The organism is Sphingobacterium sp. SGR-19 (assembly GCF_011043555.1).
Lineage (GTDB): Bacteria > Bacteroidota > Bacteroidia > Sphingobacteriales > Sphingobacteriaceae > Sphingobacterium.
The window spans coordinates 1-57,671 of the sequence record NZ_JAAKGS010000007.1; the positions used below are offsets into that span (position 1 = coordinate 1).

Consider the following 57,671-nt stretch of genomic DNA (forward strand, 5'->3'; position numbering starts at 1 on the left):
TCCAACTCAGCTAAATCTATCCTTTATAATAAGATTTTTACAAGTGAATCCGGCAAAATAGCGGTATCTTGGCGTTATGTGTTTCCTGTTTATGATGTTTCAAGATAGTTATGAGTAAGAGATTTGCAACGGTTTTAATTATTATTTTGCTAATAATAGCGGGATTGGTGACCTATCGGGTTATGATTAATAAGGAAAAAGCTGCTGAGAATGCGGAGGGAAGACAACGAACAGAATCGAAAGTATACGGTATGGTTGTTTCTGGCCAACCTTTTTCCGATTTTTTGTCGCTCTCTGGCACTATTGAACCCAATGAAGTTATTAATCTGCGTTCGGAGATTTCAGGAATCGTGGAAGTCTTAAATTTTTCTGAGGGAGGCCATGTATCTAATGGACAGGTTCTAATCAAAATAAATGATGCAGAATTAAGAGCGCAGTTAGCACAAGCTAAAACACGGAATAGTCTAGCAGCAGAAAATGAGCGTAGGGCCAAGCTGTTGTTGGAAAAAGAGGCTATTAGTCAAGAAGAATATGATATCGCAAGTGCAGATCATAGAACAGCTGAGTCACAGATACAGCTTATAGAGGCGCAATTAATCAAAACAGCCATTCGTGCTCCATTTTCGGGAACGGTAGGTCTCCGGAATATTTCTAAAGGAAGTTATATTACACCTATCACTGATATTGCTCAACTTGTGGATATAAGCAAAGTGAAATTAGAATTTTCAATTCCAGAAAAATATGCATCCAAAGTTAAAATAGGTACCTCGGTACGATTTACAGTGCAAGGGACAAGCGATGAATTTACAGCAAAGGTATATGCTATTGAGCCTTTAGTAGAAACGGCAACTCGGACACTGCGTGTTCGCGCCTTAGCAAACAATAGAGATAGTGGGCTTATTCCGGGTACATTTGCTAATGTCATTTTTCCATTGGAAACTGTAGAAAAAGGGCTGTTGGTACCGGCCGAGGCACTAATTCCAATTCAGAATGGAAAAAAATTATTCGTTAAGAGAGAAGGTATAGCTAAGGAGATATTGGTTGAAACCGGCGCCCGCACAGATGCTGACGTTTTGATTGTTAAAGGTATAAACGAAGGGGATACCGTTTTGACTTCTGGTGTGATGTCATTGCGAGACGGCAGCCCTGTGACTGTGACGTTGCGTTAATAGAGATTGTAATGAGTTTATCTACATTAAGTATTAAGCGCCCCGTTCTCGCTATTGTCATGAACTTACTGTTAATCCTTTTTGGGATTATCGGATATACTTTTTTGGGGGTGAGGGAATATCCTTCTATCGATCCCGCTCAAATTTCCGTTCGGACAAACTACGCAGGAGCAAATGCCGACATTATAGAGTCCCAAATTACGGAACCACTTGAGAAATCGATTAATTCGATTGATGGTATTCGCAACATTTCATCATCTAGTAGTCAAGGCGCTAGCAACATTACGATCGAATTTAATTTGGATAAGGATCTAGAGGCGGCGGCGAACGACGTGCGGGATAAGGTATCACAAGCAATGCGAAGCCTGCCGCAAGATATTGATGCGCCGCCTGTTGTTTCTAAAGCTGACGCTGATTCAGAACCTATTATTACCATGACTGTCCAGAGTACAACAAGAAATGTGTTGGAGCTATCGGATTATGCCGATAACATTATCGCTCAACGGTTACAGACTATCCCGGGGGTGAGTTCGGTACGGATATGGGGACAACGTAAATACGCTATGCGACTGTGGATAGATCCGGTGCGTTTGGCTTCTTACGGACTGACGGTACTCGATGTTCGAGCCGCTTTGAATAATCAAAACGTGGAGTTACCTTCAGGCGTGTTGACAGGTACAAATACGGAACTTGCGGTTAAGACATTGGGAAATTTGGCCACGGAAGAGGAGTTTAACAAGATTATTATTCGAGCAGATGAAAATCGGGTGGTACGAATGGCAGATGTGGGCAATGCGGCTCTGGAGGCTGAAAATTTTGAAACCAAGATGTCAGACTCGGGATACCCAATGGTTGCTCTGGCGATTGTTCCTCAGCCAGGGACCAATTACGTGGAGATTGCAGAACATTTTTACGAAGAATATGATAAATTAGAAGAAGATCTCCCTCCGGGTTTTGACTTGAATATTGCGATGGATAATACCCAGTTTGTTCGTAAAGCAATATTTGAAGTAGTAGAGACATTGATCATTGCTATCGTTCTGGTGGTTTTGATTATCTATATATTCTTTCGGAACTGGTCTATTGCTTTCCGTCCTTTGGTCGACATTCCTGTTTCCTTGATTGCTACTTTTTTTATTATGTATCTGTGTGGCTTTTCGATTAATGTGTTGACATTGCTGGCTATCGTGTTGGCGACGGGTCTAGTCGTGGATGATGGTATCGTCGTCACCGAAAATATTTTTAAGAAAGTGGAAGAAGGAATGTCGCCTATTGAAGCCGCGATAAAAGGCTCAAATGAGATATTCTTTGCCGTTATCTCTATTTCCATTACGTTAGCGGCAGTGTTTCTGCCAGTCATTTTTTTGGAGGGATTTGTTGGACGTTTATTTAGGGAATTTGGTGTTGTTATTGGCGCGGCTGTATTAATTTCAGCTTTCGTGTCTTTGTCATTGACACCTATGCTCAATGCATATTTGATGAAGGGTGGTGAACAGCGTAAATCAAAATTCTATAACAAAACAGAGCGTTATTTTCAGATCATGAACAAGGAATATGAAAGTTCCCTACAAGGATTTTTAAAATTCAAATGGCTCGGCATTGTTATTATTGCAGTATGTTTTGGTCTTATTTATTTCTTCTATTCTGTGCTGCCAAAAGAGACGGCGCCGTATGATGATAGAAGTTACATTAGATTGAGCGCCACCGCACCAGAAGGAGTTTCTTACGATTATATGGATCGTTTTATGACAGAACTTACCGCGCTCATGAATGATTCAGTTCCCGAGAAAAAAGTAAGTCTTGTGGTTACCTCTCCAGGGTTTGGTACTGCGTCTGCCAACAGTGGTTTTGTCAGATTGGGATTGGTGCAACCTGAAGCGCGTACACGGACACAGCAAGAAATAGCGACAGATCTTTCTCGAATGACGCGACAGTATTCTGAAGCTAGGGTGGCTGTTTCACAGCAACCTACCATATCGGTCAACAGACGGGGTGGGCTACCTATTCAATATATTATTCAAGCACCTAATTTCGAGCGTTTAGAGGAAAAGATTCCAGAGTTTATGGAGGAGCTGTCAAGAGACCGGACATTTTCTATTGTGGACGTGAATTTGAAATTTAATAAGCCAGAGGTGTACGTAACGATTGACCGTGATCGGGCCCAATCGATGGGCGTATCCGTGTTGGACGTAGCTCAGACACTTCAAATGTCCTTGTCTGGACAGCGTTTTGGATATTTTATGATGAATGGCAAGCAATACCAGGTAATGGGGCAATTTGATAGAAAGGATAGAGCAACACCAATGGATCTGGCTGCTATTTATGTAAAAAATAAGGATGGTCTCCTTGTTCAATTGGACAATATAGTAGAAATTGAGGAGCAAAGTAGTCCACCCCAACTCTACCATAATAATCGGTATATGTCGGCTACCGTATCGGCAGGATTGGCTCCTGGATATAGCATGGGAGATGGCATAGCAGCTATGAACGCCATAAAAGATCGTATATTGGATGCGACTTTTACAACAGATTTAGGTGGAGAAGCGCGAGATTTTGTGGAGAGTAGCTCGAATACGATGTTTGCGTTTGGTTTAGCCGTTCTTCTTATTTTCCTCATTCTTGCAGCGCAATTTGAGAGTTTTATAGATCCTATTATCATTCTGCTTACGGTACCTATGGCAGTTGGAGGAGCGTTACTTTCGTTGTGGTTATTTGCCCAAAGTTGGAATATTTTTAGTCAGATTGGAACGATCATGTTAATTGGTTTGGTGACAAAAAACGGAATATTGATTGTGGAATTTGCCAATCAGCTTCGAGATCAAGGTTATGAAAAATACCAAGCTGTAGTTAAGGCATCCGAAGCACGTTTGCGCCCCATATTGATGACATCATTGGCTATTGCCTTAGGCGCCCTCCCTATCGCACTTTCTTTGGGAGCAGCTTCTACCAGTCGTATAGGTATGGGAGTCGTTATTGTCGGAGGGACCATGTTCTCGTTAATATTGACACTATATGTTATTCCTGCTTTTTATTTAATGATGTCAAGATCCAGGAAAAAACGACCAGAGTTTGATAATATTGAAGAATAAGCTTATGAGGGGAATATTGATTTCGTTGTATTTAGGACTAGGCATCTTTACTATAGCAGTGGGGCAGGAATTGTTGACCGTTAAACGTGCGGTGGAGATTGCGTTGGAAAATAACTATGATATACAATTGTCAAAAAATGTATTGCTTGCGGCAAAAGAAAATAAAACGTACGGAAATGCGGGAATGCTTCCATACGCAACAGCAGACCTAGCACAGAACAACAGTATACAAAATGCAACACAACTTCAGAATAGCGGCGTTGAGCGTTCTCTAGACAACGCGAGAAACAATAACTTAACCTATGGCGTAAATATTGGATGGACTATTTTTGATGGCTTAGGTATGTTTGCGCGCTATGAAAAACTACAGGAATTAGAAAAACAAGGCGACTTAGAATTGAAGAGAACCATTCTTGCTACCGTTGGTGATGTCATCACATTATATTATACTATTGTGGAACAGCAAAATTTACTATCGGCGTTAGATTCCAGTATTCTTATTTCCAGAGAGCGGCTTCGTACAGCGGAAAATAGATTTTCTATCGGAAAAGCGGCAAAATTGGAGGTTTTAAATGTCCAAGTTAATTTAAACGAAGATCTTTCTGCCCGTCTTCGTCAAGTCGAGACCGTTAAAAATTTGAAAACGATGTTGAATGGTATTCTGGCTAGAGACTTGGATATAGATTTCATAATCGATACCGAGGTTGGAATCGACGAGAGCCTGATATATGGCAATTTGCTTGAAAGAGCGGATCGGTTTAATCCCGATTTGCAAATCATTATCCTGAACAAAAAACTTGCAGAATTGGATTTGAAGGATATAAAGTCAGCTCGCTATCCGACGGTGCGTTTAAATGGAGGATACAACTTTTCTCGAACGGAATCTAGTTTAGGATTTGTTGCACGTTCTAACTCCAGAGGACTGACGTATGGACTTACGGCCTCTGTCAACATTTTCGATGGCTTGAACCAACGCCGTAACGAACGTATCGCTAAAATCCAGATTGATAATGCTGCTTTACAGATTGAACAACAACGGCTGGCTGTGCAGACAGGTCTGAAAACGGCTTATGAGACCTATTTAACCAATATCGAATTAGTTAAAATGGAAGAAAAGAATGAAGATATCGCCCGTCAAAATCTCGATATTACGTTAGCTAAATATACAATTGGTTCCATTAGTGCGGTTGAGTTTAGAGATGCACAAGAAAATTTTATCAATGCTATTTCTCGCTTTAATGCAGCTCAACTACAAGCCAAATTATCGGAAATACAACTAAAAGAGCTTGTTGGACAGATCGACTTTTAGAAGGGAAAAAATGTATCAATCCTGTTAATTATAAATTGAGCAAACGTTTGCTTTGCGTTTTCACTTTTTTTTAGTTGAGAATACTATTATACTTGTGTTAGAAAAGGTCTTGAAAAGATTTTTTTTGATAACCATTTGTATACTGTCTCACAATATAAAGGTTATGCAAAGTAGACTGTTAGTTTGTTTTAAAATAGGTGATTTTAGAGGGGGCACAATGTTGTCCCCTTTAATGTAAAAGAGAAATTTATTAATTTATGGATACCAACCGAAGAGATTTTTTGAAGAAGGCAACACTTTTGTCTAGCGCGACGATTACATTGCCTGCTATAAATAATGCTGCATTTGCCGCTGCCCCGAGTTTCAATATGTGGGGATTCGCCGCACCTAAGATAGACACCGTACGTATTGCGGTAATCGGGTTAGGGATGCGCGGTCCTGGGGCTGTCGATCGTCTGTCTTATATCGACGGAACAGAAATTGTGGCATTGTGTGATCGTCATGCAGACAGAGTCGCGAAAGCACAGAAAATATTGACTAGCAAAGGCTTGAAGGAAGCTAAATCTTATTCTGGCGAGGAAGGTTGGGTTCAGTTATTGAAAGAAGAAGAAGTCGACTTGGTTTATATCTGTACTCCTTGGGAGTTTCACGCGCCGATGTGTATTGCCGCAATGAAAGCTGGAGCGCATGCCGCATGTGAAGTGCCCATAGGTTTATCTGTGAAAGAGTGTTGGGACGTCGTTAAAGTGTCGGAACAGACGAAGAAGCACTGTATGATGCTGGAGAACTGTTGTTACGATTTTTTCGAAATGTTGACGTTAAACATGGCTCGTCAAGGGATGTTCGGAGAGCTGGTACATGCAGAAGGAGCCTATATCCACGATCTATTAGACTTAAACTTTAGCAAAAAAGGCTATGATAAAATGTGGCGTTTGCGGGAGAATATCAAGATGAATGGTAATCTTTATCCAACGCATGGAATCGGTCCGATTGCACAATGTATGAATATCAATAGTGGAGACCGAATGACCCACTTAGTTGCCATGCAGACTGCCGACTTCCAAATGGGGGATAGAGCTCGTGAATTGGCAGCAGAAGATTCCTTTTTTCAAGAGTTTGTAGGTAAGAAGTACCGGGGGAATATGGATACAACTTTAATAAAAACAGAAAAGGGGAAGACGTTAATGGTGCAACACGACGTTACTTCACCAAGACCTTATTCTCGTCTTCACTTGTTAAGCGGCACTAAAGGTTTTGCACAGAAATATCCAAAAGAAGGAATTGCTTTTGGACACAGCTTTGTAAAGGAGGACGAGCTAAAAAGTCTTAAAGAAAAATATACCCCTGAATTGGTGAAATTTATTGGTGAACAAGCAAAACAAGTCGGAGGACATGGCGGTATGGACTTTATAATGGATTGGCGCTTGATTGATTGCTTACGTAATGGATTGCCAATTGAACAACCTGTGTATGAAGGAGCGTCTTGGAGTGCCATCGTGCCATTGAGTTGTGAGTCAGTTGCTAAAAATAGTAAGACTGTAAATATCCCTGATTTCACGAAAGGAGCTTGGAAAACTAATCAACCACATGATCTGAGCTTGAAGGGTGGCGGAAATACTGGAATCCGTCCGAAAGTAACCCAAAATAAGAATAATCAGTTGCATGTAGAGTAGCTATTTACATTTAAGATGATATGTATGAGATGCCCAATAATTAATGGGCATCTTTTATTTTTAAGCTGATTATCTATATATTAGGGGCTATGTTTTCAAAGTTTTTTTTATCGGCTATTCTTATTCACTGTATGATGTCTTGTCAATCCGGGACGAACACAACGCAAAGTGAGACAGCGGAAGATTCGGTAGCGCTATGCCATATGGGGGCAATTCCATCGCGTTTTGTACAAAAGACCGATTCCTTATCCTATACACAGGGTAAGGATGATATTCGGATGGTATTGATCGAAGGGGGCATATTTCAGATGGGATCTTCCAATTTTCCAGATGCACAGCCGATACATGAGATCGAAGTTTCTTCTTTTTATATGGATGAACATGAAGTTACCAATGCTCAATTTAAGGCTTTTATAGATGCTACGGGGTACATAACGGTCGCCGAACGGCCATTGGATCCAAATGAGTTTCCTGGTGTGGACCCAAATATGCTTGTTCCTGGATCCGCAGTTTTTGCTGCACCAAGGGAAGTGAAGGGATTAGATAATTATATGCAATGGTGGCAATATATACCTGGAGCTAGTTGGAAACATCCAGAGGGACCTAATAGCTCGATCGAGGGAAAGGAAAACCATCCCGTTACGCAGTTGGCCTACCAAGATGCAGAAGCTTATGCCAAATGGGCAGGGAAACGCCTTCCTACCGAAGCAGAATGGGAATATGCGGCTAAAGGCGGAAAACATAAGAACGAGACTTATTACTGGGGTAGCGAAAAGAAGGAAGATGGAAAATGGTTGGCTAATATATATCAAGGAGACTTTCCATCCAGTAACACCAAAGAAGATGGTTTTGAAACGACAGCGCCGGTAAAATCTTTTCCACCAAACGCATACGGCCTCTATGATATGGAAGGCAATGTTTGGGAATGGTGTTCCGATTTTTATCGACCAGATTATTATGTGCATAGCGTCAAAGTAAATCCTAAGGGACCTATGGATTCACACGATCCACAAGAGCCGGGCTTAGTAAAGCGCGTGCAGCGTGGTGGCTCGTTCTTATGTAATGATCAATATTGCGAACGATATAAAGCAGGTAGTCGGGGGAAAGGTGAAATAAACAGTCCGACGAATAATGTGGGTTTCCGCTGTGTGAAGGACATATAAAAAATAAACCCGCTTTAAAAGCGGGTTTATTTTTTTACTGTGCATTCAAGAACATCGACTTTTTATTGTACAGTTCTCTAAAATAAGGATCTTGTAAATCTTTGATAAATCGGATAGCTTCACCTGTAGATTTCATTTCAGGGCCTAATTGTTTATCAACTTCCGGGAATTTGCTGAAAGAGAATACAGGCTCCTTGATGGCATAACCTTTCAGTTTCCGTTCGATTTGAAAGTCTTTCAATTTATTAACACCTAACATAACCTTTGTAGCGATGTTAATATAAGGTACATCATAAGCTTTAGCAATAAAAGGAACGGTGCGGGACGCACGTGGATTTGCTTCTATCACATATACATCTTCTCCCTTTACTGCAAACTGAATATTCAACAAACCTCGTACATTTAAAGCTTTCGCCAAGCGAATGGAATATTCTTCCATTTTTTGCTGTACATTATCGGATAAACTAAATGGAGGGAGCACGGCTGAAGAGTCACCCGAGTGAATACCAGCCGGTTCAATATGTTCCATCATACCGATAATGTGGACGTCTTCACCGTCACAGATGGAATCAGACTCTGCCTCTTCGGCGCGGTCAAGGAAATGGTCGATCAAGATTTGATTGCCGGGTAAGTTTTTCAATAGATTAACTACAGCTTTTTCCAAATCCTCATCATTGATGACAATGCTCATTCCTTGGCCTCCCAATACATAAGAAGGGCGGACCAGTACGGGATATCCTACTTCACTTGCTACTTTTAATGCTTCCTCCGCGGACGTGGCAACACCATATTTTGGATAAGGAATGTTCAACTCTTTCAAAAGATCTGAAAAGCGACCGCGGTCTTCTGCCAAATCCATGTCGGTAAATGAAGTGCCAATAATTTTTATGCCCAATGCTTGCAAGCGCTCAGCCATCTTTAACGCCGTTTGACCGCCTAATTGTACAATAACGCCTTCTGGTTTTTCCAACTCGATAATTTCACGGACATGTTCCCAAAATACCGGTTCGAAGTATAGTTTATCCGCCATGTTAAAGTCTGTGGACACCGTTTCCGGATTACAGTTTACCATGATGGATTCATATCCTGCCTCTTTAGCGGCAATTAGCCCGTGGACACAAGAATAATCAAATTCGATTCCTTGGCCGATACGGTTCGGTCCAGAGCCCAATACAATGATTTTCTTCTTGTCGGAAACCACTGATTCATTTTCGTCCTCAAAAGTAGAATAATAGTAAGGTGTATGTGCCGGGAATTCTGCAGCACAAGTATCTACCATTTTATAAACCCGATTGATTCCTAACTCTTTCCGGCGAGCATACACATCGTCTTCACTTACATTACCCAGCAACCAGGAAATTTGCAAGTCAGAATAACCTTTTTGTTTCAACGTTAGAAAGAAATCACGAGGTATATTGTTCAGTTGGTATCTGCGTAACTCCGTTTCCAGTTGTACCAATTCTTGAATTTGTACTAAAAACCACTTGTCAATGCGTGTTACTTTACGAATGGACTCTAAAGGAACACCAAGCTCAAAAGCATCTTTGATATGGAAGACACGGTCGGCACTTGGATGTTCCAAACTGTCCATGATTTCTTCCAGGTTGCGTAGTTGACGTCCGTCAGCGCCTAATCCACCACGATTCGTTTCAAGAGATTGACAAGCTTTTTGTAGAGCCTCTATAAACGTTCGGCCGATAGCCATAACCTCGCCTACTGCTTTCATCTGGAGGCCTAATTCCTTGTTTGCTCCCTTGAATTTATCAAAATTAAAACGTGGGATTTTAACGATAACGTAATCTAATGTAGGCTCAAAGTACGCTGATGTTGTTTTCGTAATTTGGTTCTGAAGTTCATCCAAATTATATCCTATGGCAAGTTTGGCTGCAATTTTTGCGATCGGATAACCAGTCGCTTTTGATGCCAATGCAGAAGAGCGTGATACACGAGGGTTGATTTCGATAGCAATGATATCCTCATTTTCAGGATTTACCGAAAATTGCACATTACATCCACCCGCAAAATTTCCAATAGAACGCATCATACGGATGGCTTGATTACGCATATCTTGGTAACATTTGTCACTCAACGTCATCCCTGGTGCTACGGTGATAGAATCACCTGTATGGATACCCATGGGATCAAAGTTTTCAATAGTACAGATGATGATAACATTGTCATTGCTATCTCGTAACAACTCCAATTCAAACTCTTTCCAGCCTAATACAGCCTGTTCTACCAATACTTCGTGCGTAGGAGATGCGTGTAAACCTCTGTTTAAAGCAGCGTCAAACTCTTCTTTTCTGTGAACAAATCCTCCACCTGTACCCGCTAATGTATAAGACGGGCGAATAACAAGTGGAAAGCCTATTTCTTGTGCCGCTTCTTTACCTTCCAAAAAAGAGTTGGCAATTTTAGATCTCGCAACACCTATACCGATATCTACCATCAACTGCCGAAACTCCTCGCGGTTTTCCGTTTTTTCGATAGCAGCTACGTCTACTCCAATAACTTTAACATCGTATTTATCCCAGAGACCAATATTAGAGGCTTCTATACATAAGTTCAACGCTGTCTGTCCACCCATTGTAGGTAGCACAGCATCGATCTGTTGCTCTTGGAGAATCTTTTCTATGCTCTCACATGTAAGAGGCAATAAGTAAATATGGTCTGCAATAACCTTATCGGTCATAATCGTTGCAGGATTCGAATTAATAATAGAGACTTCGATACCTTCTTCCTTTAAAGAAAGAGCAGCTTGCGATCCTGAATAGTCAAATTCACAGGCTTGGCCGATAACGATAGGTCCTGAACCAATAATTAAAACGGAGTTAATGGAGGTGTTTCTAGGCATTATTTCTCTTGTTCAAAAAATTAATTATCAATTTGTTGTGTTGACAAAAGCGACGAAAATGCCTTTACGAGGAGAGTATTCCGACTGCTTTGTCGGAGTGCAAAGTTACATTATTTTTAACAAAAAAATAAGCTTTTTTAAAAAACTAATTTTTCTCGGACATAGTTGTTATAACTGTTTTTCTCAAGAATAGCTTTCTCGCTTGTTACAATTATAACTGTAGTTTTATTTAGGGATATTAATGGAACGGTTTTTGATATTGAGAATCGATAACAGGAATTAGTATTTAATAAATTAAAACGATTATGAAGAAAATTACTTTAGCTTTTGTTGCGGTATTATTTGCTGCAGGTGTCTTTGCGCAAGATTACAAAAACTCAATCGGTATCCGTTTGGGAAGTGGACATTACGACGTCGTGGGGGTTGCATTCAAAACATTTATTTCAGAACCTGCCGCCTTAGAGTTTGATTTGGGATTTAACCCCGATTCATATGGAGCAAATGATCTAACTTCTGTTTCTCTTTCAGGAGCATATCAACATCACTTTCAAATTCCTAACATACAAGGATTCAAATGGTTTATCGGTGGTGGAGCCGTTTTGGCAAATACATTCTCTGATTGGGATGAATATGACGGGTTTAGTGCGGGGATCTATCCTACGGGAGGAGTCGATTACAAATTAAAAAATGCTCCTTTTGCTTTTTCGGCGGATGTTCGTCCGACAATCCATGTTGTTAAGGGCTCTTACTATTCCAATGGACTGTATTTTAACGGCGGTTTAACTGCTCGTTATACATTCTAAAAAAACGAAACTCAACTAACAGTGAAAGAGACCCAAATAGGGTCTCTTTTTTCTTGTTTGGAAAAAAACACATTAATAGTTGTTGTTACATTATATCTGACCGCAATCGTTTGTGTTATATTACGCAATCGTTTTCGTTTCATTTGCTGTATTATTCTCTTTCGTTTAGTTTAAATTGCAATCGTTGTATTGTCGTTGTTTGACAGTACATACTGAACATAAACAAAAACATTGAAAAGTATTTTATGGTAAAGAGATTTACAAATCCCTCTTTTTTCGGTAAAAGCTTACGGTTGGTGTCGGTTGTTGCACTGGGTACACTTGCTTCGGCAAGTTCGATATTTGCTAACGAATCGAATGCCTATTCCGCTGCTTTTTATCAACAAGTGGTAACCGGTACGGTCATTGCAACAAATGGTCCTGTTGCAGGTGTCACGGTATCTGTATCGGGTAATCCGTCAATATCGACGCAAACGGATCAGGACGGAAGTTTCTCCGTCGGAGCTAAAAATGGTGATATTTTGGTATTTTCTGCAATAGGATATGACCCTCATACTGTCGTTGTCGAAGGGAATACGTTGCAGGTGGTATTAGAAGAAAGTGATCAGGCTTTGGAAGAAGTCGTGGTAACAGGATATTCCACCCAGAAACGAGAAAGCCTTACGGGATCGTTGCAGGTAGTGACGGGTGACGAGTTGCGAGATATTACGACCCCTTCAGTGGAAAATATGTTGAGTGCAAAAGCTCCAGGTGTACAGGTAACACCAGGTTCCGCACAACCGGGGCAACGAGGTGCTGTAACCATTCGTGGCCAAGCAACATTAAGTGGAGCTACGGAGCCACTATGGGTTATAGATGGGGTGATTGTCGGGTCGGAGCCAGGAGATATAAATCCGGACGATATTGAATCGATGACCGTATTGAAAGATGCTGCTTCTACAGCTATCTATGGTTCACAGGGTGCAAATGGTGTTATTGTCATAACAACAAAAAATCCAAAAGTCGGAAAAACAACTGTAAACTATTCCACCCGGATGGGATTCAATAAACTGAATAACGGTAACGTGAGGATGATGAACGGAGCGGAATTATATGATTATTACAGCTCTTTTGAGAATGCAGGCGACATATCTTTTCCCCGTTGGAATAGCGAGTTACGCAATAGTAATTTTGATTGGTGGGATTTGGCAACAAAAACCGGTTTTACCCAAAATCATAATCTAACGGTGCAGGGCGGAACGGAAACATTACAGTCGTTTCTATCTTTAGGATATTACGATGAACAAGGTTCTGTGAAAGGATATGACTTTGACCGCTATAATGTGCGTTTCAGACAAGTATACAAACCGCTGGAATGGTTGACCATTAAGCCTTCTATCGTTGGTGCACGCCGTGGTGTAGAAAATCGTCAATATTCGGTACCAGCGATGTATAGCAGGTTTCCATGGGATAGCCCTTTTGACGAGAACGGCAATTTGGTGCCACATCGTTACAGTGGGTGGGTCAATAACTCGGAAACCAATTATTTGTATGACCTGCAATGGAATCACTCGGCGAATACAAACTATGAGTTTATGGGGAACTTTGATTTTGATATCAAACTAGCCGATTGGCTGACGTTTTCTTCTGTTAATAATTATCGTTACAATACATATGCCAATGCGGGGTATGAAGATCCTCGATCCAACGCAGGTATCGGTGTCGTAGGACGTCTGACTGATTACCGGTTTGAATACGCACGGCGGTATACAAATCAAATCCTTCGTGCTAATAAAACCTGGAACAAACATACTATAAGTGGTTTGTTAGCCTATGAATTTAATGATTATAGCTCCAAAACATTAGATGTTTATGGAATCGGCATTATTCCCGGTTTTGAAGTGATGGATGCTGTTACTTCACCGGAACGTACACGTGGTGCCCGCAACGAATGGGCTGTTCAATCGTTTTTATCGGATGTGCATTATTCTTATGATAACAAATACATGGCTCAGCTTTCTTTCCGTAGGGATGGAGCGTCGAATTTTGGTGATAATGCGAAATATGGAAATTTCTTCTCCGTCAGTGGAGCCTGGAATATGCATTATGAAGATTGGTTTAAAGCGGATTGGGTGAATGCTTTAAAAATCCGAGCAGCTTATGGTTCGGTAGGTAACCGTCCTACGGCTTTATATCCACAATATGATCTTTATTCCGTGGAACAGGGTTCCGGATATAATGGCAGGCCCGGGGCATTGATTAGCCAAAAAGGAAATCGGGACCTGACTTGGGAAAAAACCTATACAGCCGGCGCCGGTGTAGATGCAACGTTTTTAAATAGCCGTTTGCGGACAACCTTAGATTTTTATGTGAAAGATACGGACAATGTGCTATATCAAGTGCCGGTCACAGGTACCGTAGGTATTACTAGTATGTGGCGGAATATCGGAGCCATGCGTAATACGGGGTTTGAGGTCACTATCGGCGGAGACATTATTCAGAATGATGATTGGAACTGGAGTGTAGATTTAAATGTCGGGCATAATAAGAACCGACTGACGCAGCTTTTTGAAACCAGAGGTGCCGATGGAACTTTTGCCGTCAGACCAGTTTTTATTGGTGATGGGTCAAATATAGCCGGATCTGCTCAGCGTGTATTGGAACCCGGTCGTCCAGTAGATACCTACTATATGCGCGAGTGGGCAGGCGTAAATCCGGAGAACGGTGCTCCTATGTGGTATAAAATAGAAACAGATAGTGAGGGTAATGAAATGCGTACCACAACTTCTAATTATGCTGAAGCAAAACCGATGGCTTTAGGAAAAGCAGCACCGGATCTTTATGGAGGACTTTCAACCGCATTGAAATATAGACAGTTTGATTTAGGAGCAGTTTTTGGCTATTCAATAGGCGGTAAAATATATAATTATTCTCGTCAGGAATATGATTCGGATGGTGCTTATAACGATCGTAACCAAATGAAATTGATGCCCGGCTGGAGCCGTTGGGAAAAACCGGGAGACAATGCCACGCACCCCATTGCAAAATATGGTAACCAGGATAATGGGAATAAAGTTTCTTCCCGTTATTTAGAAGATAGTGACTTCTTGCGCCTGCGCTCCTTAACTTTAGGGTATAACTTTAAATTGGAACAATATAACATCCGCAATCTACGGTTATTCTTTACCGGAGAAAACTTATTCACCGTTACCAATTATTCTGGTGTAGATCCGGAAATTCCATTGACCCCTGTGGATGGAAGACGTGAAGGAGGTGATTTAACGAATTCTGCCGGTGCATCCGTTTATCCGGCTGTCCGTCGGTTTATGTTTGGACTCAATGTTTCATTTTAAAAAAATTGATAATTAACATGAAGAAAAAGATATTTATAGCCTTATTGGTGACTGCTGGCTTTGCGTCTTGTGATATTGATCGCGCACCCTACGGGTCGATGGATGCCGATGACATTATGAATGACCCGGATACGTATATGGAATCGATGATTAATGGATCATACGCACAATTGAAAGCTTGGTCTGATCCTATGCATCGTGCTGGTGAATATGCGGGAGATAACATAGCTATCCGCGGTACGTCAACCGATGCATTTTTTGAATTTATAAGCTACAATCGTACACCAAATAATGGCCGTCTGAATCAGTTTTGGAATGCGGGCTATAAGGCTATTGCGCAAACGTCCAATGTGATTGATATGTTTGCTGAAGGACAAAGTGAAGAAATTGATAACCGTTTGGGTGAATGCTATTATATACGGGGATTGATGTATTTCTATTTTGTCAGAGCCTATGGACGCCCATATTACGACAACCCCGAAACAAATTTGGGGATGCCTATTGTGAATGGTACACCTGAAGATATTCCTGGTTTGGAATTAGATGACCGTGTGAGTGTCGTGGAAACGTACAAGCATATTATCGCTGACTTGGAGAAAGCAGCAGCATTGTTGACGATCGATAATGGACCGGTTTATGCCTCCAAAGGAGCTGTTTACGCCTTGTTATCCCGTGTGTATTTATATATGAGCGGCACCTATGAAGCGCCTAATACGCAATATGCACAGTTGGCCGTAGATTATGCGGACAAAGTAATTAATTCAGGAGATTATTCGTTGTTGCCAAGGGAGCGGTTTATGCAATACAATACCTATACACCGGAGAATAATCCCGAAACTATTTTTGCCGTAAAACGGATAGCATCAGAATTTTCTGGCGATGATCATTTCTATGGTGTCGGCGGTATGTATGCCAATATCGGTGGTCAGGGCTGGGGGGAGATGTATGCCAGTGCGAAGTATATCGACCTGCTGAATGAAACCGGACGAAATGACTGGCGCGAGGAAAAGTATAATATAGTAGACGCTCGTGCCGCCTTCATTGAACCGACTTATTCGAAAAATGCCAATACGGGGGAATATAAGGAGGTTTTTCGCTTCATTAAAAAAGGGAGTACCTTACATTATATACAGGCTGAAGTGGTTAGAAATGGAAGTACAATCACATGCAGAGAGAATATAGGAGATGACAAATACGATACATATACCTTAACTCCTGTGAATGCTGAACAGGAGACTTATAGGATTCAACATAAAGATGGCAACACCTACACAGGTGTATTAGATAACTTTATCACGGTAAACAACGGATTACCACAGTTTTTTATTACGAAAGCTTCTCGCGAAGGAGAAGAATCACATTTGCATTCGCCTGTAATCAGCAGATTAGGAGAGGTTTATTTGAACCGAGCAGAAGCTTATGCAAAGCTAGGGAACTATGGTGCTGCTCTAGCTGATTTAAATGAGATACGTACGCGTTCCATCGTGGACGGCGCATACGGTTCCCTAACTGCTTCCAATGCTGGTACCTTAATTGATAAAGAGCGTCAGTTGGAATTGGCTTTCCAGGCTGAGCGTAGTTACGATGTATACCGTAATGGTGGAACCTTAACGCGTCATTATCCAGGGGCACATAATCAGACGCTAGAAGTAACCCCAACAGATTACCGTGTTGTTTATTATATTCCGGAGGATGCTATAAATGCTTATCCAGGTAAATTAACACAAAACCCAACCTCCAATTAATAGTTTTGAATCGTAATATCATGATGTAATATATAAACAGGCTTTACAAAATCGTAAAGCCTGTTTGTATTTAACATTTTTATAATAAAACATGGGAAAAGACTGACAATCCGCTCACCGCTTTTTTAGGAGAATAATATGTAACTTTGTGACATGATTGAACTACCTGTAATTTCAGCGACCGAAACACAACGCAAACCAGATTGGCTGCGTGTGAAGTTACCTGTGGGTAAAGAATACCGTCATGTACGGGGCTTAGTGGATGAGCACAAATTGCACACCATATGTGAGAGTGGAAATTGCCCGAATATGGGAGAATGTTGGGGAGCGGGTACCGCTACCTTTATGATATTGGGTAACATTTGTACACGCTCTTGTTCGTTTTGTGCAGTGGCAACAGGTCGTCCGCTGGCTGTAGATACGGACGAACCGAATCGCGTAGCAACATCAGTTAAGCTGATGCAGGTAAAGCATTGTGTGATTACATCAGTGGATCGTGACGATTTAAAAGACGGAGGTTCTACAATATGGGCAGAAACAGTTAATGCTATTCGGAGGGAAAGTCCCGAAACTACATTGGAGACGTTGATTCCTGATTTTAAGGGACAATGGGATAATCTTGACAGGGTGTTAGCTGTACGGCCTGAAGTCGTTTCCCATAATTTGGAAACCGTACGGAGGTTGACGCGTGAAGTACGTATCCAGGCAAAATATGACCGCTCATTGGAATGCTTGCGCCGTATTTCTGAAGCAGGTCTGCGCACGAAGTCAGGCATTATGTTAGGTTTTGGAGAAACAGAAGAGGATGTTGTTGAAGCGATGCAAGATTTATACAACGTAGGTGTGCACATTCTTACAGTGGGACAATATCTGCAACCGACAAAAGCACACCATCCAGTGGTAGAATGGATTACACCCGCTCAGTTTGAAAAATATAAACAGATAGGCTTGGATATGGGTTTTAGATATGTAGAGTCTGGACCACTAGTGCGTTCATCGTACCACGCTGAAAAACATTTGTTTGATATGCAGTAGATTTAAAGTTTAGTCTCTTAAAAATACGGTTTCTCCGGCGATTACGGTTCGCAACGTTTTTACCTCCCGTAGCTGGTTGTCGGGAATAATCATGATATCTTCGTCCAATATAACGAAATCTGCGTCTTTTCCTCGTTCAATACTACCGCGTTTCTTTTCTTGAAAACAGGAGAAGGCCGCCCATATGGTCATCCCTCGTAGGGCCTGTTCTCTTGTTATAGCATTTTCCATTTGGAAGCCGCCTACTGGAAATCCATTTTTATCGACACGGGCCACCGCCGCATGAAAGCCGTATAGCGGATTGAAATGCTCTACAGGGAAATCACTACCCAACACCAGTTTTCCATATTGTTTTAATAATGTATTATAAGCATAAGCACCTTTGATCCGGTCAGTACCCAAGCGATTTTCAGCCCAATACATATCGGAAGTCGCATGTGTAGGTTGGACAGATGGGATAATATGAAATTGAGCAAATTTTGAAAAATCAGAAGGCGACACTACTTGGGCGTGCTCAATTCTCCATCGCCTTTTTTTTCCGTCTTTTACATATTTACCGTAAGTATCTAATACTAATCTATTGGTAGAATCTCCGATAGCGTGCGTACTGATCTGGAAAGGCGTTCTGGCAATCCTTCTGATAATATCATCTAATTCTTTTGGGTTTTGCAAAAGAAATCCCTGTGAGAGCGGGTCGTCACTATACGGCTCAAGTAAGCATGCGCCACGTGAGCCTAATGCACCATCAGCCATAAGCTTTACGGAGCGGATAGTTAAACGCTCGGATTCATAAATACCCTCCCGGATATAGCGCTCAATATCGCGAGTGCTTCCACCGATCATCGCATAATTTCTTATTTTCAAGGAATCCAGCTGATAGAATTTCTTAAGGTGCTCCAATTCTTCCAGAGAAAGTCCTGCTTCTACGACTGACGTTAATCCCACCGAAAATAAGGAATCTTGTGCTTTGTGCAATCCTGATAATAACTGATGCTCCTCGGGTACGGGGATGTGACGGGAAATCAATTCCATGGCGTTATCGATTAATATACCCGTGAAGTTTCCCAAGCTGTCGACAGCCATCAGACCTCCTGATACAGGACGGGTAGTATCCAGCTGTGCAATATGTAAAGCTTGGCTATTCACCAAAGCAGTATGATAATCGACACGGGAAAGGAAAATGGGCGTTTCGGGAAAATATTTATCTAGACTATCTTTTGTAGGAAAATTTTTGTCCTCCCAGAGATTCTGATCCCATCCGCTTCCGATAATCCACCGTTTATCTGGATTTTCTCGTTGATAGGCGATAAGTTTTTGTATTACCTCTTCGTAAGATTTTGTACCGTTGAGATTAACCTGCTCCAACATATCTGCTAACATTAAAAAATGAGCATGGGCATCATAAAAACCAGGATATATCGCTTTACCTTCCGCATCAATAACTTCTTTGGCCAAATATTTATTTTGAATTTCTTCCGAAGTACCCATATCCACAAATATGCCATCTTTTATTGCAAATGCTTCTTTTTGGGAAAATACGGAGTCTACTGTGTAAACCTTTGCGTTGTAAACGATAAGATCAACTTCTTTATTAGTCGTGCACTGGACCGTAAAAGAAGCTATAGCAATAAGCAATAAGATGGAGTAAAGTGTTTTCATTGAGACAGGTTGTGGCTTCATTTTATTGTACATTACAAAAAAAGCTCTCCGATAAAACACAGAGAGCCTTTCATTCAAAAATCAAAATGTAATGACTAGCAGTATTCGTCGAAAGCCGCAATAAGGTTGTCTGCAATCATTTGTGCAGGTCGTCCTTCAATCATGTGTCTTTCGATTATGTGTACCAACTTACCATCTTTGAACAAGGCCATCGCTGGTGAAGAAGGAGGATACGGAAGCATGTACTCCCGTGCTTTATCCACGGCGTCTTTTTCCATACCGGCAAAAACAGTTACCAATTTATTAGGCTTTTTACCATTTTCTACAGCAAAACGTGCAGCAGGACGTGCATTTGCTGCGGCACATCCACAAACTGAATTGACAACTACAAATACAGTTCCTTCAGAAGGAATCGCGGTGTCTACTTCTTCTACTGTTTTTAATTCTTCAAATCCTGCGTCGACCAACTCTTGGCGCATAGGAGCTACTAAATATTCTGGATACATTTCTCTCTTTAAGTAAAAATTATTTAACAAATAAACTCTCCACCAACCGGTGGATCGGTTAAAACAAAGATAATGCATTATCTCTCTCCAATCAAGAAATTATCCTCAAGATAATGTCAGATTTGAGATAATAACATGCCGATGTTTTTGATTTGACTTGGGTATCAGCTATTTTTGTATTTCCTTAAAAAATAGAATTATATGTCAACAGTTGAAACAACGTACGTTCCTTACAAAGTAAAAGATATTTCTTTGGCGGAGTGGGGTAGAAAAGAGATAGAATTAGCGGAAGCCGAGATGCCAGGTTTGATGAGCCTACGCGAAGAATACGGAACTTCTAAACCATTAAAAGGTGCTCGAATTGCGGGTTGTTTGCACATGACGATACAAACAGCTGTATTGATAGAGACGCTAGTGGAATTAGGTGCGGAAGTGAGCTGGTCGTCGTGTAATATCTTTTCTACGCAAGATCATGCTGCCGCTGCTATTGCTGCTGCAGGCATTCCCGTATATGCATGGAAAGGATTAACGGAAGAAGAGTTTAATTGGTGTATCGAGCAAACGTTATTTTTCGGAGAAGAGCGTAAACCATTAAACATGATCTTAGACGATGGTGGAGATTTGACGAATATGGTATTCGACAAATTTCCAGAGCTAATCGATGAAATCAAAGGGCTATCCGAAGAAACAACTACGGGTGTTCACCGCCTTTATGAGCGATATAAAAAAGGTACATTGCACTTACCGGCAATTAATGTAAACGATTCGGTGACAAAATCTAAGTTTGATAACAAATACGGCTGTCGTGAATCGCTGGTAGATGCTATTCGTCGTGCAACTGACCTGATGTTGGCGGGAAAAGTTGCGGTCGTAGCAGGCTATGGTGATGTTGGGAAAGGATCAGCGGAATCATTGCGTTCGGCAGGTGTGCGTGTTATTGTGACGGAAATTGATCCGATCTGTGCATTGCAAGCTGCAATGGAAGGCTATGAAGTGAAGAAAATGGCGGATGCTGTTAAAGAAGCCAATATTGTCGTGACGACGACTGGTAATAAAGATATTATCCGTGCGGAACACTTTAAAGCAATGAAAGACAAGACAGTTGTGTGTAATATCGGACACTTTGACAATGAAATTGATGTCGCTTGGTTAAATAACAATTACGGCGATACAAAAGTGGAGATAAAACCGCAAGTGGACAAGTATACGGTAGATGGAAAAGACATTATCTTGCTTGCAGAAGGTCGTTTGGTGAATTTGGGATGCGCAACCGGTCATCCGTCGTTTGTGATGTCTAATTCATTCACAAACCAGACTTTAGCCCAGATTGAATTGTGGACGAATAACGGTCAATACGAGAAAAAGGTATATACGCTTCCGAAGCATTTAGATGAAAAAGTAGCACGTTTACACTTAGCACATATCGGAGTGGAGCTGGATACGCTAACAGAAGAACAAGCCGATTATATCGGTGTAACCGTGGAGGGACCTTATAAACCCGAAGCATATCGTTATTAAGAAAGTGAGCGGAATAAAAAACCTGTCGAACATCCGGCAGGTTTTTTTATCTTTAAGGTATGAGAATTTGGAAAATTATGCTTCCTATAATGATGCTGATGTGCTTAGTATCTTGTTCTTTTTTGTATCCGATTATACTCGTCAATCAATTGGATGAACCTATTGTATTGGATGTTACCTTTAAAGATATCGCGGATACTTCAAATTTGCGCTTGACTTATATACCTTCCGCTGATTTAGATAATGAATACAGATTTACTTCGCTCCATGACAGAAGGAGAGATACCTTGCCTTATCAACTGATTGATAGCGATAAGATTCGAGTAGTTATTCCAGCTGATTATACTGTAAATGTCGTTTCGAGAATAAATGGATTCCCCGATTATTTTAAGGAATGTAAAATTACTGCTGATGAAAAGCAGTTAGTATTGGATGGCGAAGCATTACAAGGCATGCTGAAAAGGAAGCGAATTTATGACTTCATCGGACTGAAAAAGTATCTTAAAATAAATGATGCGGTATTTCGTTAGGTGAATCCTTACGTTAGTTATTTTCCAGAAATAAATTAACGGCATCCAAGCCGTTTTTTAACCTTTCGTCATCTATTCCCGAAATAATTTTATACGAAGCATCCAATGCTTCCAATTCTTTTTTCCAGACATGCATAAAATGTTCTCGTTGTTGAGGAAAATCCCGTAACGGATCATCTTCCCACGGAAGGTCAATATCCATAAGTAAATAAAAATCGTACTTCCTGGATTTGATTTCGTCGGTTACTTCTTTGGGTGTGTCCCCAAAAAGATGGTCGCACCAGATTTTTACGGTTAGCATGGTGGTATCGCAAACAAGTACATTATTTTTTGCTAGGTGGATCAATGCATCTTCCAGAGCAACCTGTCCATAGAACATATTCACTTCATCCTGTAACGTGTATTGTCTATTGAGATTCTTGCAATAATAGCGGGCATATTCCGGTACACATATTGTTCCAAGGATCTGTGCGAGATGCTGTGCCATGGTCGATTTTCCAGTGGATTCCGGTCCTACGACAGCGATTTTTTTCAGTGCAATATCAACCAAAGTATAATCGTTTTTACAATTATACTAAAACCTGCCGAAAGAGCACCAATCGATTGTAAAATCGATTATTGTACCATTTTATTGGCACAATTTGTACTAGCGAATGACTCGGGCTTAGCGCGGAATTGAAATCCCATCCCCATAATATATCCCATCGCTTCTTTTAATGCGATATTGGATTCGAAATTAGGATTGGTATTAATGTCTGCGTGCACTTCAAGGTCGATATGGTATTGGTCAAGAAGTGGGCATAATTGGTAGGCGATATCGATGGATTTTTGGACTTCGATAAGCATACGTTCTTTAATGCTTAGCCGGCGGATGATTTTGTCGCGGTTGATGAACATAAAACCACCTCTGTGTTCGCGTAGAAAAACGATGACGGTAGCAAATTCGACTATTCCTCGCTTTACTTGGGAATCGGTGCCTATATATACTTTTAGCTTGTTACCGAGGTAAGTTTCCCTTTTGATGATTTCTTCAACAGCATCGTTGATGGGCGTGTGGATTTTTTCGCCATTGTATTTTTGCCAAACCATAGTTTATGAGATTTATGAATAAATTTAGTGTTATGTTGTTCATTGTTTGTTAATTGCGTTTTATGTTTTTGTTATTAATCTACTATTCTTTATTTCCATAAGCCAGGTCTCCCGCGTCGCCTAACCCAGGAACAATGTAAGACTTGGACGTCATTTCATTGTCTACGTCGCCTACCCAAAGGTGTGCTTCGGGAAGAAATGCGCGCACGTGTTGAAGTCCCTCCTCGGAAGCGATGACGACTGCAATATGAAGTTCTTTAATGTTGTATTCTGCCAGTAGGTCTTTACAGCAAAGTACCAAGCTTTGCCCAGTCGCAAGCATGGGGTCTGCCATGATGAGAATTCTGTCGTCGAGATTAGGTGTATTGACGTATTTTTTATATACTTCCATTTCTCCACTTTTTTTGGTATGTCTGTATGCTGCGAAAAAAGCACTATCAGCGCGATCAAACACGTTTAACATGCCTTGGTGGAAAGGCAGACCGGCTCGTATGATGGTTGCTAATACAGGTTGTTCTTGCAAGACTTGATGAGAGGCTTGTCCTAAAGGTGTCTGGACTGCCACCGGTTCATAATCCAATGTTTTACTTATCTCATAGGCAATAATCTCTCCCAGACGCTCTAGGTTTTGCCGAAAGCGCATACGGTCCTGCTGTATATTGATATCTCGCAATTCCACTAAATAGTGGTTAGCGATACTATTTTCTTTGGTTAGGATTGTTACCATAACGTTATATTTGATATCAGCAATTTAGCAAATTAAGTGCCTTTTTCCTAACTTTATATTTCTATAGACGGAAGATTTTTAATGAAATTCAAATTAACATCAGAATATAAGCCTACGGGAGATCAACCGCAGGCTATCAAAGAATTAGTAACAGGGGTCCAGCTGGGAGATCAGTACCAGACATTATTAGGTGTAACAGGTTCGGGAAAGACATTCACGGTTGCGAACGTTATACAGGAAACACAACGTCCGACACTTATTTTAAGTCATAATAAGACATTGGCCGCACAACTTTACGGGGAATTTAAGCAGTTTTTTCCGGAAAACTCTGTCAACTATTTTGTGTCTTACTACGACTACTATCAACCCGAAGCGTTTATAGCGTCTTCGAATACCTATATTGAAAAAGATCTCGCCATCAACGATGAAATTGAAAAATTACGGCTGGCAACAACCTCAGCACTCATGTCGGGCCGCCGAGATGTGATTGTTGTATCTTCCGTATCCTGTATCTATGGTATGGGAAATCCAGATGATTTTTCGCGTTCCATTTTTCGCTTTTCAGTAGGTGTGACAATCAGTAGAAATGCATTTCTGCATCGGTTGGTGGAAATACTCTATGCCCGGACAACAAGTGATTTTAAACGGGGAACATTTCGGGTAAAAGGAGATATCGTGGATGTGTATCCGGCTTATTTGGATAATGCTTTTCGGATTTCGTTTTTTGGTGACGAAATCGATGAGCTTAGCGAAATTGATCCCGTTTCGGGACAAACGATTTCCAGAATGGAGGATATCGCTTTGTTTCCCGCCAATCTCTTCGTGACCCCTAAAGAGAAGTTTACACAATCTATTTGGGCTATACAAGAGGAACTCGAACAGCGTAAGTCACAATTGGAAGGCGATGGTAAATTGTTGGAAGCTAAACGTCTAGAGGAACGTGTAAACTACGACTTGGAGATGATGCGGGAGTTAGGCTATTGTTCGGGAATTGAAAACTATTCCCGTTTTTTTGACGGACGACAAGCAGGTATGCGGCCGTTCTGTTTGTTGGATTACTTTCCAGATGATTATCTTTTGGTGATAGATGAAAGCCATGTTACCTTACCCCAGCTACGTGCCATGTATGGTGGCGACCGTTCACGTAAGATCTCCCTGGTCGAACATGGATTTCGATTACCTGCAGCATTAGATAATAGACCGCTTAACTTCCCGGAGTTTGAATCGTTGACGAACCAAACGATTTATGTGTCTGCAACTCCTGGTGATTATGAATTGCAACAAACGGAGGGTGTAGTCGTAGAACAGGTTATTCGTCCTACGGGTTTGTTGGATCCGGTCATTGAGGTGCATCCGGCTATTAATCAAGTTGATGATTTCTTGGAAGAAGTGGACAAAACAATCAAAGATGGAGGACGTGTGTTAGCAACCACATTGACTAAGCGCATGGCGGAAGAGCTGACTAAATATATGAGCCGATTGCATATTAAAGTGCGTTATATCCACTCCGAAATAAAAACGTTGGAACGTGTGGAAATTCTGCGCGGCTTGCGTTTGGGTGAGTTTGATGTATTGGTCGGCGTGAACCTCTTGCGCGAAGGACTGGATTTGCCGGAAGTAACGTTGGTTGCTATCTTAGATGCAGATAAAGAAGGATTTCTACGTTCCGAACGCTCATTGATTCAGACCATCGGTCGGGCGGCGCGTAACGATAAAGGACGTGTGATTATGTATGCCGATCAAATGACAGAGAGTATGCGGGTGACTATCGACGAAACGAACCGGCGGAGAGAAAAACAGATCGCTTATAATGAGAAGCATGGAATTGTACCGCGTACAGTGGGTAAAACGCGTGAAGAAATTTTAGAGCAGACTTCAGTAGCAGATTTCAAGCCGGGTGAAGCAAAAGCTTATGTAGAACCGGATGCTACAACACTTATATCGGCCGATCCGGTGATGGAATATTTAGGGGATAAAGAAATGAAAAAGGCTATCGATAATGTACGCAAAAAAATGGAAAAAGCAGCAAAAGAGATGGACTTTTTGGAAGCTGCCAAGCTGCGTGACGAAATGTTTGCGATGGAGAAGCTTTATAAGGAACGATTTGGAGAAGAAATAAAGTAAAGTTTTTTACTTTATTTCTTCTCTTCATAGAGAACCTCCTCTTGATGGATCAACGACCAGCAGTGGTTTTCTTCTATCAACTTGTACTGCTTATTCGCGTACAAATGGGGTGTGATGCTGTCCAATAATATACTCTCATCTTCTTCCTTTATGAAAAGCTCGGCCCTTTGCTTAATGGAATCCATCAAAACGAAAGCAGCGGTTTCAAAATTGGTTGATGTGTCCGTAACGTTCATGGTGATGGTACCTTCCCACGGACGGATACATTCTTCCTTGACTTTTGACCACGTATAGCCTGCAGCAATGAGACAACCGTGTTTATCTTTTGTTCCACCGATAGGCGGGAGAGAAGAAGAACTGTCATTAGGTGTGTCTTTCTGAATGGAGCCCTGACAAGAAAAAAGCATAAACGAAACTAATATAAATGCGATGTATTTCATTATATTTTCTCTTTTTAAAAAAGAGTGCCCATAAACCATACCAAAGTGTAGTTTAAATAATTTGTTCCGACAAAAATCCTTATTACATTTACATTTCTTTAAACAAGTTGTTTAGATTTTGTCAAATTGTTAAATAAATGAAGAAACCTGTATTGGTCATAAAATTTGGTTCGGCAGCCATTACAACGAAAGAGGGAGATGTAGATGAACGTATTGTGTTGGAAATTGCACGGCAAACGGCTCAGTTGCAATCGAAATACAATATCGTTCTGGTATCGTCAGGTGCTGTCGCGGCTGGAAAAAAATATTTAAAGAATTATGATGGAAGCTTGTCGGCGCGGAAGGCTGCAGCGGCTATTGGAAATCCATTACTTGTCCGTACATATAGCACCTACTTTAAACCTTTTAATATTGCTTTGGCGCAAAGTCTATGTGAAAGACAGCATTTTGCGAATAGAACACAGTTTCTTCAACTAAAGGATACGTATCAAGAACTATGGAAAAATAATATTATTCCCATTGCCAACGAAAACGACGTGGTGAGTAATAAGGAACTCAAGTTCTCGGATAACGACGAGCTGGCAACATTGATAGCGGTCGGGTTTGGTGCAGAACAGCTTTTGTTCAGCACGTCTGTTCCGGGGGTTTTGGATACTAAAGGAAAAGTGATTTCACAAATATCGATGATTGATAAAGATGTGTTTTCATTTGTGAAAAAGGAAAAATCAGCTGTCGGTTTAGGGGGGATGACCTCCAAACTCAATTTTGCTAGATTGGCAAATCAAATGGGTATACAGACTGTTATATTCAGCATGCAAACGGCGGATGGTATCTTAAAAGCTGTAAAGGGAGAGACAGGAACCGTTTGTTTACCCCAGAAAAAAAAGGTATCTTCGAGGAACAAGTGGCTTGCGACCGGTAGTCTTATTAAAGCATTGGTGCGTGTTGATGAAGGAGCTGCGAACGCCATTCAGAATCGCAAAAGCCTGTTGGCTGTGGGTGTAATGGCCATCAATCAAGCCCTGGAGGCAGGTGAGGTTTTCCAGATAGCGAATGAAAAAGGAGAGGTGTTTGCCGTGGCGAAATCAAAAATTGATGTCATAGACGTGGAATCAATTCACAAGAAAAAGAATGTAGCGATAGCACATGCCGATGATATTGTGTTGTTGTGATTTTTCACTTATTTGTAACATATAATAAAACGGAAAGGGATTTTTAGATGATGAAGGAGAGTATTCAGGAAGAGTTAAAGGCTGCTCACGAAGCCACCATCGCGGTTAAACGTTTGACCGATAATGAAAAACAACAATTGTTGAGAGATATTGCCAGCTCGCTGGAACAACGGATAGACGATATTATTCGGGAGAATAAGAAAGACTTGGAGCGCATGGAAAGAGAAGACCCTCGATATGATAGATTATTGTTGGATAAAGATCGGATTTTGGCATTATCAGCTAGTTTGATCGACGTTGCGAATCTACCTGATCCAACAGGGGCATTGATTTCTCGCAAGGAACTAGAGAATGGTTTGTTAGTGGAGAAGAAAACTGTTCCATTGGGCGTAGTTGGCGTAATTTACGAATCCAGACCAAATGTAACGGTAGACGTAGCAGCATTGTGCATACGTTCTGGGAATGTCTGTGTGTTGCGAGGAGGGTCAGATGCTTGGTATACAAATAGCGTATTGGTGGAAATTATACAAGAAGAATTACGAAAGCATCATTTGAATTTACATATTGTGCAATTGTTGCCAACGGATAGGGCGTTTGTAAGTGAGTTGCTTTCTGCTACCCAATATGTAGACATTATTATACCAAGAGGGTCACAAGCACTCATCGATTTAGTTCGCGAGCAGGCGAAAGTTCCGGTGATTGAAACAGGAGCTGGCGTATGCCACACGTATGTAGAGCGGACGGGCGACTTGGAAAAAGCAGCGAAAATCATTGCGAATGCTAAAATACAGCGGCCGTCGGTATGTAATGCGTTGGATACTGTTTTGATAGATAAGGAAGTAGCGAAAGATCTTCTAGATAAAATTGCTCCCTATTTTGAAGAAAGTAGTGTAAAAATCTATGCGGATGAAACGGCGTTTTCCATTTTACAGGAACTCGGCTATCCATTGTTGGAATTAGCTAAAGAAGAGGACTTTGGACGAGAGTTTCTATCATTGCAATGTTCGATCAAGGTGGTAGATAATTTTGATGAGGCCTTAACACATATCGCTGAGCATTCTTCCAAACATTCAGAGTGTATTGTTTCAGCGGATCCCGAACGCATTAATACATATATGGAAACGGTAGACGCGGCTGCGGTTTACACCAATGCATCTACGCGATTCACCGATGGTAGCGCTTTTGGACTCGGCGCTGAAATAGGTATCTCCACACAGAAACTCCACGCGAGAGGACCTTTCGCTTTAGAGAAATTAGTAACGGAGAAATGGTATATTACGGGTGATGGGCAAATTAGGTAATGGGCATTAGATACGAGAAAGATACGATCCTGAACTGGATTAATGAGATGGGCAAATTTTTACGGCTGCTCGTTGATAAATACGAAGCTTTTGATGAACCGGCTGAACCTGCGGTTATGGAAGAAGGTTACCGCAACTTTTTTGGAAAGGAACGAAACTGGCTAATAGGGCTTTCTCAGGACGACCTTTTGACGTATGTAGAACAAGAGTTGGAGACGGAGCAAATTCGCCCGTTAGCGTTACTCTTTTTGCGCGATGCGTTATTATCTTCTGCGGATGAAACACAGCAGCAACTATTATACAAATCGAAATTTTTATTAGAACATGTGTCGCGGAAATTGGGGAGTTTCTCCTTTGAAGATTACGGGAATCTGACACTTATTGATGAAAGATTACAGAAATGAGATGCGGGATCGTTTTGAAAACTCAAATAATCTACTAAATTTGTAGAGAATAAAAATGTTTATTAAAAACCTTAAAAATTTTAAAATATGAGTTTACGATTAGGTGATGTTGCTCCAAACTTCCAAGCGGAGACATCCATAGGAAAAATTGATTTTTACGAGTATATTGGTGACGGCTGGGCTGTTTTGTATTCACACCCTTCCGATTACACACCCGTATGTACGACAGAGCTTGGGCGTACTGCCCAATTGAAATCGGAGTTTGAAAAAAGAAACACGAAAGTCTTGGCATTAAGTGTTGACTCAGTAGAAGACCATCTTGGCTGGATTAAAGATATCAACGAGACACAGAATTGTGAAGTAGATTTTCCTATTATTGCGGATAAAGACCGTCAGGTGGCTGAACTGTATGATATGATTCATCCCAATGCCTCCGCTACAGCGACTGTACGTTCGGTGTTTGTTATTGGCCCGGACAAGAAAATCAAATTGACATTAACTTATCCGGCTTCTACTGGACGTAATTTCTTTGAGATTTTACGTGTAATTGATTCGCTCCAGTTGACGGAGGAATATGCTGTAGCAACACCTGCTGACTGGAAAGACGGCGAAGACGTCATCGTCGTTCCTGCAATAAAAACAGAGGATATTCCAGCTAAATTTCCAAAAGGCTATACAGAAGTAAAACCTTACTTGCGCGTTACGCCACAACCGAATAAATAAAAAGAAAGGGGTGAAATAAAATTTGCCCCTTCCTTTTTAATAAACCTTCACGATATAAATGTAATCCTGTAATTTTTTAATCTGGTCTGTCCGTGATAAGTTGTACAATAAATTTTTGTTGTTCAGAACGACATTTTTCCCTTTAAGGGAGTCGGCAGGGATACTGTTCAATGTTTCCGTCAACGCTTTCGTCTTGATCGCAAAAGCTGCTCCATCTATCCCCTTTTGTTTTCCACTAATAATTCCTATTATATTGCCTTCTTTATCCAATAGTGGGCCCCCACTGTTGCCTGGATTCACGGGAATTGATATTTGATAAGCAAGCGTGTCACCAGCATATCCGGTAGAAGAGCTTAGATAGCCTTGTCCATAGACAGCTTCATCTCTTGGGAAGCCAATAGTGTATACATCTTCCCCCAAATCGGAGTCTTGTTTTTTAAAGGTGTACGGGATACTCTTTATAGATTTAAAAGTGGAGTCGTTGATATGCAGGATCGCCAAATCCTTTTCAGGATTTGTAAAAATAATGTCTGTCTTGAACGATTCTCCTTTATGATTCTGTAAATGTACAGAGTCGGCTCCGGTGATAACATGATAGTTTGTAACAACATAACCGTTTTTAGTAATCATGAATCCTGTAGCGCCATAATGCATCGTTTCTTGAGCCTTCTCTTTAGTGTTGTTGATATTTCGGATAGCCGCATTCTGTGCGTTGACATTGCGTTTCACCGTATTCATGTCTCTGCGTAATGCACTGTAATCTGATGTGGTTTTTTTTAAGTTTTTGTAATAACCCGTCAACCATAAAGTCGAAAATACGGATACAATGGCAATGGCGGCTGCCACGGCAGCATTGAGTTTTAATCTATCCCATAAGCTGATGACTTTAGTCGCTGGTTTCGGGTTATGAGTTTCGTGATAGTTTTGCGCAACATGTTTTAAGTTTCGTTTGAAATTCGAACGTGACTCCGCTCTTTTCATGGAGGTCAAAAAAGCTCTGTGTTGTGCAAAAAGTTCTGCCTCTACGGGGTGTTCCGCACAATATGTCTCAAACCGCAATCGATCTTCCTGGGAAAGCTCTTCCCGAAGATATGCATCTGCCCATTCTATAAACTCCTGTTGATTTAAGCTTTTCATGCCTATTATTATAACTTACTTTTTGAAAAAAATCTTTTTTAAACGCTGAAGACATTTATATTTTTGCGTCTTCGCGTTATCGGCGTTCGTGTAACCAAACTTCTCACAAATAGCTGTCATCGATCGCCCTTGTATGTAGAAATCATATAAGATCGTTCTACAAGGTTCTCCTAATCCGTCTAATGCATCTTCCATTTGAACAAGATTAGCTTCCTTAACCTCGTGATCTTCGATGATTTCTTCAGCAGCTAGCGATTCTCCGTAATCATCTATTGAATCTTTGTGATATTTTGCCTCGCCGCGTGTAAGATGTTTAAGCCATAATCGTTTTGAAATAGCATATAAGAACGTTTGTAATCTGCTACTCAAAACAAAATCGCCATCACTGATTTTATTATACAGAACCATCACTGTTTCTTGGAAAATATCCTGCGCTTCTTCTCTGCTACCACGATTGTTGATAACCATATTGGCAATAGGTGGGAAATGTATCTGATATAACTGCTGGATAGCAAGGTTATTTCCTTCTCTGATGCCGTCAATGATTTCGGAATCAATCTGTATATCGCTTTTTTCCTTACTCACTTATTAATACCTTTTTAATCAAATAGTAACCTATTACCCCCGTATAAATTTTGAAATTTTTCATCAAGTAGATGACAAACCAAAAGTAGCAAATAAATTTTTGTATGTTCGCGTTGTTATGAAGATAAAGGTAGGTTTTGGTTTTGATGTACATCAAATAAAAGAAGGACATCCATTCGTTATCGGTGGAGTGCAGTTAGAGCACCACGCAGGTGCGTTCGGGCATTCGGATGCAGACGTCTTAGTACATGCAATTTGTGACGCTATCCTGGGAGCAGCAAACCTAGAAGACATCGGGTTTCATTTTCCCAATACCGATCCCAGATGGAAAGGAATCAGTAGTCTAGTTTTGCTTAAAGAATGTGTAAGGCTCATAGAAGAAAAGGGATATACATTGGGCAACATCGATGGTATGTTGTGCTTGGAAGCTCCAAAAATTAAACCATACATCCCTGCCATGAAAGAGAACATCGCAAAAGCAGCGGGGATTGATACAGATGATATATCCATCAAGGCGACCACCAACGAGACCATGGGTTTTATTGGCCGTGAGGAAGGTGTTGTCGCCTATGCCGTATGTCTTATTGAGAAATATTAGATTGGCCGTTCTAAACTTTTTTAAAACTTATTAGAACGAGAATGTTAACTTTGTACTAAAATGGTATCATAGATGCAATGAAGAGAGAATCAAAGCAGAAGTTGACAGACATAGATATTAAACGATATACCCGAAATTTTTGGACAATCTTATGTAGCATTGTTATTCTTGGGGCGCTTTTCCTCATAAGTGTACGTTTAGGCGCGTTCGGTAAATTACCGTCTTTTGAGGAACTGGAAAACCCGAAGAGTAATTTGGCTTCGGAGATATTGACTGACGATCTCAAGGTCTTAGGTAGATATTACAAACACAATCGTTCAAATGTAAAATACAGTGAATTATCTCCCTATTTGGTACACGCGCTGATTTCTACGGAAGATAAACGTTTTTATGAACATTCTGGTATTGATTATTCACGGACCGTTACTTCCGCTATTTATACGACATTGTTAAATAAAAAACAAGGAGGGAGTACAATCACTCAGCAATTAGCTTTAAATCTCTTCTCCGAGCGTAGGGAACGTAATACAATTAAGCGTATTATGCAAAAGTTTCAGGAGTGGATTACCGCTGTCCGGTTAGAAAGAAGTTATACCAAAGAAGAAATCATCACGATGTATTTTAATACGGTTGATTTTGGAGCTTACAATACGTTTGGTATCAAGTCTGCTGCTAGAACCTATTTTGATACTACTCCCGATCAACTGACAGCGGAACAGGCAGCCGTGTTGGTGGGCATGTTGAAGGGCACCTATATTTACTCGCCTGTAAGATTTCCCGAGAATTCGATGCGACGTCGGAATACGGTGTTGAATAATATGATCGACCAGAATTTTCTGACGAAGGAAGAAGGACAGAAGGCCAAAGAACAGCCATTGAAGTTGAAGCTGCGTATATCTAATTATGGAGAGGGTATGGCCCCTTATTTCCGTGCCGTGCTAAAAGAGGAATTAAAAAAAGAATTTAAGCGACTGTCGATTACCAAAGCCGATGGTACGCCTTATGATTTGGATCGTGATGGATTGAAGGTATATACCCCAATCAACTACGCTATGCAACAATATGCTGAAGAGGCGCAAAGGGAATGGATGGAAAAACTACAGCGGGATTTCGATAGACAGTACCGGAATTCCGATCCATTTAAGGGAGAAAATGCGAAGTTATTGGTGTCTGGCATGCGACGCTCTGACCGTTATCGTGTGTTGAAAGAAGCAGGTATGTCGGAAGAGGAAATTAAACAAGAATTTAATAAGAAAGTGCCGATGACCCTATTTACTTATAAAGGAAATGTAGATACGGTTATGACACCAATGGATTCTATTCGTTATAACAAGCTTTTTCTCCGAAACGCCGTCATGTCTATGGAGCCGAAGACAGGCCATATCAAGGCTTGGGTTGGAGGTACCAGCTTTGAGCATTTTAAATTCGATCACGTTAAGTTGGCGCAAAGGCAAGTGGGATCAACCGCGAAGCCATTTACATATGCTGCTGCGATCGATAACGGCTACTCACCCTGTTTTCCGGTACCCAACCATTCGCGTACCTACGGCAACTGGACGCCTCGTGGAACAGTTCAAGGGGGAGATCCAATCTCGTTGAAAAATGCGTTGAAATATTCGCAGAACTTCGCTTCAGCCTATGTCATTAACGAAATAACTCCAGCGACGGTTGCCTCATTGACAAAACGCATGGGTATTACATCTAATGTGCCGAATTATCCTTCTATTGCATTGGGCGCATATGAGGCTTCTGTATATGATATGGTAGGTGCTTATTCAGCATTTGTCAATCACGGTACGTGGATTGAGCCAACCATGATTTTACGTGTCGAAGATAAAAATGGTACGCCTATATATGAGAAGACACCAACGGTAGTTAAAGCGTTAAACAGCGAATCTGCCTATATAATGGTTGATATGCTGAAAGGTGTTGTGGATGGTGGTACAGGTTCTCGTCTGAGATGGGCGGCGGAATTTGGTGGATTTAAGAATCCAATGGGTGGAAAGACGGGTACTACAAATGATAATTCTGATGCTTGGTTTATCGGTGTTACGCCGGATTTAGTAACCGGTGTATGGACGGGTGCGGAAGACCGCGGTATTCGTTTCCATAGCATGGCGTCGGGCCAGGGAGCACAAGCTGCGCTTCCGATATTTGGCTTGTATATGAAGAAAGTATACGGTGATAAAAACCTGCATTATACACAGGAAGATTTTCCGCTTCCTCCAGGCGGATTAACGCGTGAAATAGATTGTAGTCAGTATAAGGAATTTTTAGGTGTACCGTCTAGTGAAGGCTCTTTAAACGATGATAGGCTGGGATTCTAATATTCTAGCTTAATTTAAATAGAATTTATAAACGCCGGACAGCAAATTTTTACCGAAATTTGTCGTTCGGCATTTTTATGATATGAGTGTATTCGATTATAAAGAGGAGTTAAAGAAAATACCCCATAAACCGGGCGTTTATCAATATTTTGATAAAAATAATGAACTCATCTATGTTGGTAAAGCGAAGAATTTGCGTAATCGGGTAGGGTCTTATTTCGTAAACGAACAGCAACTCAATAGCAAGACACGTGTACTTGTCCGAAAAATAAACCGTATAGCATTCACCATCGTAGATACGGAAATCGATGCCTGGCTTCTGGAAAATAACCTTATCAAGAAGCACAAGCCGCGTTACAATGTCATGCTTAAAGACGACAAAACATATCCTTGGATTGTTATCAAGAATGAGCATTTTCCACGTGTTTTTTGGACGCGGAAATATATTCGGGATGGGTCACGCTATTATGGACCGTACGCGTCTGTAGGTATGATGCATATCATTTTAGATATGATTCGGGAACTGTTCCCTTTGCGTACCTGTAATCTGAACCTGTCTCCCGAAAATATCACAAAAGGCAAATACAAAATTTGTCTGGAGTACCAGATTGGCAATTGTAAAGGACCATGCGAAGGTTATCAGTCGGAGGAAGATTATAACCAAAATCTCGCCGATATTAAAGACATCTTGAACGGCAAGATTGCTGTGGTTACTAATCGTCTGAAAAGCCAAATGAACGATGCGGTAACAACATTAGATTTTGAAGCTGCACATAAATTGAAGGCGAAGTTGGAAAAGCTTTCTAATTATCAAAGTAAATCTACCGTGGTCAGTTCGTCGATTACGAATGTGGATGTATTTAACATTGCTTCAGAAGATAACTATGCTTTTGTAAACTATTTAAAAGTAGTGCATGGGGTTGTTATTCAGACCCAAACGTTGGAAATGAAAAAGCGTTTAGATGAGTCAGAAGAGGAGTTACTCGCTCTGGCAATTCCCGAATTTAGAGAAAGGTTCAAAAGTACGTCTAGAGAAATTATTGTTCCCTTTGATATTCATATTGAAGAGAGCAATATGATAAAATTCACAGTTCCGAAAGCGGGGGAAAAGAAAAATCTATTGGAATTATCTCGTAAGAATGTTGCTTATTTTAAAAAGGAGCGTATGCTGCAGTACGAGAAGTTAAATCCAGAAGTGAAAACAGAACGTATTCTCAAGCAGATGCAAAAAGATTTACGATTGAATGTCCTTCCGCGACATATTGAATGTTTTGATAACTCGAATATCCAAGGAAATTATCCTGTGTCAGCCATTGTCGTTTTTAAAGATGCCAAGCCGTCTAAAAAGGATTATCGGCACTTTAACGTGAAGACCGTTATAGGTCCAAACGATTTCGCTACAATGGAAGAAGCCGTGTTTCGACGTTATAGAAGATTACTGGATGAAGACCAAGAGCTTCCTCAATTAATCATCATTGATGGTGGTAAAGGACAGCTAGGAGCAGCCATGAAAAGTCTAAAATTATTAGGGATAGAAAAGAAAGTAACGGTTATTGGTATTGCCAAGCGTCTAGAAGAATTATATTACCCTGGTGATCAATATCCGTTGTATCTGGACAAGAAATCGGAAACCTTAAGAATTATACAGCACCTACGCGACGAGGCACATCGGTTCGGAATTACTTTTCACCGCAATCAACGCAGTCGAAAAACTTTTGTCTCTGAACTAGAGAATATCCCCGGGATAGGAAAAACCTCTGTAGAAAAGCTATTGAAAACCTTTAAATCTGCTAAAAAAGTAAAAGAAGCCTCCGACGAAGAACTCAGTAAAGTACTTACCCGGAAACAGGTTATAGCGCTCCGCGAATATTTTATGCCATAATCTTTGGGATAAATGTACTATCCCTCCCTTATCTTTAATTGTCCATCCGGATATTTGAAGTTTGTAGAAATTTGCTCTTTGCAGGATAAATCATTTCAAATATCCGAAGGACGAGGTTTACCTTCGGTGAGCTCCACTTCGTTCCGGTTTTGGTTCTTTTTACGGGAAAAAAGAACATAAAAATTAATCATCATACCCAAACTTTTTAAGGTAATTCTTCTTGCGCCGCCAATCGGGGATTACCTTGACAAAAAGCTCCAAAAATACTTTTCCATCAATAAACTCTTCGATGTCCTGTCGAGCATATGTACCTACTTTTTTTATCATTGCTCCGGCTTTTCCGATCAAAATGTTTTTTTGGGAATCACGCTCTACAATAATTTCTGCCGCTATCCGGGTAATGTTTGCTTCTTCTTTATAAGACGTAACAATTACTTCCGTGCTATATGGGATCTCTTTGTCATACAGCTTAAATATTTTTTCCCGAATCATCTCCGACACAAAGAAGCGCATGCTTTTGTCCGTTAATTCGTCTTTTTCGTAGTAAGGTGGGTGAATAGGAAGTTTCTCTTTAATATATTCCATAATACCTGCAACGCCGTGATTTAGCAGTGCAGAGATAGCAAAAACAGCATCAGGATTTAGTTTTTCTTGCCAGAATGCAATTTTACTCCTCACTTCTTCTTCCGATGATTTATCAATCTTGTTAATGAGTACAGCTACCGGAGAACTTGTTTTCTGCAATCTTTCGATGACATCACTCTCATCGAATTTTTCGTGAATATCTGTCACAAACAAAATGACATCCGCGTCAATAAGCGAGCCTTGTACAAAATTCATCATGGATTCCTGCAGGGAATAATTTGGCTTTATGACGCCGGGTGTGTCCGAGAATATGATCTGGTGATCATCGTCGTTCACAATCCCCATGATCCGATGTCGGGTAGTTTGTGCTTTCGGAGTAATGATAGACATTTTTTCACCTACCAATGCGTTCATTAAGGTAGATTTTCCTGCGTTTGGTTTTCCGATGATACTGACGAATCCTGCTTTATGCGACATGAATGTTTTTTTATTTGACCTGCAAAGATACGAAATTTAAGAAGATAGCGGCTATGGTAGTCTTCGGAGCGACACTTCTTTCGTGTTAGGTATGTTTAATGGGACACGTTCAAGCGTTACGAAGCTGCTGTCTAAACCAAACCCCTTCTCCTCGGATAAACTGAATCTCTTTAATGTTTTATATATTTCCAAGATTATTTTTTCATGCCATTTTAAATCGTGTGTTTTGGCAATTATTTTTTCCAGAACCACAAAATTGAAATCGCCAGCTATGCCGTGTTTTCTTAACGTATTATAGTTACTAGTGATATCAATCTCGCCTTTCTCCACCAGATCTTCGACGACTTTCCGGAATAATAAACTAATGCGCTGTTCTTCCCGAAAACCCAGTTTAAAGTCGATACGGATAAGTTTTTTGGGTATGAGTTGTTCGACCTGATACTCTCTTGTGTGCGGATTGTCCATGACATCAACATGCACGAGCCAATATACGTCAGCTCGTTTGGGTTTTTTATTTAAGATAGAATAGATGATTTTAGACTCGATTTCGTTTTTGTTGTTGGCGCTTGTTAAATAAACGAGATGTGAAGCAAATACAGGAACTGAATTGTCCTCACTTAGTTCTGCAATAATAGGGAAGTACGGGCGGATGTCGGTAAAACGAACAAAGCTATTCTTGATTTTGCGTGCACCATACCAAGCAAACATCACAACAAATAACGAGCTTGCAAGCAACAAGGTCAACCATCCTCCATGTGTCAACTTCACGAGGTTTCCGACAAGAAATACGATTTCAATGGTGAAATAAAACAAAGCAAACATCACGATCCATACTTTGGATACATGTAGCCGTGACAGAAACACACATATCAAAATGGTAGTGGCAATAAACGTCAGGTTAATAGCCAATCCATAAGCTGCTTCCATATTGGAGGAATGTTGAAATACGGCTACTATCAGCATACAGCCAATATACAAAATAAGGTTTATGGACGGTACGTATAACTGCCCCTTATGTTCACTGGGGTAGCGGATGGAAACTTTTGGCCAGATATTTAAACGTACAGCTTCTGAAATTAAGGTAAAAGAACCGGATATCATCGCTTGACTGGCGATGATTGCCGCCATAGTAGCGATAATGACGCCATACCCGATGAACGCGCTCGGCATAATTGCATAAAAAGGATTTGTGTCGCCGATTTGTGTGCCCGCGTGCTCCATTAGCCATCCACCCTGGCCAAAATAATTGAATATGAGCATGAGCTTAACAAATATCCAACTAACACGGATATTAGATTTTCCACAATGTCCCATATCGGAGTATAAAGCTTCCGCTCCGGTTGTACACAGAAATATAGCACCGATCAAGAACAGAGAATTGGGATGATCGATAATCGTCGAAACAGCATAATATGGATTTAAAGCGTAGAATACTTCCGGAGCACGTATGATATATAATAATCCTAAAATTCCGATCATACTAAACCACACAAACATTAGGGGGCCAAAAATACGCCCTACGATGGAGGTTCCAAATCGTTGTATAAGAAATAACAAACTAATAATAGCGATGACGATAGGTACGGTTGGTATATCGGGGTTTCGAATCGCCAATCCCTCAATGGCGGAGGAAATAGTGATTGCTGGGGTAATCATGCCGTCTGCGAGCAGTGCGCTGGCTCCGATAATAGCGGGTATAATAAGCCATTTTGCCTTTTTGCGGACTAAAGAATAGAGGGATAGAATGCCTCCTTCGCCTTTATTATCGGCCTGCAAAGTGATCCAAACGTATTTTATTGTGGTCTGTAAGGTTAACGTCCAAAAGACACATGATAGGCTACCTAAGATAAGGTTTTCTTCAATGATACCCTTGTTGAAAATCGCTTTTACAACATATAGGGGAGAAGTGCCGATATCACCGAAAATGATGCCTAAACTAATTAATAAGCCGGCCAGACTAAGCTTAGTCGCATCGGAATGCTTATTGGGTTTCATTCTTTAAAAATTATGATGCAAACATACATTAAAAATGTGTGTATTTTTATAACGACAAAACAGACAACGTATAATCTTGTTAAAAATTGTTAAAGGCGAAAAAAAAATAAAAAAAAGTATCCAACAGAACATCAAAAAAATTAACTTTGTTAATAGCAATTACTCTACTCTACTTACTGATGAGCATATAACATGACAGGATTAAGAAAAAAAATAGCATTATTTACTCTAGCAAGCATAGCAATGCTTAGTTTAGGGAATGCTATGCACATTTCTACTGTCACAGGAAAAACTAATACAGCTATCCATTCTTTTTCTAATTTTGTTAAACACGCTAACGATCAGGAGAGTGAGAAGTTAATCAACAATGTAAAAGTATTTTACAATCCTGTTGCGGAACAAATTACCTTAAACTTTACCCTAAGCCAACAAAATACCGTAGTTATCAAAGTTATGGATGCTTTGGGAAATGAAGTTTTAAACTTAATGAATGGTCGCTTAGATGCAGGTCTGCAGAGCCTAGCCTTCGATACCGATGGAAAAGTATCTACTGGATTCTATTTTGTGCGGGTATCGTCCGGTACCGAAACCGTTGTGAAACGCATTTCTGTAAGGTAGTTTCTGCCTAATCTTTAATTGTTAGTTTTCACTCCCCTCATCTACCCATAATCCGTCGTTTTTTATAATCTCTATCAATTCATCTAAAGCATTTGCAGAGCTTACATTTCTTTTTACAACTTCTTTACCTCTATAGAGTGTTATTTTGTCGGGTCCAGCACCTACATAACCATAATCTGCATCAGCCATTTCGCCGGGGCCATTTACAATGCAGCCCATAATACCGATTTTTAAGCCTTTTAAATGATTGGTACGGCGTCGAATCATTTGTGTAGTTTCCTGTAAGTCAAACAGTGTCCTACCGCAACTCGGACAAGATATATATTCTGTTTTCGAAATGCGGGATCGAGTCGCTTGCAAGATACCAAAGGAGAGTGATGCAAGTTTGTCTAAGGGAGTAGCAGGTGAATCTATCCAGATACCAGAGCCCAATCCATCGACCAATAAAGCACCCATATCCGTAGCAGCATATAGCTGGATTTTGGAGATTGGTTCTTCTGGATTCATGATGTCTCCCACCGGACCAGAGAATTCGTTTAAAGGATAATTGCGTTTGATAATAACCGGATTATTCACGCCAATAGCTTGCAGGTTGTTGAAAAACTGCCGTTGGTCTGCCATTCCATGAGGTTGATTCGTTTCCAAGAGGAAGACTACCGTGTTGTTTAGCTGTAAATTCGCGAAATACTCTCCCTCCAGATCGTCGTTTGTCAATGTTATCAAATTTAAGGAAGGATCGAATGCCGCTGTATCTTGAAAACTTTTCAAGGTATAAACCGGATGTTTGTTAGCCTTGTCTTTTAAATTTATCCAAGTGTCATAGTCGTATAGAACTTTCAAGTTTCCAGGTAATGTAAACGATGGCAGTTGCGAGCCAAGATAAATAAAGTCTACCGATTGGTCTCCCATGTGGTATTTATCGTTGATCGCGTCGTAACGATAACCGACGGCAGTCAATACAAAAGGGTCTTTTAAATTTTCGCGTGAGATATCCGCGACTACGCGTGGAACCAAAGATCCTCCAATAAATGCATTGACTTCCGCTGCTTCATAGGGGCTGGTATCGGTATGGCCTGATAAGTTGGTAATTTCGCGTGTTTGGATATTTTCTTGCCGTATCTTGCGGTTTGTATAACGATTAACTAAAGCCCGGGCAACAGGGATTTCATTTTCTGGTTCTTCTGTAAGGGAAACCCGGATCGTGTCGCCGAGTCCATCTTCCAATAATGTTCCGATACCCACTGCAGATTTTACACGTCCATCTTCACCATCTCCGGCTTCCGTAACGCCTAAGTGAAGTGGATAGTTCATATTCTCCGCAACCATTTTTTCGACTAACAGGCGATAGGCACGTACCATCACTTGTGGGTTGGAGGATTTCATGGAGACGACAAGATTATAATATCGCAAATCTTCACAAATCCGAATGAATTCCAATGCCGATTCCACCATACCCTCGGGCGTATCACCGTACCGGCTCATAATACGGTCGGAAAGCGAACCGTGGTTCGTGCCAATACGCATGGCGGTGCCATACTCTTGGCAGATTTTAACTAAAGGCGCAAATTTTTTATAGATACGTTCCAGTTCGCCCTGATAGGCTATATCCGTATATTCTATCTGGTCAAATTTCTTTTTATCGGCATAGTTACCAGGGTTAATACGCACTTTTTCCACAATACGAGCCGCTACTTCTGCCGCGTTAGGAGTGAAATGGATATCCGCCACAAGAGGAACATGATAGCCGCGCATCTTTAGCTCTTTCTTAATATGAGCTAAATTTTCAGCCTCTTTAATACTTGGCGCTGTAATCCGCACATATTCACATCCTGCATCGACCATACGGATGGTCTGTTCCACCGATCCCAAGGTATCCATCGTGTCGACGGTCGTCATACTTTGGATACGAATTGGGTGATTTCCTCCCATGGGAATATCACCGACGGTTACTTCTCGCGTCAAAAACCGACTATAAGATGTTTTGGAATTACAATATCCTCCGGGTAAAATGATTGCGTTCGTTGTGTCCATGCCTAGGTACAAAGTTAATGTTTTTAACTTCTTTTTTCCGTAAAAAAACCAAACCGACCAACGGGAGCTCATGAACACCAAAATAAACACATGTTCATAAACCTCATCGCTTCGAATGTTTTACATTTGGGTTATTGCTAAGGATGAATTCGTACAGTTGTAAACCATTCGGATGTGATCTTAAATGTTAAGGGAGAGATGGTGCAATGCCTTAAAAAAATCATTTTAGAAATCTTGGTTCAGACAATTAATATCGAGTTATCGTGAAATTATTGGCGGCTCCCTCCAGCTCAATATCAAACTTGTCCTTCGCTTCGTCATAATTTGCTGTTTTTGCTACGCCGCTCTCGTTGGTTTCAAAGCCCTCAAAGGAGTTTTTCGATAAAATAGAAGTATATTCAACTTTGACAGCTGCGTCTTTTGGAATGCGAACATGCATTTTTGATGCGCCGGTAGCAATATCAATTTTTGAAATGCCTATCTGAGGATTTCCTAAGGTGAGATCCATATTACTTGCTCCCATGTTGATTTCTAAATTTTTGAATTTCAATGTGGACAGATCGTTGTTGATGTTAGCGGCACCATAGTTTAAATTTAGGTTCCAAAGTACATCAGGGTGAAGATTTATTAGGACCGCATCCGACTTTTTGCTTTTTGAGGTTGGCTTCGCATTGATAACGACTTTTTGTTTGCCGTCCTCTTGCGTTGTTTTCATGTTCATGCCCATGTCGTCGGTCTTGGCCCTTGCAGAAACTAAATTATCTTTTTCTCCTACTTTCATTTCAAATTTCCCTGCTCCTCCGTTAAATTCTAACATCGTTTCTTCCATTGAGGGATCGAAAGGTGTACGCACAGCGTTCGATAGAGGTTCGCTGTCATCAATGTTGCCAACGTTGATGTTTTTTCCGTTAAAAAGCTGTTCTGTCCAATCTGTTTTAGAAGCCGTCATGCCTACATAGAAAATCCATCCTAAAAACAGGATATTACAGCCAATTTTAATGTAATTTCCGTACAGCTTATTTTGGGCGATTAAGTTGATGCCCATAATGATAATGAGTAAAGGCCAGTATTTTATTGTTGCCCAAAAATTAAAATGTACAATGTCTAGGTTGTGCAATAAAAGAACTACTCCTATAAAGACGAACCAGACGCCGGATATTAATTTATTCTCCATACTTCTGTAAATATAACAGCTCAAAACTACAAGTTACGATTTTTTTATAAAACTACTTTTAGGTTATGTTGTTCATACTTTCGGTGAAATAAACCATTCTGTCGGTGAAATTTCTTCCACGCAAATGCGTATATTGCAATAGTATTTAACGAAAGGTCGATTATTCTATGATATTTCATCATTTTGGTTCCTATATCCTGTTGTTGAGAAAGGTCTTCAAAAAGCCCGAAAAATGGAAGATATATTTAAAAGAAATTTTTCATGAGATGAATGAAATAGGCATAGGTTCATTAAGCTTAATTTTGATTATTTCTACGTTCATTGGGGCGGTTATGACACTACAAATTGCCTTTCAGCTGGTATCTGATCTTATTCCAAGTGCAGTAATCGGACAGATCAACCGGGACTCCAATATCTTGGAACTGGGGCCGACTATATCAGGTTTGGTTTTAATGGGGAAAGTCGGGTCTGCTATTTCTTCTCAGATAGGTTCCATGCGTGTAACGGAACAAATCGACGCGCTGGAGATTATGGGCATCAATGCTCCTGGCTTCTTGATTTTGCCCAAGATTATCGCTGGCGTTATCATGGTTCCTGTGTTGGTTATCATTGCCATTTTCTGTGCTATTACCGGCGGACTAATAGGAGGCAGTTTATCAGGGGCTGTTGCACCGTCAGACTATATACAAGGAATACAGGAAGGTTTTAATGGCTTTACGGTAACAGTGGCCATTGTAAAAGCCGTAATTTACGGATTTATTATTACTTCAGTTCCAGCATACAAAGGCTTTTATGTCAGAGGTGGGGCGTTGGAGGTCGGACAAGCAGGAACAAAAGCAGTGGTGATTGGCTGTATTGCGATTCTGGCTTGTGATTATATTATTACCGCATTGATGCTTTAAGATTTATGATTGAAATTCAAAATATATACAAATCATTTGGTGATAATGATGTGTTGAAAGGGATCGACGCCATTTTTGAACCGGGCAAAGTGAACCTAATTATCGGCGGATCGGGCTCAGGTAAGAGTACGCTGTTGAAGTGTATTGTAGGGCTCCATGATCCCAATCAAGGAAAGGTATTCTTCGACCAACAGGAATTTACGGGAATGGACTTTGAGGAGCGTGTATCCATTCGCCGAAATATTGGTATGTTGTTTCAGAACTCCGCGTTGTTCGATTCTATGACCGTGGAACAAAATATTATTTTTGCATTGAGCATGTTTACCGATATGAGCCAACAGGAAAAAATAGAACGTGCTAATTTCTGTCTTGATCGTGTAAATTTGAAGAATGCCAATAAATTATATCCATCTGAACTTTCAGGCGGAATGAAAAAGAGGGTAGGCATCGCAAGGGCAATTAGTATGAGTCCTAAGTACCTGTTTTGTGACGAACCAAACTCTGGTCTTGATCCCGCGACCGCCATATTGATAGATGAGTTGATTCAAGAGCTAACAGAAGAATATCAATGTACAACGTTGGTTGTCACACATGATATGAACTCGGTAATGGGGATAGGTGATTATATTCTGTTTTTATATCAAGGACAAAAGTTCTGGGATGGATCTAATGATGAGATGTTACGTTCGGATGTACAGGAGCTGAATGATTTTGTCTTTGCAAGCCCATTGATGAAAGCAGCCAGGGATTCTATTAAGTAACAACATCTCACATCTAATCGTTATCTTTGTGACGTTTTTAATGTCTGACATCTAATATCTGAAATTGACTTCAACAACAAACATACAACTTCTTACGCCACAACACTGGAAAGATTACGAGCTGATCGATTGTGGTGATTTCGAAAAATTAGAACGATTTGGCGATTTTATTTTAATTCGTCCCGAGCCACAAGCCGTATGGCCGAAAACCCTATCCGAAGCGGAATGGACGAAAAGACACCATATCCGCTTCAAGGGACGATCAGCAACTTCTGGAGATTGGCTGAAGAAAAATCCCCAAACACAGGACCGTTGGCATATCAGTTATAAAAACAAAGATGCGTCCATTAAATTTCGTTTGGGATTAACGTCGTTCAAACACGTCGGCATATTCCCCGAACAAGCCGTGAATTGGGATTATATATCGGAATCCGTTAAATCTTTTAGGACACCCAATCCGAAAGTATTGAATTTATTTGCGTATACAGGCGGCGCATCGTTAATTGCAAAAGCGGCAGGGGCGGATACAACGCATGTTGATTCGATTAAACAAGTCGTTACTTGGGCGAATGAAAATCAAGCACTATCTGAATTGGATAATATCCGCTGGGTGGTAGAGGACGCGCTTAAATTTGTAAAAAGAGAATTAAAGCGTGGCAATAAATACCAGGGCATTATATTAGATCCGCCGGCCTATGGGCATGGGCCTAAGGGAGAGAAGTGGAAGCTTGAAGATCATATCATGGGAATGATGCATGATGTGGTGCAACTTCTCGATCCAAAAGAGCATTTCCTTATTTTGAATACCTATTCTTTGGGATTTTCTTCCGTCATCGTGGAGAATCTGATAAGAACGGCGTTCCCGCAAGTAGAAAATCTGGAAATAGGAGAACTTTATTTACAAGCGACTGCAGGCTCCAAACTTCCTTTAGGCGTTTTCGGAAAATTTAGAAAAACATAATTAGATGAGGGCGGGACTGTGGCGGACATAAAGCTCGGTGTTTCTTTAAAACCAATGCGACAATTCCACACGAGTATAAAATAACAGATGCGCCTTAAAAAATGAATCCAATCATTTTTCGATAATGATAAACATAATACCCAAAGATACAAGATCTTGCGTCTCTACTCAAAAACAATCGTCTTATTGCCCTGTAGCATCACGCGGTCTTCCGTTAGCAAATGGATGGCATGGCTTAATACCGCTTTCTCGATTTCCTTTCCTGCTGTAACCAAATTGGGGACATCATAACTGTGATTGATCGATTTAGTACGTTGTACGATGATTGGACCTTCATCCAGGTCGTTGGTAACGTAATGAGCGGTCGCACCGATAATCTTAACCCCACGTTTGTAAGCCTGTCGGTAGGGATTGGCACCGATGAATGCAGGAAGGAAAGAATGATGTATGTTAATGAGCTTATTCGCAAACTTTGCAACAAAAGTGGGAGAGAGGATACGCATAAACTTTGCCAGTACGATATAATCCGGTTGGTACGGTGCAATGGTTTCTGCTAGTTCTCGTTCAAACTCCTCCTTGCTTTTGTTTTCATGAGATATATAATGATAGGGGATGTTGAACTTCTCGGTAAACTCTTTCAGCACTTCGTAGTTTCCAACTACTGCTTTTACAGAAGCATTAAGTGTTTTGAAAAAATGGCGTACCAGGATGTCTGCAAGGCAATGGTGTTCTTTGGTTACCAGGATAACAAGCTTCTTTTCGCGAGCAGGATTGATGGACACCTGTGCGTGAGCAGGTAAGTTGTCTTCCAAATCCTGTTGCAATAATAGCGTAGCAGCGGGTACGCCGCTGCACACCACACGGACGAAGAATTTGCGATTTTCCTCATCAACAAATTCTCGCATAGTTACGATATTCAAATGATGCTTAGCGATGATGTGGGCGACACTAGCAACCAGGCCCACCGCATCTTGGCACTGGATAAGTATTAAGGTTTGGTTGTTCATTATTTTTGTTGTATAAATTCTATTGCCTTTTTAGGAGGCAACGGCAGCAGCTTTAGCAAGTTCTTCTTCTAGATCGATTTCAATACGTAAGTTTTCCACAATATGTTTTTGCCTATCGGGTGTATTTTTGCCCATATAATATTCCAACAATTGCGGAAGTTTGTTATCCTTTGAAAGAATTACAGGATCCAAACGTATGTCTTTGCCAATGAAAAGACCGAATTCGGATGGGGAAATCTCACCTAAACCTTTGAAGCGAGTGATTTCTGGTTTACCTCCTAATTTGGCAATGGCGCGTTGACGTTCCTCATCCGAATAACAATAGATGGTTTCTTTTTTATTCCGCACACGGAATAGCGGGGTTTGCAAAATGGACACATGTCCGGCTTTCACTAAGTCCGGGAAAAATTGTAAAAAGAACGTTAGCAACAGCAAGCGGATGTGCATACCATCCACATCAGCATCTGTCGCGATGACGATGTTGTTATAACGTAGACCATCAAGTCCGTCTTCGATATTCAAGGCGTGTTGCAACAAGTTAAACTCCTCGTTCTCGTAAACAATTTTTTTCGACATACCGTAGGAGTTTAAGGGCTTACCTTTTAAGCTAAATACCGCTTGGGTTTGCACATCACGTGATTTGGTAATAGAGCCGCTTGCGGAGTCTCCCTCGGTGATGAACAGAGTCGTTTCTAGATTACGCTCGTTTTTATCATTGAAATGGATTTTGCAGTCACGCAATTTCCGATTATGCAAAGATGCTTTCTTAGCACGTTCGTTAGCCAGTTTCTTAATACCTGCAATATCTTTTCGCTCCCGTTCCGATTGTAAGATACGCTTAAGCAAAGCATCAGCTGTAGTCGGATTTTTGTGTAGATAATCATCCAATGCCTTTTTAACAAAATCGTTGATAAAAGTGCGTACGGTAGGACCTTCTGGGCCGATGCTTTGTGATCCGAGCTTTGTTTTTGTTTGCGACTCAAATACCGGTTCTTGTACCTTAATCGCGATAGCGCCGATAATGGAGGATCGAATATCGGATGCATCGTATTCTTTTTTATAAAATTCCCGAACAGTTTTTACAACGGCTTCGCGGAATGCTGCTTGGTGTGTGCCACCTTGCGTGGTGTGTTGCCCATTGACAAAAGAATAATATTCTTCACCATATTGCTGACCGTGTGTCAGTGCAATTTCGATATCGTCTCCCCTTAGATGGATGATCGGATAACGCATGGATTCTGCATCAATATTGCGCTCGAGTAAATCTTTTAATCCATTTTCGGAAACAAACTTTTGTCCGTTGAAATTGATGGTCAGCCCGGAGTTAAGGAATACATAATTCCATATCATGTTTTCTACAAACTCCATACGGAACTTGTAATTCCGGAAAATCGTTTCATCCGGGTAGAAACTTGTCGCCGTACCGTTACGTTGCGTAGTTTCTTTTTGCTCGTCATTCACTAATTCACCACGTTGAAACTGTGCAATACGGGTTACGCCTTGACGATACGACTGTACGGTAAATTGGTCGGAAAGGGCGTTGACGGCTTTCGTGCCGACACCATTTAGACCTACAGATTTTTGGAACGCCTTGCTGTCGTATTTACCGCCGGTGTTGATTTTAGAAACCACATCCACAACGGATCCAATGGGAATGCCGCGTCCGTAATCACGTACCGCTACTTTATTGTCGTGAACGGTGATGTCGATCGTTTTGCCGGCACCCATCACGAATTCATCTATGGAATTGTCGACAATCTCCTTTAACAATACGTAGATTCCATCGTCATAAGCAGAACCATCTCCCAATTTCCCGATATACATACCGGGGCGCAAACGGATGTGTTCTTTCCAATCTAAGGAACGTATACTGTCTTCGTTATATGTCGTCATACGGTTTGTTTAAGTTTTCTTTGCTAACAAAAATAGGAAAAAGATTAGATAATTTCGGCAAGCTCTTTGCCTAATCCTATTGTAGAAAAGCTATGAAAGGAAAAATTATTGTAAGTAGATTTTGGACAAATATCTTTTCGGGAAGAAAAGCAGTGGCGATCGTTATCTTTCCTTTTATCTTTTTACTGGATCGACGTTATAGGCATGATAAGTATTTATTAAACCACGAAAATATACATATCAGGCAGGCAGCGGAGATGTTGGTTGTCCCCTTCTATATATGGTATGGTGTTGAATTTTTGTTACGCTACTTACAATACAAAAAATTTCGGCAAGCTTACCTTAATATCTCTTTTGAGCGGGAAGCCTACCGAAATGAAAAAAATCTACATTATCTAAAAAATCGTAGGTTCTGGGCTTTTAGAAAATATTTTTAGTTGGTCGTTTATTTCACTAATCGTAAATAACTTGCTACTTTACGTTTAAGATTCCGGCGATCCACAATAAAATCCAGGAATCCGTGTTCCAAAACAAATTCAGATGTCTGAAAGCCTTTGGGTAAATCTTTTTTGATAGTCTCTTTAATAACACGTGGGCCAGCAAACCCAATCAATGCACCCGGTTCAGCAATGTTAATGTCCCCTAACATCGCGTAGGAAGCCGTTACACCACCTGTTGTCGGGTCGGTTAATAAACAAACATAGGGAATTTTAGCCTGTGCTAACAGCGCTAGTTTTGCTGATGTCTTCGCCATCTGCATTAAGGAGAAAGCAGCTTCCATCATACGTGCCCCGCCCGATTTAGAAATCAACATGAAAGGGGTTTTGTTTTCTATACAATAGTCGATGGAACGCGCAATTTTTTCGCCAACTACTGAACCCATAGAACCACCAATAAAGGTGAAGTCCATACACGCGATCACGATATCCCGATCCTCCATTTTGCCATGTGCACAGCGGATGGCATCTTTTAACCCTGTTTTGGCTTGGCTGTCGGCTAAGCGGACAGGATATGGTTTCGTATCAGAAAATTGAAGAGGATCACCCGATGTTAAGTTTTCAAATAGCTCGGTGTATTTGTTGTCATCGAAAAGGATAGAGAAATAGGCAGCAGAACCGATGCGGATATGATAATCACAATACTGGCAAACGTATTGGTTTTCAATTTGTTCACTGTTTAATAGCGGCTTTTTGCAATTTGGACATTTATTCCACATGCCATCAGGCGCTTCCTTTTTATTTTCAGTTGCAGTATGGATACCTGCCTTGTTTCTTTTAAACCAACTCATAAAATCACGATCATTCGGACTACAAAGAAACGAAACCATCATGATTTATGCAAACCCTATAGAGGAATGAATAAACCGAGCTTGCGCCATCTTGAATATCTTAAGCAAACACGAGTGAGAAATCTGACAGCTTCATTGCCGTAAAAAAATTATTCTAATGAAAAATATTGTAAAAAGAGTGACGGAGCAATACCGGTTATGAAAATGATAGAAGGCGTGGGGTCTATAAAATAAAAATAGGCAAGCTACTCCTATCGCACCGCTCAACCTAATACCCTTGCTTTGTTCCCAACCTGGGGGAGTCAAAGGGAGCTGGTCGTAGGAGACTTGCCTGCGACAAAAGTAGCAAAAAAATAGTTCTCTGGAAAACTTTTTATAGGACTTTGTTTAGGCGCTTGATTGTCAGTTAAAAATAATTTCGTTCGATAGGCACGTTATAGTATCTTGTACGTTTTTCCGGGTAAAGATAAAAGTATACCGTTCATCTCCATTTCTAAAAGTACCATCGCTAATTTGCTCGTGGGCCAATCCAGGTATAGTGCAATTTCATCAACGCGTGCCTGTTCCTTTCCATGTAAGAAATTGTATACCCGTTGCTCATCTTTGCTAAGACTACTTGTTAATAATGGAAGTTGCAATGTCTCCGGCTTAGGCTCAGGACGCTCCCATCCCATCAAATAAATCAAGTCGTCCGCGTGGCGAATAAGGTGGGCACGGTGTGTTTTAATCAGATAATTACAGCCAGCAGAATATTCTCGGTCTATGCCTCCCGGGAAGGCACACACATCCCTGTTATAGCTGTTGGCAATTTCGGCTGTAATCAGCGCACCACCTTTTTTTGCAGCTTCCACAACGATGACCACGTCGGCAAGTCCGGCGATGATACGGTTTCTCGCCGGGAAATTATTGCGGTCAGGGATAGTGCCAGATGGGTATTCGGTCAATAAGCCGCCTCCTTCTAGCATGCGAGAGGCAATATCCCGATGTGCTGATGGGTATATCCTATCCAGTCCATGTCCCAAAACACCAATAGTGGGAATGTGATGCTTAAGCGCTAAGCGATGTGCTTGTACATCTATCCCATACGCTAGACCGCTTACAATCTGTACACTATATTCCCGTAAAGTAGAAACTAATTCTTCACAAAGACCTTTTCCATAAGCTGTTGCATTTCTGGTGCCTACTATACTGATACATCTAGAAGGATTTAAATCGGCTGCACCCTTGTAATAAAGTAAGAGCGGTGCATCGTCACACTGTTTTAAACGGTGTGGATAGTTTGTGTCCTCGGTCCAAAGGATTTCAATGTCGTGCTTTTCAACAAAAGCTAATTCCTGTTCTGCTTCATGCAGGTAATTCTTCGAGAGGATAGATTCAACAGTGGCCTTCCTGATATTCGGAATGGAAAGTAATTGCTGTTTACTGGCGTCGAAGATGTCCTCGACTGAACCGCAATGAGCCAACAAGGCGCGTGCCGTTTTGGAGCCAACACCTTTAATCTTTGTAAGGGCTATTTTTTTGAGCATGGTTATAATTCAGAAACCTAAAGATAGAAAATTTATATAAAAATTCTAACTTTGACTGAAAAACTAGAATACAATGGAATTACAAGGAGCGCAAGAACCATTTGATATAGAGATTGGAAATATCGTATATTCCGTTTTTCCGGAAGAAAAAGATGTATACCTTATTTTCAAAGAGGGGAAAGAATACGTTAAGATAATAAAAGATAACGATACCTCCTGGTTAAAGCTGAACCCCGAAACCGAATTACCCATGTTCGGCATGGACGAAGAAGTGAATCTTATTGGGCAACAAATAGATCAAGAATTAAAATAGTAGTCAAAGAACCTTACATCGGTACGTATACCACATATTTCGTGTCAAAGAAATCCTCTTTAAAATAGGAGGAGAGTGGATGCAGTTCTGCTTTAAGTTGCGATTCTTTGATCTCGCCCTGAAGATCACCACCTTTCAAATAAATAATTCCATTTGGCAGACCATTTCGATCTTGCTTTGCAAATTTGTTTCGAACCCATGGTGCAAATTCACCTAAACGGGTTACGGCACGCGACACCACAAAATCATATTTATAATCCAACTGCTCTGCGCGGATATGGTCAGCCTCTACGTTTTCTAGACCGAGAGCCTGTGCCACTTCACGTACAACTTTAATTTTTTTTCCGATAGAATCGACGAGATGAAATTGTACTGCTGGAAAAAGGATAGCTAACGGTATGCCGGGAAAACCACCTCCAGTTCCAACATCTAATATCTTAGTACCCGGTGTGAACTCCGGTATAAATTTGGCGATACCGAGCGAATGCAGTACATGCTTCAAATAAAGACTATCGATATCTTTTCTCGAAATGACATTAATCTGGTCATTCCAGAATGGATATAGCTCGGCCAATTGGGCAAATTGTTGTTTTTGCTCTTCCGTTAAACCGGGGAAATATTTATAGATAATATCGACAGTTGGATTCATGTTATTCATTACCATGATGTTTGTTTTTTGTTGCGGTTAAACAGGCCATTGATACAAATATAAAAATAATACAAAACGTCAAGCAGCGGAAGCCAGATAAGCAAGTCCCGAACGACTAGTTTCGTGTATATACGGTTAAAAAACAAAAGTTGGCTAAACAAACGCACACCATAAATACCCAGCGGGATGTACCACAGGTTAGGATATAACACGAAGCACACGGTCAGCATCAAATAAAACAATACGGCCGACAACAACTGTGTCGCGAGCATGCGTTTGTGTTTGTTTTTATATAGTGTAGACGCGCCAGAATGACGTGCTTTCTGTTTATAATAACTTTTCCACGTTTTTTTTGGAACAGATAGCACATGCGCATCCGCGTGTATAGCGATATTGACGTTTGTGTTCGTTGCATTGTGGTTTACAAACAGGTCGTCATCACCCGATTTGATATGCATGTGCTTATTAAAGCCTTTGCCTTTGTAAAAAAGAGATTTTGTGTACGCCAAGTTACGACCTACGCCCATATAGGCATTTCCCTTTAACGCATACGACAAATAGCTCATTGCCGTATGGGTTGTCTCAAATCGAATTAATTTATTCAAAACCCCGCTCCGTTTGAAATAAGGAGAGTAGCCCAAGACAATTTCTTCTTCAGATGAGAAAGCTCCCGCCATTTCCGCGAGCCAAAAAGGACTTGCCGGTTGACAGTCGGCATCCGTGAAAACAAGGTGCTCATGTTTCGCCGCCTTAATGCCCATGGTGAGCGCAAATTTTTTGGTGTGTTTTAAACGGATATGTTCCTTAATTTCTACAATCTTTAATCGTTCAGGATGTTTGGACGAGAATTCTTTGAGTATCCATTTCGTTTCGTCATCCGAACAATCATCGACTAATACGACTTCGAATAAGGGATAATCCTGCTCCAATATCTGCGGAAGAAACGATTTTAAGTTGTCCTCCTCATTGTGTGCACATATAATAACACTTAACGGCGGTTGAAGAGAAACCTCCTGGAAAGATGGTGTCGAATAAAAGGCCAATTTTCCATATACAAAATAGATATAATAGAGTTGGACCAGCAGCAAAAGACCCAGTACTCCTATAGGTGCATACGGAAGATAAGATAAAAATTGTTCCAATATCGTCATATAAAACAGCAAAGATACAGTGTTCCGCCAAGATAACCGGGAGAAAAAGTTAAGTTTTATTAAGATTTTAGCACGCACTCGTTTCCTCGCAATTTTTATTTTACTTTTGCATTGATTTTACTCAAAAGGGCACGGGAGATATTATAAATATGAAATTTACGCTTCAGGCAGAGGATATAGCATCGAAGGCACGTGCCGGTGTATTGGAGACCGCACACGGAAATATTCAGACACCTATTTTCATGCCTGTTGGAACGGCAGGAACAGTCAAGGCCGTTCATCAGCATGAACTGGTACAAGATATCCAAGCACAGATTATCTTGGGCAATACTTACCACTTATATCTTCGTCCTGGTTTGGATGTTTTGCACAAAGCAGGCGGTCTACATAAGTTTAACCATTGGGATGGACCTATATTGACGGATTCTGGCGGGTACCAAGTGTATTCACTAACTGAGGTCCGTAAGATCCGAGAAGAAGGGGTGACCTTCCGTTCGCATATTGATGGCTCGAAGCACCTCTTTACGCCGGAAAATGTGATGGATACGCAACGTGTCATCGGAGCAGACATCATCATGGCATTTGATGAATGTACGCCTTATCCCTGCGAATATAGTTATGCGCGGAAATCGTTGGACATGACCCATCGCTGGTTAAAACGTTGTGTCGATCGGTTTGACAGTACCGAACCATTATATGGATACGAACAGACGCTATTCCCCATCGTTCAGGGGTCAGTATATAAAGAGTTGCGAGAAAGGTCAGCAGAAGTGATAGCGTCTTTCAATCGGGATGGTAATGCTATCGGCGGGCTTTCTGTCGGAGAACCGGCAGAAGAGATGTATGCCATGACGGAAGTCGTGACCAACATCTTGCCGCAGGACAAACCCCGTTATCTCATGGGAGTGGGTACACCGATTAATATCCTCGAGAATATTGCGCTAGGTATCGATATGTTCGATTGCGTCATGCCCACAAGGAACGCGCGTAATGGTATGCTGTTCACGCAGAACGGTATTGTCAATATCAAAAATGAAAAATGGAAAGACGACTTTTCGCCCATTGAAGCAGAAAGCGATTTGTTGGTCGATCAGATACATACAAAAGCTTATCTTCGTCATTTAATTCGATCGCAAGAGATTTTAGGTGCGCAGATCGCATCGCTGCATAACCTCCATTTTTACTTATGGCTGGTAAAACAAGCGAGGGAGAAAATTATTGAAGGTACATTTTATGACTGGAAAGAGAAGATGGTAAAAGTTTTAGGACAAAGGTTGTAGAACATGAACATCATTGATCGCTATATCATTAAAAAATACTTGAGCACGTTCGTGTTCACGGTCGGTATTTTTATTGTCGTGATCGTTGTTTTTGATGTTTCGGAGAAACTGGATGACTTTCTAAAGTATAAGGCGCCGATGTCCAAGGTATTTCTGGAATACTATGCACTGGGCAGCATCCCTTTTTTCCTGAATATGCTGACACCGCTCATCAATTTCATCGCGGTGATTTTCTTTACCTCCAAGATGGCAGATCAAACCGAAGTCGTGCCTATTTTGAGTGGGGGAATGAGCTTTAACCGTTTCTTGCGGCCTTATATGATCGCGGCGAGCATTATCTTTTTGTTTACGTTGGTATCGAATATCTGGATTATCCCTTATACCAATAAGATTAAGGTGAATTTCGAAAATGTCTATGTAAAACCGCACAAGATTAGCACATCCACGATGTCCACGCATATGCAGATTGACTCGAACACATATGTATACATCGACAATTTTGATACGAAGCGAAATATAGGTTATAATTTCTCCATGGAGAAATTTGACGATGACCAGCTCACGGAGAAGCTGATGGCACAAAGTATCACGTGGGATTCGGTAGCTACAAAATGGAAAATCAAAGACTATACCGTGCGAACTATTGATGGCTTGCGTGAAACAATGGAGAAAGGTACAGACCGCGATACCACATTAGATATGTTGCCTAGGGACTTCGAAACCTATGACAACGTATTCACCGCCATGGATACCGAGGAGCTGAACCAACGTATTGCTAAGGAAGAAACACGTGGAACGGGCATGATGACCGATTTGTTGCTGGAAAAATATAAGCGCTATATCGGACCTTTTTCGGCTTATATATTAACGTTAATGGGTGTATCACTGTCATCCAAAAAAGTCCGTGGAGGTATAGGTTTGAGCTTGGGGGTCGGTATAGCGCTGAGTTTTACGTTTCTCGTCTTGGTACAATTCTCGACGATGTTCTCCTTAAAGGGAGGATTACCGCCTTTAATCGCGATCCTTATTCCAAATGTGCTATTTTTAGTATTGGCACTCTGGTTGAAATATAAAGCACCGAAATAGTGAAAAACAAAAATGTCCTAATCCTGCATTTCACGGTGTTGATTTGGGGATTTACAGGAGTATTAGGAGGCTTACTATCGATATCGGCAGTCCACTTAGTGTGGTATCGGGTTTTGATCGCTGCACTTTCCCTTTTTATTTATTTTATCTTCAAAGGTAAATCCATACATGTCACGAAGGAAAAACTGGTACAATTTTTTATGGTTGGTGGTATTGTGGGCGTGCATTGGGTATTGTTTTTCCATTCTATCAAGATCTCCACCGTTTCTGTTACATTGGTAACGTTATCATCACTGACACTATTCACGTCTATCTTAGAGCCCATTATCAATAAAAGAAAAATATCCAAAGCAGATGTAGCCATAGGCCTGATTATGATACTGGGTATTTATCTTATTTTTAAGTTTGAGTTTCAGTATGTATGGGGAATAGTGTTTGGGCTCGGGGCGGCTCTATGTGCCAGTATTTTTTCTATTCTCAATGCCCGGCTGGTGAAGGTGACCAGTCCAACCGTGATTACGTTTTATGAAATGTTGGGCGCGTTTTTCTGGGTGTCCGTTATCATGTTGTTTATGGGGGAGTTCACGGAGAAAATGTGGTTACAGGATGCCGATTGGGCTTATATTTTGTTGCTTGGGGTTATCTGTACGGCGGTAGCCTATGTACTCGGCGTTGCGGTGATGAAGGAACTAAGCGCTTTTACTGTTGCGCTAACAACCAATATGGAACCCATATACGGCATCGTTCTGGCGATGCTTATTTTTGGACAGCAGGAAGCCATGAGTTTAGGTTTTTACACAGGAGCGGTCATTATTTTGGGGGCCGTATTCTTATATCCTTATGTGAAGGTCAAAATAGAGAACAGAGAAAAAAGATTGATTAACCGTAAGTTGCATTAAAAAAGCCGGGTGTCGCCCGGCTTTTCTCTTTTGTCTATTTTAAAACCTAAGCGTATGAAACTGTTTGATCTTTACATTCCAATTCGGAATATCCCATCAGGAATTCATCGACTTTTCTAGCGCACTCACGGCCTTCAGAAATAGCCCACACCACAAGTGACTGACCGCGACGCATATCGCC

General features: G+C 40.9%; 48 protein-coding genes and 1 other RNA gene (1 of these 49 running past the window's edge). 28 read left to right on the forward strand and 21 right to left on the reverse strand.

Translation table 11 applies throughout. The features are described from left to right. Positions 1-110: 110 nt before the first annotated feature. From G5B43_RS13375 to G5B43_RS13395, 5 genes are all read left to right on the forward strand, one after another. A complete protein-coding gene (locus G5B43_RS13375; protein ID WP_165295310.1) occupies positions 111-1,169 on the forward strand; it encodes an efflux RND transporter periplasmic adaptor subunit in 1,059 nt (352 codons plus the stop codon). Between the two features lie 11 nt (positions 1,170-1,180). Beyond that, positions 1,181-4,258: an efflux RND transporter permease subunit gene (locus G5B43_RS13380; protein ID WP_165295311.1), complete on the forward strand. Its 3,078-nt coding sequence runs from the start codon at positions 1,181-1,183 to the stop codon at positions 4,256-4,258. Between the two features lie 4 nt (positions 4,259-4,262). After that, positions 4,263-5,567 carry a TolC family protein gene (locus G5B43_RS13385; protein WP_165295312.1) on the forward strand — a complete coding sequence of 435 codons (1,305 nt, stop codon included), beginning with the start codon at positions 4,263-4,265 and terminating at the stop codon, positions 5,565-5,567. 257 nt (positions 5,568-5,824) lie between these two features. After that, a complete protein-coding gene (locus tag G5B43_RS13390) occupies positions 5,825-7,240 on the forward strand; it encodes a Gfo/Idh/MocA family protein (protein ID WP_165295313.1) in 1,416 nt (471 codons plus the stop codon). Between the two features lie 89 nt (positions 7,241-7,329). Beyond that, positions 7,330-8,403 (forward strand): formylglycine-generating enzyme family protein, encoded by a 1,074-nt coding sequence (locus tag G5B43_RS13395; RefSeq protein WP_165295314.1) that lies wholly within the window; start codon positions 7,330-7,332, stop codon positions 8,401-8,403. A gap of 34 nt (positions 8,404-8,437) precedes the next feature. Here the strand turns inward: G5B43_RS13395 and carB are convergent, their stop codons facing one another. Then, entirely contained in the window at positions 8,438-11,257 is a 2,820-nt protein-coding gene (gene carB, locus G5B43_RS13400) for a carbamoyl-phosphate synthase large subunit (protein WP_165295315.1), read from the reverse strand. A gap of 305 nt (positions 11,258-11,562) precedes the next feature. On the opposite strand from carB, the gene G5B43_RS13405 reads away from it, so the two are divergent. From G5B43_RS13405 to lipA, 4 genes are all read left to right on the forward strand, one after another. Continuing rightward, a complete protein-coding gene (locus G5B43_RS13405; protein WP_165295316.1) occupies positions 11,563-12,060 on the forward strand; it encodes a hypothetical protein in 498 nt (165 codons plus the stop codon). A 245-nt stretch (positions 12,061-12,305) separates the two neighbouring features. Next, entirely contained in the window at positions 12,306-15,392 is a 3,087-nt protein-coding gene (locus tag G5B43_RS13410; protein ID WP_165295317.1) for a SusC/RagA family TonB-linked outer membrane protein, read from the forward strand. 17 nt (positions 15,393-15,409) lie between these two features. Next, positions 15,410-17,137: a RagB/SusD family nutrient uptake outer membrane protein gene (locus G5B43_RS13415; protein ID WP_165295318.1), complete on the forward strand. Its 1,728-nt coding sequence runs from the start codon at positions 15,410-15,412 to the stop codon at positions 17,135-17,137. 153 nt (positions 17,138-17,290) lie between these two features. Further along, positions 17,291-18,172, forward strand: a complete 882-nt coding sequence (gene lipA, locus G5B43_RS13420; protein WP_165295319.1) for a lipoyl synthase — start codon at positions 17,291-17,293, stop codon at positions 18,170-18,172. A 9-nt stretch (positions 18,173-18,181) separates the two neighbouring features. Here lipA and G5B43_RS13425 read toward each other — a convergent pair whose 3' ends face one another. Continuing rightward, on the reverse strand, positions 18,182-19,831 hold the full coding sequence (locus G5B43_RS13425; RefSeq protein ID WP_165295320.1) for an amidohydrolase: 1,650 nt from the start codon (positions 19,829-19,831) through the stop codon (positions 18,182-18,184). Between the two features lie 95 nt (positions 19,832-19,926). Further along, complete coding sequence (locus G5B43_RS13430) at positions 19,927-20,337, reverse strand: BrxA/BrxB family bacilliredoxin (protein WP_165295321.1); 411 nt, start codon at positions 20,335-20,337, stop codon at positions 19,927-19,929. A 201-nt stretch (positions 20,338-20,538) separates the two neighbouring features. On the opposite strand from G5B43_RS13430, the gene ahcY reads away from it, so the two are divergent. Continuing rightward, complete coding sequence (ahcY, locus tag G5B43_RS13435) at positions 20,539-21,855, forward strand: adenosylhomocysteinase (protein ID WP_165295322.1); 1,317 nt, start codon at positions 20,539-20,541, stop codon at positions 21,853-21,855. 59 nt (positions 21,856-21,914) lie between these two features. Next, positions 21,915-22,385: a hypothetical protein gene (locus tag G5B43_RS13440; RefSeq protein ID WP_165295323.1), complete on the forward strand. Its 471-nt coding sequence runs from the start codon at positions 21,915-21,917 to the stop codon at positions 22,383-22,385. A gap of 13 nt (positions 22,386-22,398) precedes the next feature. Here the strand turns inward: G5B43_RS13440 and G5B43_RS13445 are convergent, their stop codons facing one another. From G5B43_RS13445 to upp, 3 genes are all read right to left on the reverse strand, one after another. Continuing rightward, complete coding sequence (locus G5B43_RS13445; RefSeq protein WP_165295324.1) at positions 22,399-22,935, reverse strand: AAA family ATPase; 537 nt, start codon at positions 22,933-22,935, stop codon at positions 22,399-22,401. Between the two features lie 65 nt (positions 22,936-23,000). Further along, positions 23,001-23,474 carry a ribonuclease H-like YkuK family protein gene (locus G5B43_RS13450; protein WP_165295325.1) on the reverse strand — a complete coding sequence of 158 codons (474 nt, stop codon included), beginning with the start codon at positions 23,472-23,474 and terminating at the stop codon, positions 23,001-23,003. An 82-nt stretch (positions 23,475-23,556) separates the two neighbouring features. Continuing rightward, entirely contained in the window at positions 23,557-24,201 is a 645-nt protein-coding gene (gene upp / locus G5B43_RS13455; RefSeq protein WP_165295326.1) for a uracil phosphoribosyltransferase, read from the reverse strand. Between the two features lie 81 nt (positions 24,202-24,282). On the opposite strand from upp, the gene uvrB reads away from it, so the two are divergent. Then, positions 24,283-26,325 (forward strand): excinuclease ABC subunit UvrB, encoded by a 2,043-nt coding sequence (gene uvrB, locus G5B43_RS13460; protein ID WP_165295327.1) that lies wholly within the window; start codon positions 24,283-24,285, stop codon positions 26,323-26,325. A gap of 11 nt (positions 26,326-26,336) precedes the next feature. Here uvrB and G5B43_RS13465 read toward each other — a convergent pair whose 3' ends face one another. Next, entirely contained in the window at positions 26,337-26,765 is a 429-nt protein-coding gene (locus tag G5B43_RS13465; RefSeq protein ID WP_165295328.1) for a hypothetical protein, read from the reverse strand. A 137-nt stretch (positions 26,766-26,902) separates the two neighbouring features. Here G5B43_RS13465 and proB point away from each other — a divergent pair, with 137 nt between their 5' ends. The 4 genes from proB to G5B43_RS13485 all read left to right on the forward strand — a co-directional run bounded on the left by proB (position 26,903) and on the right by G5B43_RS13485 (position 30,365). Beyond that, a complete protein-coding gene (gene proB / locus G5B43_RS13470) occupies positions 26,903-27,937 on the forward strand; it encodes a glutamate 5-kinase (RefSeq protein WP_165295329.1) in 1,035 nt (344 codons plus the stop codon). A gap of 47 nt (positions 27,938-27,984) precedes the next feature. Next, a complete protein-coding gene (locus G5B43_RS13475; RefSeq protein ID WP_240904868.1) occupies positions 27,985-29,238 on the forward strand; it encodes a glutamate-5-semialdehyde dehydrogenase in 1,254 nt (417 codons plus the stop codon). After that, positions 29,238-29,642 carry a hypothetical protein gene (locus G5B43_RS13480; RefSeq protein WP_165295330.1) on the forward strand — a complete coding sequence of 135 codons (405 nt, stop codon included), beginning with the start codon at positions 29,238-29,240 and terminating at the stop codon, positions 29,640-29,642. The genes G5B43_RS13475 and G5B43_RS13480 overlap by 1 nt, the downstream gene beginning before the upstream one ends. Positions 29,643-29,729: 87 nt before the next feature. Then, entirely contained in the window at positions 29,730-30,365 is a 636-nt protein-coding gene (locus tag G5B43_RS13485; RefSeq protein ID WP_165295331.1) for a peroxiredoxin, read from the forward strand. 36 nt (positions 30,366-30,401) lie between these two features. On the opposite strand, the gene G5B43_RS13490 is transcribed toward G5B43_RS13485, so the two are convergent. Together G5B43_RS13490 and G5B43_RS13495 are read right to left on the reverse strand one after the other, a co-directional pair. Continuing rightward, a complete protein-coding gene (locus G5B43_RS13490) occupies positions 30,402-31,502 on the reverse strand; it encodes a serine protease (RefSeq protein WP_165295332.1) in 1,101 nt (366 codons plus the stop codon). A 15-nt stretch (positions 31,503-31,517) separates the two neighbouring features. After that, the gene (locus G5B43_RS13495; RefSeq protein ID WP_165295333.1) at positions 31,518-32,087 is read right to left on the reverse strand and encodes an RNA polymerase sigma factor; all 570 of its coding nucleotides are present in this window, start codon (positions 32,085-32,087) and stop codon (positions 31,518-31,520) included. Positions 32,088-32,205: 118 nt separating this feature from the next. On the opposite strand from G5B43_RS13495, the gene ispF reads away from it, so the two are divergent. The 3 genes from ispF to uvrC all read left to right on the forward strand — a co-directional run bounded on the left by ispF (position 32,206) and on the right by uvrC (position 36,894). After that, positions 32,206-32,685: a 2-C-methyl-D-erythritol 2,4-cyclodiphosphate synthase gene (ispF, locus tag G5B43_RS13500; protein WP_165295334.1), complete on the forward strand. Its 480-nt coding sequence runs from the start codon at positions 32,206-32,208 to the stop codon at positions 32,683-32,685. Between the two features lie 77 nt (positions 32,686-32,762). After that, positions 32,763-35,012 (forward strand): penicillin-binding protein 1A, encoded by a 2,250-nt coding sequence (locus G5B43_RS13505; RefSeq protein WP_165295335.1) that lies wholly within the window; start codon positions 32,763-32,765, stop codon positions 35,010-35,012. A gap of 82 nt (positions 35,013-35,094) precedes the next feature. Beyond that, on the forward strand, positions 35,095-36,894 hold the full coding sequence (gene uvrC, locus G5B43_RS13510) for an excinuclease ABC subunit UvrC (protein WP_165295336.1): 1,800 nt from the start codon (positions 35,095-35,097) through the stop codon (positions 36,892-36,894). Between the two features lie 183 nt (positions 36,895-37,077). Here uvrC and era read toward each other — a convergent pair whose 3' ends face one another. Both era and G5B43_RS13520 read right to left on the reverse strand, forming a co-directional pair. Continuing rightward, positions 37,078-37,956: a GTPase Era gene (gene era / locus G5B43_RS13515; RefSeq protein WP_165295337.1), complete on the reverse strand. Its 879-nt coding sequence runs from the start codon at positions 37,954-37,956 to the stop codon at positions 37,078-37,080. Positions 37,957-38,007: 51 nt separating this feature from the next. Next, a complete protein-coding gene (locus G5B43_RS13520; RefSeq protein WP_165295338.1) occupies positions 38,008-39,951 on the reverse strand; it encodes a KUP/HAK/KT family potassium transporter in 1,944 nt (647 codons plus the stop codon). 192 nt (positions 39,952-40,143) lie between these two features. Between G5B43_RS13520 and G5B43_RS13525 the strand changes: the two genes are divergently transcribed. Continuing rightward, positions 40,144-40,569, forward strand: coding sequence for a T9SS type A sorting domain-containing protein (locus G5B43_RS13525; RefSeq protein ID WP_165295339.1), 426 nt, complete (start codon positions 40,144-40,146; stop codon positions 40,567-40,569). 21 nt (positions 40,570-40,590) lie between these two features. On the opposite strand, the gene ispG is transcribed toward G5B43_RS13525, so the two are convergent. Together ispG and G5B43_RS13535 are read right to left on the reverse strand one after the other, a co-directional pair. Next, on the reverse strand, positions 40,591-42,600 hold the full coding sequence (gene ispG / locus G5B43_RS13530) for a (E)-4-hydroxy-3-methylbut-2-enyl-diphosphate synthase (RefSeq protein ID WP_165295340.1): 2,010 nt from the start codon (positions 42,598-42,600) through the stop codon (positions 40,591-40,593). A 247-nt stretch (positions 42,601-42,847) separates the two neighbouring features. After that, positions 42,848-43,774 (reverse strand): LiaI-LiaF-like domain-containing protein, encoded by a 927-nt coding sequence (locus G5B43_RS13535; RefSeq protein WP_165295341.1) that lies wholly within the window; start codon positions 43,772-43,774, stop codon positions 42,848-42,850. Positions 43,775-43,941: 167 nt separating this feature from the next. Here G5B43_RS13535 and G5B43_RS13540 point away from each other — a divergent pair, with 167 nt between their 5' ends. From G5B43_RS13540 to G5B43_RS13550, 3 genes are all read left to right on the forward strand, one after another. Then, the gene (locus tag G5B43_RS13540) at positions 43,942-44,676 is read left to right on the forward strand and encodes an MlaE family ABC transporter permease (protein WP_165295342.1); all 735 of its coding nucleotides are present in this window, start codon (positions 43,942-43,944) and stop codon (positions 44,674-44,676) included. A 5-nt stretch (positions 44,677-44,681) separates the two neighbouring features. After that, a complete protein-coding gene (locus tag G5B43_RS13545) occupies positions 44,682-45,437 on the forward strand; it encodes an ABC transporter ATP-binding protein (protein WP_165295343.1) in 756 nt (251 codons plus the stop codon). Between the two features lie 64 nt (positions 45,438-45,501). After that, positions 45,502-46,398 (forward strand): class I SAM-dependent methyltransferase, encoded by an 897-nt coding sequence (locus G5B43_RS13550; RefSeq protein ID WP_165295344.1) that lies wholly within the window; start codon positions 45,502-45,504, stop codon positions 46,396-46,398. A 164-nt stretch (positions 46,399-46,562) separates the two neighbouring features. Here the strand turns inward: G5B43_RS13550 and purU are convergent, their stop codons facing one another. Both purU and G5B43_RS13560 read right to left on the reverse strand, forming a co-directional pair. Next, the gene (gene purU, locus G5B43_RS13555) at positions 46,563-47,405 is read right to left on the reverse strand and encodes a formyltetrahydrofolate deformylase (RefSeq protein WP_165295345.1); all 843 of its coding nucleotides are present in this window, start codon (positions 47,403-47,405) and stop codon (positions 46,563-46,565) included. 30 nt (positions 47,406-47,435) lie between these two features. Continuing rightward, on the reverse strand, positions 47,436-49,298 hold the full coding sequence (locus tag G5B43_RS13560; RefSeq protein ID WP_165295346.1) for a DNA topoisomerase IV subunit B: 1,863 nt from the start codon (positions 49,296-49,298) through the stop codon (positions 47,436-47,438). A 92-nt stretch (positions 49,299-49,390) separates the two neighbouring features. Here G5B43_RS13560 and G5B43_RS13565 point away from each other — a divergent pair, with 92 nt between their 5' ends. Next, positions 49,391-49,735: a hypothetical protein gene (locus G5B43_RS13565; protein WP_206367360.1), complete on the forward strand. Its 345-nt coding sequence runs from the start codon at positions 49,391-49,393 to the stop codon at positions 49,733-49,735. Positions 49,736-49,743: 8 nt separating this feature from the next. Here the strand turns inward: G5B43_RS13565 and accD are convergent, their stop codons facing one another. The 3 genes from accD to dprA all read right to left on the reverse strand — a co-directional run bounded on the left by accD (position 49,744) and on the right by dprA (position 52,112). Next, on the reverse strand, positions 49,744-50,586 hold the full coding sequence (accD, locus tag G5B43_RS13570) for an acetyl-CoA carboxylase, carboxyltransferase subunit beta (protein ID WP_165295514.1): 843 nt from the start codon (positions 50,584-50,586) through the stop codon (positions 49,744-49,746). 235 nt (positions 50,587-50,821) lie between these two features. After that, positions 50,822-50,919: signal recognition particle sRNA small type (gene ffs, locus G5B43_RS13575), an RNA gene on the reverse strand. A 101-nt stretch (positions 50,920-51,020) separates the two neighbouring features. Next, the gene (gene dprA / locus G5B43_RS13580) at positions 51,021-52,112 is read right to left on the reverse strand and encodes a DNA-processing protein DprA (protein WP_206367361.1); all 1,092 of its coding nucleotides are present in this window, start codon (positions 52,110-52,112) and stop codon (positions 51,021-51,023) included. 73 nt (positions 52,113-52,185) lie between these two features. Between dprA and G5B43_RS13585 the strand changes: the two genes are divergently transcribed. After that, a complete protein-coding gene (locus G5B43_RS13585; protein WP_165295347.1) occupies positions 52,186-52,425 on the forward strand; it encodes a hypothetical protein in 240 nt (79 codons plus the stop codon). Between the two features lie 13 nt (positions 52,426-52,438). On the opposite strand, the gene rsmG is transcribed toward G5B43_RS13585, so the two are convergent. Both rsmG and G5B43_RS13595 read right to left on the reverse strand, forming a co-directional pair. Then, positions 52,439-53,074 carry a 16S rRNA (guanine(527)-N(7))-methyltransferase RsmG gene (gene rsmG, locus G5B43_RS13590; protein ID WP_165295516.1) on the reverse strand — a complete coding sequence of 212 codons (636 nt, stop codon included), beginning with the start codon at positions 53,072-53,074 and terminating at the stop codon, positions 52,439-52,441. An 8-nt stretch (positions 53,075-53,082) separates the two neighbouring features. Continuing rightward, positions 53,083-54,225 (reverse strand): glycosyltransferase, encoded by a 1,143-nt coding sequence (locus G5B43_RS13595; RefSeq protein WP_165295348.1) that lies wholly within the window; start codon positions 54,223-54,225, stop codon positions 53,083-53,085. A gap of 149 nt (positions 54,226-54,374) precedes the next feature. Between G5B43_RS13595 and tgt the strand changes: the two genes are divergently transcribed. The 3 genes from tgt to G5B43_RS13610 are packed head-to-tail and all read left to right on the forward strand — an operon-like array spanning position 54,375 to position 57,490. After that, positions 54,375-55,505 (forward strand): tRNA guanosine(34) transglycosylase Tgt, encoded by a 1,131-nt coding sequence (tgt, locus tag G5B43_RS13600; RefSeq protein WP_165295349.1) that lies wholly within the window; start codon positions 54,375-54,377, stop codon positions 55,503-55,505. Positions 55,506-55,508: 3 nt separating this feature from the next. Then, positions 55,509-56,591 carry an LptF/LptG family permease gene (locus G5B43_RS13605; protein ID WP_165295350.1) on the forward strand — a complete coding sequence of 361 codons (1,083 nt, stop codon included), beginning with the start codon at positions 55,509-55,511 and terminating at the stop codon, positions 56,589-56,591. After that, complete coding sequence (locus G5B43_RS13610) at positions 56,591-57,490, forward strand: DMT family transporter (protein WP_317167525.1); 900 nt, start codon at positions 56,591-56,593, stop codon at positions 57,488-57,490. The genes G5B43_RS13605 and G5B43_RS13610 overlap by 1 nt, the downstream gene beginning before the upstream one ends. A gap of 46 nt (positions 57,491-57,536) precedes the next feature. Here the strand turns inward: G5B43_RS13610 and G5B43_RS13615 are convergent, their stop codons facing one another. Beyond that, a protein-coding gene (locus G5B43_RS13615) for a glutamate synthase subunit beta (protein ID WP_165295351.1) crosses the window boundary here: on the reverse strand, positions 57,537-57,671 show its 3' portion. The gene runs 1,332 nt beyond the window's last position; only the last 135 of its 1,467 coding nucleotides appear in the window; its start codon lies off the right edge, out of view; its stop codon occupies positions 57,537-57,539.

Excerpts from the sequence above, each read along its gene's own strand:
- G5B43_RS13375 (WP_165295310.1), top strand. The coding sequence starts at position 111 with ATGAGTAAGAGATTTGCAACGGTTTTAATTATTATTTTGCTAATAATA.
- G5B43_RS13380 (WP_165295311.1), top strand. The coding sequence starts at position 1,181 with ATGAGTTTATCTACATTAAGTATTAAGCGCCCCGTTCTCGCTATTGTC.
- G5B43_RS13385 (WP_165295312.1), top strand. The coding sequence starts at position 4,263 with ATGAGGGGAATATTGATTTCGTTGTATTTAGGACTAGGCATCTTTACT.
- G5B43_RS13390 (WP_165295313.1), top strand. The coding sequence starts at position 5,825 with ATGGATACCAACCGAAGAGATTTTTTGAAGAAGGCAACACTTTTGTCT.
- G5B43_RS13395 (WP_165295314.1), top strand. The coding sequence starts at position 7,330 with ATGTTTTCAAAGTTTTTTTTATCGGCTATTCTTATTCACTGTATGATG.
- carB (WP_165295315.1), bottom strand. The coding sequence starts at position 11,257 with ATGCCTAGAAACACCTCCATTAACTCCGTTTTAATTATTGGTTCAGGA.
- G5B43_RS13405 (WP_165295316.1), top strand. The coding sequence starts at position 11,563 with ATGAAGAAAATTACTTTAGCTTTTGTTGCGGTATTATTTGCTGCAGGT.
- G5B43_RS13410 (WP_165295317.1), top strand. The coding sequence starts at position 12,306 with ATGGTAAAGAGATTTACAAATCCCTCTTTTTTCGGTAAAAGCTTACGG.
- G5B43_RS13415 (WP_165295318.1), top strand. The coding sequence starts at position 15,410 with ATGAAGAAAAAGATATTTATAGCCTTATTGGTGACTGCTGGCTTTGCG.
- lipA (WP_165295319.1), top strand. The coding sequence starts at position 17,291 with ATGATTGAACTACCTGTAATTTCAGCGACCGAAACACAACGCAAACCA.
- G5B43_RS13425 (WP_165295320.1), bottom strand. The coding sequence starts at position 19,831 with ATGAAAACACTTTACTCCATCTTATTGCTTATTGCTATAGCTTCTTTT.
- G5B43_RS13430 (WP_165295321.1), bottom strand. The coding sequence starts at position 20,337 with ATGTATCCAGAATATTTAGTAGCTCCTATGCGCCAAGAGTTGGTCGAC.
- ahcY (WP_165295322.1), top strand. The coding sequence starts at position 20,539 with ATGTCAACAGTTGAAACAACGTACGTTCCTTACAAAGTAAAAGATATT.
- G5B43_RS13440 (WP_165295323.1), top strand. The coding sequence starts at position 21,915 with ATGAGAATTTGGAAAATTATGCTTCCTATAATGATGCTGATGTGCTTA.
- G5B43_RS13450 (WP_165295325.1), bottom strand. The coding sequence starts at position 23,474 with ATGGTTTGGCAAAAATACAATGGCGAAAAAATCCACACGCCCATCAAC.
- upp (WP_165295326.1), bottom strand. The coding sequence starts at position 24,201 with ATGGTAACAATCCTAACCAAAGAAAATAGTATCGCTAACCACTATTTA.
- uvrB (WP_165295327.1), top strand. The coding sequence starts at position 24,283 with ATGAAATTCAAATTAACATCAGAATATAAGCCTACGGGAGATCAACCG.
- G5B43_RS13465 (WP_165295328.1), bottom strand. The coding sequence starts at position 26,765 with ATGAAATACATCGCATTTATATTAGTTTCGTTTATGCTTTTTTCTTGT.
- proB (WP_165295329.1), top strand. The coding sequence starts at position 26,903 with ATGAAGAAACCTGTATTGGTCATAAAATTTGGTTCGGCAGCCATTACA.
- G5B43_RS13475 (WP_240904868.1), top strand. The coding sequence starts at position 27,985 with ATGATGAAGGAGAGTATTCAGGAAGAGTTAAAGGCTGCTCACGAAGCC.
- G5B43_RS13480 (WP_165295330.1), top strand. The coding sequence starts at position 29,238 with ATGGGCATTAGATACGAGAAAGATACGATCCTGAACTGGATTAATGAG.
- G5B43_RS13485 (WP_165295331.1), top strand. The coding sequence starts at position 29,730 with ATGAGTTTACGATTAGGTGATGTTGCTCCAAACTTCCAAGCGGAGACA.
- G5B43_RS13490 (WP_165295332.1), bottom strand. The coding sequence starts at position 31,502 with ATGAAAAGCTTAAATCAACAGGAGTTTATAGAATGGGCAGATGCATAT.
- ispF (WP_165295334.1), top strand. The coding sequence starts at position 32,206 with ATGAAGATAAAGGTAGGTTTTGGTTTTGATGTACATCAAATAAAAGAA.
- G5B43_RS13505 (WP_165295335.1), top strand. The coding sequence starts at position 32,763 with ATGAAGAGAGAATCAAAGCAGAAGTTGACAGACATAGATATTAAACGA.
- uvrC (WP_165295336.1), top strand. The coding sequence starts at position 35,095 with ATGAGTGTATTCGATTATAAAGAGGAGTTAAAGAAAATACCCCATAAA.
- era (WP_165295337.1), bottom strand. The coding sequence starts at position 37,956 with ATGTCGCATAAAGCAGGATTCGTCAGTATCATCGGAAAACCAAACGCA.
- G5B43_RS13520 (WP_165295338.1), bottom strand. The coding sequence starts at position 39,951 with ATGAAACCCAATAAGCATTCCGATGCGACTAAGCTTAGTCTGGCCGGC.
- G5B43_RS13525 (WP_165295339.1), top strand. The coding sequence starts at position 40,144 with ATGACAGGATTAAGAAAAAAAATAGCATTATTTACTCTAGCAAGCATA.
- ispG (WP_165295340.1), bottom strand. The coding sequence starts at position 42,600 with ATGGACACAACGAACGCAATCATTTTACCCGGAGGATATTGTAATTCC.
- G5B43_RS13535 (WP_165295341.1), bottom strand. The coding sequence starts at position 43,774 with ATGGAGAATAAATTAATATCCGGCGTCTGGTTCGTCTTTATAGGAGTA.
- G5B43_RS13540 (WP_165295342.1), top strand. The coding sequence starts at position 43,942 with ATGATATTTCATCATTTTGGTTCCTATATCCTGTTGTTGAGAAAGGTC.
- G5B43_RS13545 (WP_165295343.1), top strand. The coding sequence starts at position 44,682 with ATGATTGAAATTCAAAATATATACAAATCATTTGGTGATAATGATGTG.
- purU (WP_165295345.1), bottom strand. The coding sequence starts at position 47,405 with ATGAACAACCAAACCTTAATACTTATCCAGTGCCAAGATGCGGTGGGC.
- G5B43_RS13560 (WP_165295346.1), bottom strand. The coding sequence starts at position 49,298 with ATGACGACATATAACGAAGACAGTATACGTTCCTTAGATTGGAAAGAA.
- G5B43_RS13565 (WP_206367360.1), top strand. The coding sequence starts at position 49,391 with ATGAAAGGAAAAATTATTGTAAGTAGATTTTGGACAAATATCTTTTCG.
- accD (WP_165295514.1), bottom strand. The coding sequence starts at position 50,586 with ATGAGTTGGTTTAAAAGAAACAAGGCAGGTATCCATACTGCAACTGAA.
- dprA (WP_206367361.1), bottom strand. The coding sequence starts at position 52,112 with ATGCTCAAAAAAATAGCCCTTACAAAGATTAAAGGTGTTGGCTCCAAA.
- G5B43_RS13585 (WP_165295347.1), top strand. The coding sequence starts at position 52,186 with ATGGAATTACAAGGAGCGCAAGAACCATTTGATATAGAGATTGGAAAT.
- rsmG (WP_165295516.1), bottom strand. The coding sequence starts at position 53,074 with ATGAATCCAACTGTCGATATTATCTATAAATATTTCCCCGGTTTAACG.
- G5B43_RS13595 (WP_165295348.1), bottom strand. The coding sequence starts at position 54,225 with ATGACGATATTGGAACAATTTTTATCTTATCTTCCGTATGCACCTATA.
- tgt (WP_165295349.1), top strand. The coding sequence starts at position 54,375 with ATGAAATTTACGCTTCAGGCAGAGGATATAGCATCGAAGGCACGTGCC.
- G5B43_RS13605 (WP_165295350.1), top strand. The coding sequence starts at position 55,509 with ATGAACATCATTGATCGCTATATCATTAAAAAATACTTGAGCACGTTC.